The sequence below is a fragment of the Streptomyces sp. SirexAA-E genome (assembly GCF_000177195.2).
Classification (GTDB): Bacteria; Actinomycetota; Actinomycetes; order Streptomycetales; family Streptomycetaceae; genus Streptomyces; species Streptomyces flavovirens.
This window is the reverse complement of the sequence record NC_015953.1, coordinates 4,910,109-4,966,527: the sequence shown is the minus strand read 5'-3', so window position 1 is coordinate 4,966,527 and position 56,419 is coordinate 4,910,109. Positions and strand designations below refer to the sequence as shown.

The following is a 56,419-nucleotide window of genomic DNA, read 5'->3' as shown; positions in this document are numbered from 1 at the left end:
CAGGTCCGTACGGGCCCGGCTGCGCGCGGTCTTCGAGGCGGCCGACAGCGGCGCCGAGACACTCGCCGTGGACCTGCTGAACTCCCTGCTGCTGGAATTCCCGGTGAGCCCGCAGATCTCCGGCCACGACACCCGTGACGCGGACGGCAAGCCGGACTGGCACATGCACCTGGCCGACCACCCGTCGAACGCCACGGCCGGTTTCGCCGCCATCGCGGCGATGGGCCTGGCCTTCCACCTCACCTCGTACGGTGTGGACCGGCTTGGGCTGTGCGAGGCGGCCCCCTGCCGCAACGCCTACCTCGACACCTCCACCAACCGCTCGCGGCGCTACTGCTCGGACCGCTGTGCGACCCGCGCCAACGTGGCGGCCTACCGGGCCCGCAAGCGCCTGGAGACGGAGCGGTCAGCGGAGACGGGACGCACCGCGGACACAGCCCAGCCGAGCACTCCGGCCAGCGAGCGCTGATCGTTCTTCAGCGGCCGGTAGCGGGCGCGCACCCGGGCCAGCACCAGTTCCTCGGGCACGGCGCCGTAGTCCGTGCTGTCCCCGCCCGCGTAGGCGTTGTCGCCCAGCACCCACCACCCGTTGCCGCGCCGCTCGGCCGCCCGCTTCACCACCAGCAGGTCCTGCTGGAACGGGTGGCGCAGAATCACCACGTCGCCGGGGCGCACCCGCGCCCCGTACTGCACGAGCAGCCAGTCCCCGTGGTAGAAGGTGGGCACCATCGAGGGCCCCGTCACCTCCACCACCTGGAACGGTCTGCGCACCGCCCGTCCGCCTCCGGGCTCCTGCGTCAGCTCCGGCATCCGTGGCACCTCCCGGTCCGTCCTCCAGTACACCGCCGTGCGTACCGTTTCGTACATCCGGCCACTGGTCTCATCCTCACCCTGGACTTTTGGCCTAAGCCCACGGGGGCAGGCGCAAAAAAGACTCCCCCACGGAGTAATGTCCCACCTGAGAAGACGATCACGAGGAAGGACAGCTCCATGCTTTCCCGCCTGTTTGCCCCCAAGGTGAAGGTCAGCGCGCACTGCGACCTGCCCTGCGGCGTGTACGACCCGGCCCAGGCCCGCATCGAGGCCGAGTCCGTCAAGGCCGTCCAGGAGAAGTACCAGGCCAACGACGACGCGGACTACCGCACGCGCGCCATCCTGATCAAGGAGCAGCGCGCCGAGCTCGCGAAGCACCACGTCTCGGTGCTCTGGAGCGACTACTTCAAGCCCCCGCACTTCGAGAAGTACCCGGAGCTGCACCAGCTGGTCAACGACACCCTGAAGGCGCTCTCCGCGGCCAAGGGCTCGAACGACCCGGCCACGGGCCAGAAGGCCCTGGACCTGATCGCCCAGATCGACAAGATCTTCTGGGAGACCAAGAAGGCCTGACCGGCCTCCTGTCCGGCCGAGGCCGGACCGCCGGTCCACCGCGGGGAAGGGCCCGGACGCCTGAGGCGTCCGGGCCCTTCCCTGTGCGCCGCTCGCCCTACGCCCGGCTCACCCGTCGGCCGAGGGGCCGTCCCCTCCCGCGGGGTCCTGCCAGCGCCGGACCTCCACGACGGCGTCCACCGGGACCGGGCCGTAGATGTGCGGGAACTCCTCGCCGCCGGGGTCCATCGCCTCGAACCGCACGGGTGCGGACAGCCGGTCCGCGTCGATGACCAGCACCACCAGGCCCTGGGCGCCGGGACCGTACAGCGCCCGTGCCACGCCGGGGAGCTGGTGGGGCAGTGAGCAGTGGACGAATCCCTCTTCCCGGAGGGTGCGGCCCCGGGTGGACATCTCGTAGGCCCCGGCCGCGCGGGCGGCCTCCCAGAGGGGCGCTTCCGTCAGGTGCAGCAACTCGTGCGTCATCCGGCCACGTTACGGCGCCCCCTCACCGGCGAGAAGCCTCGCCTCCGTCCTCGCGTCGAGGCCGACCCCGGGGCGGTCGGGCCGCTGCGGTGCAGTGCCGCCCCGTGCGCACAGCCAGGACCAGGTGTCGGCGACGGTCTCGCCGACGGGCCGGCAGCGCAGGCCGGCCGCGTACGCCTTGGTGACGTCGGCCTGGTGGACGGCGTCGTACAGCTCACCGGCGGGCAGCCATACGGGCAGGTCGGTCCACGGTTCCACCCCGGCGGCGAGCAGCACCTCGGGATCGGTCCAGCGCAGTTCGGCGCCGGAGCCGGTCACCCGGACACAGGCGTCCAGCAGCTCGCCCATGGTGGCGTGCCCCGGCCCGCCGACCACGTCGTACGCGCCGCCGAGGCCTCGCGCCGCCGCGTCCAGCATCCAGCTCGCCAGGTCCCGTGCGTCGACGTACCGGATGCCGGCCCCGGGCGGTCCCGGTGCGATCACCGGGCCGCCACGGGCCGTCCGCCCCAGCCACCACGGCAGCCGGCCGACGTTCTCCCCGGGGCCGAGGATCAGACCGGCACGGACCAGCAGGGCCCGGTCGCCGAACGCGTCGACCGCGGCGAGCTCACCGCCCCGCTTGGCCAGGGCGTAGGAGACGTCCCCGCCCGCGTCGGGGGACGCGCCCTCCACCGGCGGGGCGTCCTCCGCCCGTCCGGGCGGGCTCGGCGAGGCGTACACCGAGCGGCTGGAGACGTACGCGAAGTGCCCGGCCCGGCCCGACAGCAGCCGGGTCGCGTCCCGCACCGCCCGAGGGGCGCCGCTCCAGGTGTCGACCACCAGGTCCCACGTACCGCTCTCCAGGGCGGTGAGCCCCGCCGGGCCCCGCGTACGGTCGCCGGTCAGCGCCCGTACGCCGGGGGGCGGGGCGTGGTGGCCGCGGTGGAATACGGTGACCTGCCAACCGCGTGCGAGCGCCGTCTCGGTGGCGGCGCGGCCGACGAACTCCGTGCCGCCCAGCATCAGGATCCTCATGGCACGGTCCTGCCCGCGGTCCTCCGTACGGGAAACGGCGCCCTGCTGTCGGCAGAACGGGGAACCCCGGCCGTCAGTCCACGGCGACCAGCGGACTGCGGTGGCGCAGCAGCCACTGGTGGTACGCGGCGGCGCGTCGCGCCGCCTCGCGGTAGGCCGCCTCCAGCTCCGCGTACACCGTGTCCGTGTCGGTCCCCGGGCGTGAGACCAGCAGCAGCCGTACCGCCAGCGGGTCGCCGCGCAGCGGGCGGATCGCCATGTCCTCGCGCGGCCCCGAGGTGGGCTGGCAGGGGGCGACCGCCTCGCCGAGGACGACGAGGGACGCCGCCGTGAGGTAGTCGCCGTGCAGCACGGGCGGGTCCAGACCCGCCGCGCCCAGTACCCGGCGCACCCCGTCCCACTCGCCGTCGACCGAGGGATCGACCATCCAGCGGTCGCCCGCCAGGTCGTCCAGGTCCACGACCGGGCGGGCCGCCGCCGGGTGATCGCGCGACAGGGAGATGAACTGCGGTTCCCGCTCCAGGAGTACGCGCTGCCCCAGGCCCTCCGGGACGGTCAGCGGGAAACCCTCCACCTCGTGCACGAACGCGACGTCGAGCCGGCCCGCCGCCACCGCGCGCAGCAGCTCCCGGGCCGAGACGTCGACCCGGAGCGAGATGTCGGTACCGGGCAGCCGTATCCGCAGCCGGCGCAGCCAGCCGCCGATGACCCGGCTCGCGGTGGACCCGATGCGCAGCCGGGGGCCGCCCTCGCGGGCCGCCTCGGCCTCGGCGAGTGCGGCGTCGACCAGGGCCGCCATGCCGTCGACCAGTGGGCGGGCCCGGCTCAGGACGGAGCGGCCGAGCAGGGTCGGCCGGCAGCCGGTGCGCTCGCGGCTGAAGAGGGACGCGCCCAGGGACTTCTCGATCCGCTGGAGCTGGGTAGTCAGCGCGGGCTGGCTGACGCCCAGCCGCCGTGCCGCCTGGTGCAGGCTGCCCGTGTCGGCGATGGCGCAGAGCGCCCTGAGGTGTCTCACCTCGAACTCCATGGCGATGAGCGTATGACCGTGCACACGGGAAGCACCAGGGGATCCAATGCCGCTAAACAGGCCGATTCAGGGGCTGTTGGGGCGATGTCCATGTGCGGGTGCTGTGTCGTTCCTGTGCCGGTGATAGGGCGGCGCTATCGCCGGTTGACATCATCCGCGACCGCCCCGGGCGGCCCGACACTCTCTCCGTACCCCCCACCCGTTCCCCGTCCTCGGACGGGGTTCATCGGACAGGTAGGAGAACCCCCCCATGAGACACCCCAGGACCGTCCTCATGTCGGCCGTCGCCGGTCTCGGCCTCGCCGTGGCGCTCGGCGCCTCCCCCGCGGCCGCCACCGCCCCGGCCCACTCCGCGCCCTCCACCTCCACCACGAACGGCTACGCTGCGTACGCCGGTTCGAGCGAGAACGCCGCCGCGAACCAGGCGTTCTTCGAGGCCGTCATGAAGTCGGTCGCCGAGAAGCGCGCCGCCGTGCCCGGCGCCCAGGCGGTCACCGTGGTCTACAGCGCCGCCCAGGCGCCCAGCTTCCGCAGCCAGATAGCGAGCAGCGCGTCCATCTGGAACAGCTCGGTCGGCAACGTGAAGCTCCAGGAGGGCTCGAACGCGGACTTCGTCTACTACGAGGGCAACGACGCGCGCGGTTCCTACGCCAGCACCGACGGGCACGGCCGGGGGTACGTCTTCCTCGACTACGCCCAGAACCAGCAGTACGACTCGACCCGGGTCACCACGCACGAGACCGGGCACGTGCTCGGCCTGCCGGACCACTACAGCGGGCCGTGCAGCGAGCTGATGTCGGGCGGTGGCCCCGGCCCCTCCTGCACCAACGCCTACCCGGACGCCACCGAGCGCTCCCGGGTGAACTCCCTCTGGCAGAACGGCATCGCGGCCGCCCTGGCACGCGCCGGCTCCTGATCCCGCTCATGGCGCGGGGGCCGCTCCGGGAGGGGCGGCCCCCGCGGCACGGGGTGCGGGGTTCAGGCGTTCAGCTCCGCGCGGACCAGATCCAGCAGATCACCCTCCGCCAGTCCCAGCTCCCGGGCCTCCGCCACCACGGCGCGCACCCCCTCCAGCAGCCGGGCGCGGTGCGGGGAGGCGCCGGCGGTGACCACCGCGCCCCGGCCCCGGCGCAGCTCGATCAGGCCTTCCTCGCGCAGCCGCTGATAGCCGCGCAGGGCGGTGTGGACGTTGACGCCCAGGGAGTCGGCGAGCGCGCGCGCCGCCGGAAGCCGCTCACCCGGAGCCACCGATCCGTCCGAGACGGCACGGCGGACGCATGCGGCGATCTGGTCGCCCAGCGGCACCGAGGAGGAGGGGTCGACCCGGAACAGCACCGTCAGCTCCTCCCTCGCCGACGGTCGACCAGGGTGTTGAGCAAGGCGGCCCCGGTCGCCGAGTCGTCGACCGTCACGGCGAAGTCGCGCCCGTTCTCCAGCCGGGCCACGATCGCCTCCCCGGACCGAGTGATCACGCCCGAGCGGGTCGCGCGGACGCGGTAGCCCCACCCGCCGTACTCCGCCACGGCCTTGACGTTCCGGCTCGTGGCGGTGTCGATGCGCTCCAGCGGTACGTGGACGCGCGGCCAGGGCAGGAGTCCGGAGACGATGAGACCGCGGCGGTCCACGGTGACGTTCGGCCGGCTGTAGGGCAGGAGGACCAGGCCGATGACCATCAGGGGCAGGCCGGTGACCGGCCGCAGGGCGAACGTCAGGACGACACCGGCGAGCACCATCGCCAGAGCGGTCCCCGGCAGCCACCAGGACGCCATGCTCCGCACCCAGCCGGCGACCTCTCCGTCGGCCAGTGGGATGCGGGCACCCTCCCGGGCGGCAGCGGCCTCCGGGTCGTCCGGCAGGGCCGGCAGCAGCCTCGCGAGGAAGTAGCCGAGGGCTGCCGCGACGGCGGCCGAACCGAAGGCGCCCACGAGGTGCCACATCGTGAACGTCGCCCCCGGCGCACCGTCGGCCGTGTCCACGTTGGCGAACAGCGTGACCGTCGTCAGGTAGCCGAAGAACGCGGCGGTCGCGTACCCGGCCGCGGTGAACCCGTCGTACGCGCGGCCGTGGAACCGGCCCCTGACGGCCATGTAGGTCCAGCAGGCGCCGAGCAGCGCCGGAACCAGGGCGGTGAGGACGAGGAACGTCGTGCGGCCCGTGTACCCGTTGGCCTCACCGGTGGCCGAGAAGTGCGTGGCCAACCGGCCGGGCAGCCGGTCCGAGAGCGTGCCGGCGAGGACGAGGGCGAGGATCAGGACGACAAGGAACGGCAGGGCGACGAGGACCGCGCGCCCGAGCTTCTTAGGGTTCATGAGCACCTCCGTTGTTCGCATGTTAGTAGAACAATGCAAACATGACAACGCCCTGTGGCCCTCCGGACACGGCACCGCCCCGTACCGGCGGTCCGGTACGGGGCGGTGGCTTCGGGGTCGGGTGCCGTCAGGCGTGTTCGAGCGGGTGAACGCCCAGCCGGCCGGCACCGGCTCCCTCCGTCGGTCCCGGGGCGCCCGTACGCCGTTCGGCCGGGGCCCCGGTGACGAGGCCCGGCTCGAACGGCCGCGGTTCGAACTCCCGGCAGCTCCATATCTCCTGGACCAGTCCGGTCCGCCGGTCCCACAGCCCGGCGACGGCGGACCCCTCCGTCACGTCCCGGTAGGCGTCCTTCGCGTCGCGGAAGCAGCCGAGTCCCCCGGAGATGCCCCGGCCGGACGCGGGGAGGTAGCCGGAGAGGGCGCAGGCGGTGCATATCTGCAGTTGTATGTCCGGGGGGAGGACGGCCCGGATCGTGGCCAGCGCCGCAGCGAAGTCGTTCTCCGCCCGGTGGGACTCGTACACCGCTCCGTCCAGGTGGAGCGCGAGGTACAGATCCGGATCGGCACGGCGCAGGGACAGCAGGCAGCTGAGCGTGGCCTGACGGACCGTTCCTGCCGCGAGGACCGGGAGGGGCAGGTCCCACTCCAGCACACAGTCGCCGAGCACCCCGTCGGCCAGGTCGAACGCACCGGCCTCCGGCACCACCCCGGCCGCCGGGAGGAGGGCGTCGAAGCTCTCCCCCTCGAAGTCCGTCCCCCGGACCCGGACGCGGAGTCGCCGCCCGTCCGTGGTGAGAATGAAGGCCTCGGAACCACGGCGGTCCCGGTACCAGCCTGCCCACGACTCATCTGTCATGGGCAGGGACTGTAGCCCCCGTCCCCTCCCCCGCTCCGGCCACCTCCCCCTTCCACCGCCCGGCCTGCGGGTCCTACCTCCCGGCCTGCGGTTCGCGCCACATGGGCCACATCGACGGACCGTCGGGAAGCTCCACCGTCCGTCCCGTGAAGGTGAATCCGAGCCTCTCGTAGAGGCCGCGGCTCCGCTCGCTGCTCGCCTCCAGATAGGCCGGCACGCCCTCACGGTCGCACTGCTCCAGGGCGCCGCCGATGAGCGCCTCCCCGATCCCCTCCCCCTGGTGCTCCGGGCGGACGCCGACCATCAGCAGGTAGGCGTGGGCCCGGTCGTGCGGGTGGACGGCGCCGGTGAGCCGGCCCACCAGCTCGGCCCGCTCGTTGTCCGGGTCCGCCGTCCGCCGCATGAGCGCCGGGGTGTCGTCCTCGGCCTCGGGAGCCCCGGCGGGCACCGAGACCCAGAGGGCCACGGCCGTACCGTCCTCCAGCAGGTCGACACGCCCCTCGGACAGCGCGACGTCGGCGAAGACGCCGAGGAACTTCCCGTGCACCGCCCGCCGGTGCTCCTCGTCGGGGAAGACCCAGCCGCTCACCGGATCGTGGTGGAACGCCGCCTCCATGATCTCCACGACCTGATCCCTGTCCCGCCCGTCCGCCTGCCGCACGCGTACGCCCATGACCGGCCCCGTCCCTTCCGTCCCGCCGTGATGATCTCAACCGACCGAAGGGATCCTAGAGTTGACCGCACCGGCCGGTCACCAGCGGCCCGCTCAGTGCGTCCTGCGGGTCACGAACTCCGCCAGTGCCAGCAGATCCTGCGCGGCCGCCGGATCAGGCACCGCGCGGGAGAGGTGGTGCACGGCGCGCGCCATCCGGTCCGCCGCACAGGCCTGGGCCCAGTCGCGGCCGCCGGCCCGGTCGACCGCTGCCGCCGCCCCGGACACCTCGGCGGGGGTGTTCATGGCCCCGCGGTAGAGCACGGCGAGCTCGTCGGCGGCGGGCGTGCCCGAGGTGAGGGCGGCCACCACCGGGAGGGACTTCTTGTGGGCGGCGAGATCAGCGCCGACCGGTTTGCCCGTGCGGGCGGTGTCGCCCCAGATGCCGATCAGGTCGTCGATGAGCTGGAAGGCGAGGCCCGCCTCCCTGCCGAAGCCGTCCATGGCCTCGACGGCCGGCTCGTCCGCCCCCGCGTAGAGCGCTCCGAGGGCGCAGGCGCAGCCGAGCAGGGCGCCCGTCTTGGCCGTCGCCATCGTGAGGCACTCGTCGAGGGTGACGTCGAGGGGTTCGCGCTCCTCCAGCGCGCAGTCGGCCTGCTGTCCGGCACACAGTTCGATGACGCAGGCGGAGAGCCGCGCCGAGGCACGGGCGGACCCGGGGTGCGGGTCCTCGGCCAGCAGCCGCTGGGCGAGCGCGAGCACGGCGTCACCGGTGACGACCGCGTCCGGGACGCCGAACACCGCCCATGCCGTGGGACGGTGCCGCCGGGTCGCGTCCTCGTCGATGACGTCGTCGTGGAGCAGGGTGAAGTTGTGGACCAGCTCCACGGCGACGGCGGCCCGCAGGGCCGACTCCGGATCGCCGCCCAGCGCGCGGGCGGCGGCCAGCACGAGCGCGGGCCTGATGGCCTTGCCCGCCTGCCCGGATGCGGGTGTCCCGTCGGCGTTCTGCCAACCGAAGTGGTACCGGGCGACCCGCCGTATCGCCCCGGGCAGCGTGTCCACCGCCGCCCTGAGGTGCGGGTCCACGAGGCCGCGGGTGCGCTCCAGGAGTACTGCGGCCTCCTGTCCCTCCGTCGCGGCGTCCGTACTCGTCATGGTCACGGTCACTCCTTCCGGGCGCCTCGAAGGCACCCTGGTCGCGGCGTGCGCGTACGGGCCCGGGCGGGTGCGCCGCCCGGGCTCCGCGGCCCGGGCGGCTGCCGTCCGCCCGGGCGCGTACGTCACCGCCAGCGGCTCACCTCGACGTTCTCCAGGACACCGAGGGCGTCCGGCACGAGGATCGCGGCGGAGTAGTAGGCCGTCACCAGGTAGGAGATGATCGCCTGCTCGTCGATGCCCATGAAGCGGACGGACAGGCTCGGTTCGATCTCGTCCGGGATGCCGCTCTGCTGGAGTCCGATGACTCCTTGCTCCTGCTCGCCGGTCCTCATGCAGATGATCGACGTCGTCCGGGCGTCCGTGACCGGGATCTTGTTGGACGGGAAGATCGGGACCCCGCGCCACGCGGGCACGTGGTGTCCGCCGACCTCCACGCTCTCCGGCACCAGCCCGCGCTTGTTGCACTCGCGGCCGAAGGCGGCGATGGCCCGAGGGTGGGCCAGGAACAGCTTGGAACCGCGCCGGCGCGACAGGAGTTCGTCCATGTCGTCGGGGCTGGGCACCCCGTCGTGGGGCTGGATCCGCTGCCCGTAGTCGCAGTTGTTGAGCAGCCCGAACTCCCGGTTGTTGATGAGCTCGTGCTCCTGGCGCTCGCGCAGCGCCTCGACCGTGAGCCGCAGCTGCTGCTCGGTCTGGTTCATCGGCTGGTTGTAGAGGTCCGCCACCCTGCTGTGGACCTTCAGCACCGTCTGCGCGACGCTGAGCTCGTACTCCCGGGGCGCCGCCTCGTAGTCGACGAAGGTGTGCGGGACGACGCTCTCCCCCACATGTCCGGCCGAGAGGTCGATCTCCGCCTCGCCGTAGTGGTTGGTGCGCTGGTGCGGAATGGCCAGCAGACCGGCGAGATGGTCACGGAGCGAGTCGGCGCGGGCCGCCAGGTTCAGTACGTCGGCACGGCTGAGCGTCAGAAGGGTGCACGCCGTGACGGCACGTGCCGTGTACGACCAGGTGGCGTCGCCGTCCACCAGCGTGTGGTCGCCGAAGTAGGCGCCGTCGGCGAGGACTCCGAGCACCGTCTCGTCGCCGTACAGCCCGGAACCGATCTTCTCCACCTTGCCGTGGGCCAGCAGGTAGACGCGGTCCGCCGCCTCCCCCGACATCGTGAGCAGCTCACCCGGCGCCACTTCACGCTGTTCGCACCTGCGGGCCAGCTCGGCCAGGACCTCCTCGTCCCCGAAGTTCCGCAGCGCCGGCAGCTCGCCGAGCTCGGCGGGGATGACCGCGACCTGGTCACCGGTCTGCACGAAGGTCACCCGGCCGTCGCCGACCGAGTAGCTCAGCCTCCGGTTCACCCGGTAGGTGCCGCCCTGCACCTGCACCCACGGCAGCATCCGCAGCAGCCACCGCGAGGTGATCTCCTGCATCTGCGGGGCGGACTTGGTCGTCGTCGCGAGGTTCCGCGCGGCCGCCGTGCCGAGACTCTGCTGCGGCGGCTGCGTGTCGCGAACCTCTTCACCAACGGACATCCGACATCCTCTCGATCATGGGCTGAACTGCGTGAAGAAGCCTTTCAGCTGGGGAACACGGCGCGCTATTACACAAAAGAGTGTGATTATTCGGCCTTCAGTCGGGGCACATCGGCGCGCCCGGCCGTGCGTGCCGCGCGGCGACGAGCCGCCGGACGAGGGAGTGTCCCCGTCCCGCCCTCCACCTGTCCGGATCGGCTCGCACAGGGCTTCGCACAGAGCCCGGACCGGTGGTCCGGAGGACCGCGTTCCGGTACAAGCGCAGTACGGACACCCTCCCCGCGAACCGAAGGAGCCGGCCATGTCCTCACCGATGTCCGCGAACAAATTCCTCAAGGCCCTCGAGGACGAGGGCCTGACCGTCGTCCAGGTGGGCGACTGGCGCACCCACAACCGCAACGACAAAGGTTCCTGGGGGCCGGTGCACGGGGTGATGCTCCATCACACCGCCACGGAGGGCTCCGCCCGGACCGTCGACGTGTGCCGCGAGGGGCGCACCGGCCTGCCCGGCCCGCTCTGCCACGGCGTGATCACCAAGGACGGCCGGGTCCACCTGGTCGGCTACGGCCGCGTCAACCACGCCGGTCTCGGCGACGACGACGTCCTGCGCGCCGTCGTCGCCGAGAAGCGGCTCCCCGACGTCGACGATTCGGGCGCCGACGGCAACCGGCACTTCTACGGTTTCGAGTGCGAGAACCTCGGCGACGGAAAGGACCCGTGGCCCGCCGCCCAGCTTGAGGCCGTCGGGAAGGCCGCGGCCGCGCTCTGCCGCTTCCACCGCTGGGGCGCCTCCTCGGTGATCGGGCACCTGGAGTGGCAGCCCGGAAAGGTCGACCCGCGCGGCTTCTCGATGAACGGGATGCGCGCCCGTGTCCGGGAACACCTCAAGTAGCTGCCGGGCACGGGCGCGGAAGACAATGCCCGGATGCACGACGAAGCGCTCGACCTCTCCCGGCTGCGGCCCGCCCTGCCCTCACCCCTGGAGCCGGTCGAGGACGAGCGCTTCACCCGCCACTCGGTGACGCTGCTGCTCAAGCGCGACGACCTGATCCATCCGGACCTGCCGGGCAACAAGTGGCGCAAACTGGGTCCCAATCTGCGGGCCGCCGCCGGCCGCACCGTCCTGACCTTCGGCGGTGCCTACTCCAACCATCTGCGCGCCACCGCCGCGGCCGGGCGGCTGCTGGGCTTCCCCACGGTCGGCGTCGTCCGCGGCGACGAACTGGCCCACCGCCCCCTGAACCCCTCGCTCGCCCGGTGCGCGGCCGACGGCATGCGACTGCACTTCGTGGACCGCTCCACCTACCGCGCGAAGACCTCTCCCGAGGTCCTGGACGGCCTGCTGAGCCTCTTCGGGGAGTGCGTCGTCGTCCCGGAGGGCGGCAGCAACGCGCTCGCCGTACGGGGCTGCACAGAGCTCGGCCGCGAACTGCGCGGACCCGCCGGTACCGTCGCGGTGGCCTGCGGCACCGGCGGCACCCTCGCCGGGCTGGCCGCCGGGCTCGGCCCGGAGCAGCACGCCCTGGGCATACCCGTGCTGCGCGGCGGCTTCCTGGGGGAGACGGTGCGCGCGCTGCAGGAGGAGGCGTTCGGCGGCCCGGCGGGGCGGTGGTCCCTGGACGAGCGCTTCCACTTCGGCGGCTACGCCCGTACGACCGCCGGGCTGCACGCCTTCGCCGACGACTTCGAGGACCGGCACGGCCTGCCCGTCGAACGCCTCTACGTCGCGAAACTGCTGTACGCCCTGACCGTGCTGGCGGGCGAGGGCGCGTTCGCCCCGGGCTCCACGGTGACCGCCGTCGTCACCGGGCGCCCCGACGCCCCTCAGGGGCCTCAGGTCGAGCCGTCGGGCTCCCGGTAGGCCGCGGCCTCCTCCAGGTCGAGCCGGCGCAGCAGCACCCGGAGCATCTCGTCGTCGATCCGGCGTTCGTCCCGGAGCCGCACGAAGACCTCCCGCTCGGCGTCGATCGTCTCCCTGGCCAGCCGCCGGTAGGTGTCGTCCGCCGACTCCCCGGTGACCGGGTCGGCGGCGCCGAGCCGCTCCCAGACGGAGTTGCGGCGCCGCTCCAGCACATGGCGCAGCCGGTCGGAGAGCGGTCCGGGCAGGGAGTTGTGCGGATCGGAGAGCAGCTCGTCCAGGCGGGCCTCGGCGGCCGTGGACGCCTCGCTCTGCGCCTGCGCCTCCGCCAGCGTCTCGGCGCGCGCGTCCCGCCCCGGCAGCTTCAGCACCCGCACCAGGAGGGGCAGGGTGAGTCCCTGGACGGCCAGCGTCCCGATGACCGTCGTGAAGGTCAGGAAGAGCAGGAGGTTGCGGTCCGGGAAGTGCTCCCCGTCGTGCGTGACCAGCGGGACGGAGGCGGCCACGGCGAGCGAGACGACCCCGCGCATCCCGGCCCAGGCGACGATCAGCGGCGAGGTCCAGGGCATCGCGGGTTCGCGCTCCCTGATGCGGCGGGAGAGCCACAGCGGCAGGTACATCGCCGGGTACACCCAGACGAAGCGCACCAGCACCACCGCGACGAAGACGGCCAGCGCGTACCGGACGGCGTCGGTCAGGCCGTACGTACCCAGCCCCCTGACCACGGACTGCAGCTGGAGGCCGATCAGCGCGAAGACCGCCGACTCCAGGACGAAGGCGACCATCTTCCAGACCGCCGCCTCCTGGAGCCGTGTCGCGAAGTCCACCTGCCAGGACCGGTGCCCCAGGTACAGCGCGACGACGACCACCGCCAGCACCCCGGAGGCGTGCACCCGCTCCGCCGCCGCGTACGCCACGAAGGGGATCAGCAGCGAGAGGGTGTTCTGGAGCAGCGCCTCGCCGAGGTGGGTGCGCAGCCAGTGCAGCGGGACCATCAGCACCAGGCCGACCCCGACGCCGCCGACCGCGGCCAGCAGGAACTCGACGATCCCGGCACCCCAGCTCATGCCCTCGCCGACGGCCGCGGCGAGGGCGACCTTGAAGGCGGTGATCGCGGTGGCGTCGTTCACCAGGGACTCGCCCTGGAGGATCGTGGTGACCCGGGCGGGCAGCCCGACCCGCCGGGCGATCGCCGCGGCGGTGACGGCGTCCGGCGGGGCGATCACCGCGCCGAGCACCAGCGCGGCGGTGAGCGGCAGGTCCGGCACGATCCAGTAGGCCAGGGCGCCCACGGCGAAGGTCGCGAAGAGCACGTACCCGACGGAGAGCAGCGCGACCGGCCGCACGTTGGCCCGCAGGTCGAGGTACGAGCTGTCGACGGCGGCGGTGTACAGCAGGGGCGGCAACAGCAGCGGCAGCACGATGTGCGCGTCCAGGGTGAAGTGCGGCACCCCGGGGAGGTAGGACACCAGCAGGCCCACGGCCACCAGCAGCAGTGGTGCGGGCACCGGGGTCCGCCGCGCGGCACCCGCGACCGCCGCGCTGGCCGCGACGAGTGCCACCAGGGGCAGCGCGTCCATCTCACCGTCCTCGCATCCGACGTAACGTGGCCATCATGAGTGAGTGCCGCCACGTATCCGAACTGCCGCGCCCCGAGCCCTCCCCGCTCAGCGACACGTGCCGGGAGTGCCTGGAGGCGGGGACCCATCCGGTCCAGCTGCGGCTCTGCCTGGTCTGCGGGCATGTGGGCTGCTGCGATTCCTCGCCGCTGAAGCACGCCACGAAGCACTTCCGGGCCACCGGGCACCCGGTGATGCGCAGCTTCGAAGAAGGCGAGAACTGGCGCTGGTGCTTCGAGGACGGTTCGATCGTGTGACGCCTGGGTACGTCAAACCGGCGCCGGTTCTTCGCAATTGACCGCCGCAGACCCCTAGCAACTGTGCGTACGCGTATGCTTACCATGAGTGACGGTCAGGGACGGGGTCGCGGCGACACGGCATCATGGACCGCGACAACGCCGCCGGACCACACACCGGCGGCGGACCGGATGGCCCCGGGCACGCGTCCCGGAGCCTCGAACGAGTTTGTGCCACCTTGGAGGTGAGGGTGTCCCAGATCGCAGGCGAGCCCGGGAATCAGGACTTCGTAGAGGTCCGGCTGCCCGCTGCGGGTGCCTACCTGTCGGTGCTGCGTACGGCCACGGCCGGTCTCGCAGCGCGCTTGGACTTCACCCTCGACGAGATCGAGGATCTTCGCATCGCGGTCGACGAGGCCTGCGCGATCCTGCTCCAGCAGGCCGTGCCGGGCTCGGTCCTCAGCTGCGTCTTCCGTCTCATCGACGACTCCCTCGAGGTGACCGTCTCGGCACCCACGACGGACGGACGCGCCCCCGAGCGCGACACCTTCGCCTGGACGGTGCTCTCCGCGCTCGCGGGCAAGGTCGACTCCACGGTGGCCGACGACCGCACGGTGAGCATCAGCCTCTACAAACAGCGCGGCGCGGGACCCGGGCCGGCGTGAGCAACGGGAACGGGGACGGGCCTGTGCGTGACGAGACGATCCGGTCCGAGGTGGTGCGCCCAGCCGCCGTCCCGGAGCAACAGGCCCGGCCGCATCCGGTGGACGGCGCGGACGCGGCCGGCGGCGTGGACGGGGCGCGGGGCCGTACGGTCGCGGTGGAGCAGTCGCAGGCGGAGCGGGCGGGCCAGATGAGCGAGCACGGGCACCACGATCCACACGACCGCAGCGGGGCACGGGCACTCTTCGTGGAGCTGCGCGAGCTGCCCGACGGTTCGGCCGAGAAGGCGGAGCTGCGCAACCGGCTGGTGCGGATGCACCTGCCGCTCGTGGAGCACCTGGCCCGCCGCTTCCGCAACCGGGGCGAGCCGCTGGACGACCTCACCCAGGTCGCCACGATCGGGCTCATCAAGTCGGTGGACCGGTTCGACCCGGACCGAGGCGTCGAGTTCTCGACGTACGCCACCCCCACGGTCGTCGGCGAGATCAAGCGCCACTTCCGCGACAAGGGCTGGGCGGTGCGGGTGCCCCGCCGCCTCCAGGAGCTGCGGCTGTCGCTGACCACGGCCACCGCGGAGCTCTCCCAGCAGTACGGCCGGTCGCCGACCGTGCACGAGCTGGCGGAGCGCCTGGGCATCTCCGAGGAGGAGGTGCTGGAGGGGCTGGAATCGGCCAATGCCTACAGCACGCTCTCCCTGGACGTCCCGGACACGGACGACGAGTCGCCCGCGGTCGCGGACACCCTGGGCTCCGAGGACGAGGCGCTGGAGGGCGTCGAGTACCGGGAGTCGCTCAAGCCGCTGCTGGAGGGGCTCCCGCCCCGGGAGAAGCGCATCCTGCTGCTGCGGTTCTTCGGCAACATGACCCAGTCGCAGATCGCCCAGGAGGTCGGTATCTCCCAGATGCACGTCTCCCGGCTGCTGGCCCGCACCCTCGCCCAGCTCCGCGAACGGCTGCTCGTCGAGGAGTAGGAGGCCGCGGCGGGGGTCGTCGCCTCAGGCGTCGGGGGTCGCTCGCGGCCCCCGGATGCCAAGCGCCCGAGTGGTCGCCGGATCGACCAGCAGCACCAGCCCCGTCACGGCGACCACGGCGAGCACGATCCCGGCGGGGATCAGCGCACCCTGCGACCGCAGCAGCGTCCAGGCCACCGGCAGAGCCATGAGCTGGGTGATGAGTGCGGGGCCGCGGCTCCAGCTGCGCCGCAGCAGCAGCCCCCGGGCGGCGAACAGCGGGATGAGGCCGAGGGCCACCAGCGTCAGCCCGCCCATCTCCGCCTGCTGAGGGCTGTCGGGCCGCCCCAGCAGGCCCATGACCAGCATGTAGACCCCGCCGAGGGCGAGCGCGGCGCCTTCGAGGGCGTTCAGAGCGGCCACGAGGGTGATCCGGCCCGGCTTCTCCTCGCCGGCCGAGGGCGACGGAGAGGGCGCGTTCGCTTCAGTACTCACGTCCTTCAGGTTGGCATCTCCGCCCCCCGGAAGCGAAGCCGGGTCCGCGGCCGACGCGCCGGACGGACCCTGTCACGCAGGGTGACGGGCCGTGGACCGGGAGATCCGGCGCTTCTGGGCGGTACCGCACGGTAGGTAGGCTGACCGCATGCGCGCACTCCTCGTGGTCAACCCAGCCGCCACCACCACCAGCGCGCGGACCCGTGACGTGCTCATCCACGCCCTGGCGAGCGAGATGAAGCTGGAGGCCGTGACCACGGAGTACCGCGGGCACGCCCGGGACCTGGGACGCCGGGCCGCGGACTCCGACGACATCGACATCGTGGTCGCCCTGGGCGGCGACGGCACGGTGAACGAGGTGGTCAACGGCCTTCTCCACAAGGGGCCCGACCTGGAGAACCTGCCGAGCCTCGCCGTTGTCCCCGGCGGCTCCACCAACGTCTTCGCGCGCGCCCTGGGCATCCCGAACGACGCCGTGGAAGCGACCGGCGCCATCCTGGACGCCCTCGCGGACCGCAGCGAGCGCACGGTGGGCCTCGGCCTGGCGGCCGGCACCCCGGGCTCCCCGGACGAGGCCGTACCCGAACGCTGGTTCACCTTCTGCGCGGGCCTCGGATTCGACGCCGGGGTCATCGGCCGCGTCGAACAGAAGCGCGAGCGCGGCAAGCGTTCGACCCACGCGCTGTACGTCCGCCAGGTCCTGCGCCAGTTCCTCGAGGAACCGCACCGCCGCGACGGCCTGATCACCCTGGACGCCCCCGGCCAGGACCCGGTGACGGACCTCGCGCTGTCCATCATCTGCAACACCGCCCCCTGGACCTACCTGGGGAATCGTCCGATGTACGCGGCCCCCAGAGCCTCCTTCGACACCGGGCTGGACATCCTGGGACTGCGCCGCCTGTCCACCGCCGCGGTGACCCGGTACGCCACCCAGCTGCTGACTTCCAGCCCCGAGAAGGGCCCGCACGGCAAGCACGCGGTCTCCCTGCACGACCTCACCGACTTCACCTTGCATTCGAAGGCTCCACTGCCCTTCCAGATGGACGGCGACCACCTGGGACTGCGTACGAGCGTGACGTTCACAGGCGTACGCCGTGCACTGCGTGTGATTGTGTGAGTGGAAGGGCCCAAAGTCCTTTAACTCGAACGTTTGGACTGGGCCCCACCCCTTAGAAGTGCGGCTGTGACCTAGTCGACACCGAGGAATCAAAAAAAACTTTCCAGAAGGGGTTGTATCCGCCGCCGAGGTTTGCGAATCTCTACATGGCGATCGGGACAGCCCGCAACACCGGCATCCCTGAGAGCCAGAACCCCTCCTCACCACAACAGGACCACAACCAGTTCATCTGGGCGTCGGACCTTCGTCTGCGGGGGGATTCGTGAAAGCGTTCACATTCACAAGCACCAGCATGTAATACCAAGGAGAGGTAGCAGCCATGGACTGGCGTCACAACGCCGTTTGTCGTGAGGAAGACCCCGAGCTGTTCTTCCCCATCGGCAACACCGGTCCTGCGCTGCTGCAGATCGAGGAAGCCAAGGCCGTCTGCCGTCGCTGCCCCGTCATGGAGCAGTGCCTGCAGTGGGCGCTCGAGTCCGGCCAGGACTCCGGCGTCTGGGGTGGCCTCAGCGAGGACGAGCGCCGCGCAATGAAGCGCCGCGCCGCTCGCAACCGGGCGCGTAACGCCAGCGCCTGACCGACGCCCCCGCACAGAGCCCCAGCCAGGCGGCGCGTACAGAGCGTACGCACGGCCCCGCCTTCGAGTCGCAGCGCGCAGTACCCCCGAAGCGCATCGCACCGTGAGCACCACGCAGTGGGCCCGGACCGTCACCACGGTCCGGGCCCACTGTCGTGCGGCCGTGGCCGCACGGCCGCGTCACTTGTCGTTGCTGACCGGGACGTCGAGGACGACCTGGGTGCCGCGTCCGGGGGCGGGGACCATTCCGAAGCTGCCGCCCAACTCGCCTTCGACCAGGGTCCGCACGATCTGGAGCCCCAGGTTGCCGGCGCGCTGCGGGTCGAAGCCCTCGGGCAGCCCCCGCCCGTCGTCCGTCACGGTGATCAGCAGCCGGCCCTCGGCCGGTGTGCCGCCGCGCACGGCGGACACCTCCACCGTGCCGCGCTCGGCCATCGCGAAGGCGTGCTCCAGGGCGTTCTGCAGCACCTCGGTGAGCACCATCGACAGGGGCGTGGCCACCTCCGCGTCCAGGATCCCGAAACGGCCCGTCCGCCGGCAGGTGACCTTCCCCGGCGAGATCTCGGCCACCATCGCGATGACGCGGTCGGCGATCTCGTCGAACTCGACCCGCTCGTCCAGATTCTGGGACAGCGTCTCATGGACGATGGCGATCGAACCGACGCGCCGTACCGCCTCGTTGAGAGCCTCGCGGCCCTGCGGGGAATCCATCCGGCGCGCCTGGAGGCGCAACAGGGCGGCCACCGTCTGGAGGTTGTTCTTGACCCGGTGGTGGATCTCCCGGATGGTCGCGTCCTTGGTGATCAACTCCCGCTCACGTCGCCGCAGTTCGGTGACGTCGCGCAGCAGCACCAGTGAACCGATGCGCACGCCCTTGGGTTTGAGCGGGATCGCCCTGAGCTGGATCACCCCGCCGGCGCCCTCGACCTCGAACTCCCGTGGCGCGTACCCGCTCGCCACCTTGACCAGGGCCTCGTCCACCGGACCGCGGGACGGGGCCAGTTCCGCCGTGGTGGCGCCGAGGTGATGCCCTACCAGGTCGGAGGCGAGCCCGAGCCGGTGGTAGGCGGAGAGCCCGTTGGGGCTGGCGTACTGCACGACACCGTCCGCGTCGAGCCTGATCAGCCCGTCGCCGACGCGCGGAGAGGCGTCCATGTCGACCTGCTGACCGGGGAAGGGGAAGGACCCGGCCGCGATCATCTGGGCCAGGTCGGACGCGGACTGGAGATAGGTGAGCTCCAGCCGGGACGGCGTGCGCACGGTCAGCAGGTTGGTGTTGCGGGCGATGACGCCGAGGACCCGGCCCTCACGGCGTACGGGGATCGACTCGACCCGCACCGGCACCTCCTCGCGCCACTCCGGGTCGCCCTCGCGCACGATCCTGCCCTCGTCGAGGGCCGCGTCCAGCAGCGGGCGGCGTCCGCGCGGCACCAGGTGGCCGACCATGTCGTCCTGGTAGGAGGTGGGCCCGGTGTTGGGGCGCATCTGCGCCACGGACACATAGCGGGTGCCGTCACGGGTGGGCACCCACAGCACGAGGTCGGCGAAGGACAGGTCGGAGAGCAGCTGCCACTCCGAGACCAGCAGGTGCAGCCACTCGAGGTCGGTGTCGCTCAGGGCGGTGTGCTGGCGGACGAGGTCGTTCATGGAGGGCACAGGGGCGAGCGTACCCGTGGAAACCCAGAGGTTCCGAACCGTTCGCCCCGCGTATACGTGACACTGGGGGAAGGGGCGGACACCCCGCTCGGAATGTCCGCTCCGACGGATGGACAGGGCCTATTGGTCTAGTCCACAATGCCGGTGTACGGCATCACGTACACGACAGACCTCCGCTCTCCCCGCACAGGAGGGCGGACCGAGGTGTCCGGCGCTCTCTGCCCTGACCGCGCCGGTCGCCTCCAGTGGCCGGAGGCACCGCACACCGCCGGCCAGGCAGCTCCGGGCTGCGGTGCCCGGACGGGCTGAGGGTCCCGTCCCGGCGCCGCGGCCCGCGGGTGTTCCCGGGCCCGCCGCCTCCACCCCGCCCCGCCCCGTCGCACGCCCCCCGGCACCGCGCCCGCGCCCCGCACCGCCCGTCGGCGACACAGGCACGTTCCCCGCCACCGGTCCGCCCCCCCGACGCCCCGGTTCTGCTAGATTGGGCGTATAATTGGTCTATACCACATGACGCCACTCATCAGATCGGCAGGCACAGCGTGGAAGTTGTCATCGTCCCGGACGCCACGGCAGGCGGGGAACTCGTCGCGGAGGCCATCGCGTCCCTGCTGAGCCGCAAGCCCGACGCCCTGCTCGGCGTTGCCACCGGCTCTACCCCGCTGCCCATCTACCGGGCGCTGGCGGCGAAGGTCCGCTCCGGTGCCGTGGACGCCTCCCGGGCCCGCATCTGCCAGCTCGACGAGTACGTCGGGCTGCCCGCGGGCCACCCCGAGTCCTACCGCTCGGTCGTGCTGCGCGAGGTCGTCGAGCCGCTCGGGCTGTCCGAGGCCTCCTTCATGGGCCCCGACGGCTCCGCCGAGGACGTCCAGGCCGCGTGCCAGGCGTACGACAAGGCGCTCGCGGACGCGGGGGGCGTCGATCTCCAGCTGCTCGGCATCGGCACCGACGGGCACATCGGCTTCAACGAACCGTGCTCCTCGCTCGCCTCCCGCACCCGGATCAAGACGCTCACCGAGCAGACCCGCATCGACAACGCGCGCTTCTTCGACGACGACATCCAGCAGGTGCCGCACCACGTCATCACCCAGGGCATCGGCACCATCCTGGACGCGCGCCACCCGATCCTGCTGGCCACCGGCGAGGGCAAGGCCGACGCGGTCGCCCAGACGGTGGAGGGGCCGGTCGCCTCGATCGTGCCCGCCTCCGCCCTGCAGCTCCACCCGCACGCCACCGTGGTGGTGGACGAGGCGGCGGCGTCCAAGCTGAAGCTCGCGGACTACTTCCGCGCCACGTACGCCGCCAAGCCGCAGTGGCAGGGCCTGTAGACCGCCCACCGCACCCGTACGAAGGAGGGCCGGGCACCCCGTGGGGTGCCCGGCCCTCCCGCGTGCGGAGCTACGCCGTGCGTGCCCCGGTGATCGCCTCCGCGGCCGCGGCCCCGCAGACCCGGGCGGCGCCGTAGGTGGCGATGTGCAGGGCTCCACGGGCCGGCGCCTCGGGCAGTCCCATCTCGACCACGACGGTGTCGGGGCGGGCCGCCAGCAGGCCGTCCAGCGCCTCGCCCATCCACGGGTGCCGGTGTTCGTCACGGACGACCGCGACGACGCGCCGCTCCCCCGCCGCCCGCAGCACCGCCTCCACCTCGGCACCGCCGTACGTCCCGGTCGCGGTGCCGGGCAGCAGCCGTTCCAGCTCGGCGGCGACGCCCCACGGGGTCTCGGCGCCGACCGCGATGTTCGCGACCGGGGTGAACGCGGCGACGTACACCGGCTCGGTCTGCGGCGCGGCGGTGCCGGTCGACCGCAGGGCTCGGCGGGCCGCGGCGAGGCCGATGTCCGAGCTGACTCCGGTGCCGGGCGCGGTCCCCTCCTGCACTGCCGCGCCCGGCTCCGAACCAGCCCCCCTGGCCCGCTGCGTCCAGGACGCGAGGGCCCGTACCCGGGCGGCGGCGTCGGCCAGCCGCTCCTCGGGAAGGTCACCGCTCCGCACCGCCGCGACGAGCGCGTCGCGCAGCAGCAGCACGGTGTCCTCGTCCGCGAGTCCGCCGCCCACGCAGATGGCGTCGGCACCCGCGGCGATGGCGAGGACGGAGCCGCGCTCGATGCCGTACGTGCCGGCGATGGCGTCCATCTCCATGCCGTCGGTGACGATGAGCCCCTCGTACCCCAGCTCCTGACGCAGCAGGCCGGTGAGGATCTGCGGGCTGAGCGTCGCGGGCCGGGCGGCGTCGAGCGCGGGAAGCAGGATATGCGCGCTCATCACCGATTTGGAACCCGCCGCGATCGCCGCCCGGAAGGGCACCAGCTCACGGGCGTGCAGGGTCTCCAGGTCCACCTCGATGCTCGGGAGCGCGAGGTGCGAGTCGACCGCGGTGTCGCCGTGGCCGGGGAAGTGCTTGGTGCAGGCGGCGACGCCGGAGGCCTGCAGCCCCTGGACGTACGCGGCCGTGTGGCGGGCGACGAGGTCCGGGTCGGCGCCGAAGGACCGTACGCCGATGACCGGGTTGCCCGGGTTGGAGTTGACGTCGGCGGACGGCGCCCAGTTGAGGTTCACCCCGCACTCGGCCAGCCGGCGGCCGAGCTCCTGGGCAACGGCCCGGGTCAGCTCGACGTCGTCGACGGATCCGAGGGCCAGGTTGCCGGGGAAGGACGAGCCGTCCCGGACCTCCAGGCGGGTGACGTCCCCGCCCTCCTCGTCGATCGCGACGAGCACGTCGTCGCGCTCGGCCCGCAGCCGGGCGGTGAGCGCGGCGAGCTGTTCGGGCGAGTGGATGTTGCGGCCGAACAGCCCGACGGAGGCCAGGCCTTCGCCGACCCTGCGCAGCAGCCAGTCCGGTGCGGTGGTCCCGGTGAATCCGGGCTGGAGCACGGCGAGCGCGTCGCGCGTGACGGTGTCCGTGGTGGATACGAGGGTGGTCATGGAAGCCGCACTATCCCTTCACGGCGCCGGAGGTGAGACCCGTTGCCATCTTCCCCTGGATGATCATGAAGAAGATGACGACCGGGATGGAGATGAGTGTGGAGGCCGCCATCAGGGCGCCGTAGTCCGTACCGCGTTCGGTCGTGAAGGTCATCAGCCAGACGTTGAGCGTGTACTTGGAGTTGTCGTTGATCAGGATGTAGGCGAACAGGTACTCGTTCCACGCGTTGACGAGGGCGAAGATCGAGGCCGCGGCCAGGCCGGGGGCGAGCAGCGGGAAGATGACGCGGCGGAAGGCCCCCATGCGGGTGCAGCCGTCCACCATCGCCGACTCCTCCAGCTCCACGGGGATGTTGATGACGAACCCGCGGATCATGATGGTGGCGAAGGGCAGCGTCGAGACGAGGTAGACGACGATGAGTCCCCAGTACTCGTCGATGCCGCCCAGCGCGTTGAGCTGGAGGTAGATGGGGATCAGCATCGCGGTCGGCGGCAGCATCTGGACCAGGATCATGATCATCATCAGTGCCTTCCGCCCGAAGAAGCGGAAGCGCCCGATGGCCAGGGCGGCGAGGGTCGCGATGATCATGCCGCCGACGACGGCGGTGACCGAGACGATGAGGCTCGACTGGATCGCGGTGGCGAAGTTGTCCTGCTTCACGGCGCGCGCGAAGTTGTCGAACGTGAGCGAGGAGGGCCACAGCGTCTGGTCGTAGGACCGGATCTCGTGGTTCGGCCGCAGCGAGCTGACGATCAGCCAGTAGACCGGGAACGCCATGAAGGCGGCCGTGATCAGCGCCAGGATGTTGTAGCCGAGGCGGCTCTTCTTGCGGTCGGGCCGCAGGACCTGGGCCGGGGCCTTCGTGGGTACGGAGGTGCTCATTCGACCTCTCCCGTCTTGATCAGCTGGCGCAGGTAGTACACGGCGACCCCGGACAGCATCAGGACGGTGATCAGCGCGATGGCGCTGCCCTGGCTGAAGGAGGTGGACTCGAACGCCTTGGAGAAGGAGTAGAGGCCGAGGGTCTCGTACTCGGGCTCGGGCTTGTTGCCGCGCAGCAGCCAGATCTGGCCGAAGACGTTGAAGTCCCAGATGACCGAGAGGGTGGCGACCATCGTGAAGACGGGCTTGATGACCGGCCAGGTGACGAAGCGGTAGACACCGAACGCGGAGGCGCCGTCGAGCGCGGCCGCCTCTTCCAGCTCCTTGGGGACCTGGGTGAGGGCCGCGTACAGCGTGATCACGACGAACGGGACGGCACCCCAGACGACCAGGAGCGTGATGATGCCGAAGCCCTGCCAGGGGTTGAGGAACCAGTTGTGGCCGAGCCACCCGTCCTCGTTGCCGGTGATGTCGGCGAGCAGGGTGTTGATCAGGCCGTAGTCGGAGTCGGAGAGCCAGCGGAAGACCGAGGCGGCGACCATGAGGGGCATCGACCAGGCGGCGATCAGCGCCACCGTGAGGGTGAGTCGCACCCAGGTGGAGAGCCGCAGCATCATCAGGGCGATCAGCAGACCGATGCCCATCGTGAGCACGACGCAGATCGTCATGAAGACGACGGTCCGGCCCACGACCGACCAGAACTCCGGGTCGCCGAGGATGTTGGTGAACTGCTCGAAACCGACCCACGGGGTCTCGCCGTTGCCCCAGAGAGCCGCCCGCCCCAGGTCCTGGAAGGACATGATCACGGTCTTGATCAGCGGGTAGACGTAGACAGCGGCGATCGCCAGGATCGCCGGCAGGATCAGGAAGTAGGGGAGGAGCTCCCCCTTCCTGCGCTTCCTCTTCTGCCCACGGACCCCGTTGCCGTCGCTCTTGAGGGGCTGCACACCCCCCGTGGTCTCGGGGTCCCGTGGTACGGGAACCGGTGGCCCGGCGGCCTTGGTATCGGCAGCAGTCACGTGACTGACCTTCCATCGGGATCCCGGGAGTCGTCCCTCCGGAATCACGGCGTTCTCTATCTAAGAAAGAGGGCGGGGGCCCGGTGTCCGCCGGGCCCCCGCCTGGAGAGCCGAAGGCTCGTACCCGCTACTTGTTGATGAGCTCGTCGACCTTGGCGTCGGCCTTCTTGGTGGCGTCGGCCACCGAGGTGCCCTTGAGGATCTCCAGGAGCATGTTCTCCAGGACCTCCTCCTTCTCGATGGAGGTCCAGCCCGGCGCGATCGGCGTGAACCAGGCGTCGGGGACCGCGTTGGCGACGGCGGCGGTCTCCGGCTTCGACTTCAGCGGCTCGAGCTGCTTCTCGTTGTTCGGCAGGATGTTCTTGGAGGCGAGGACCTCCTGCGACTTCTCACTGGTGAACATCGAGATCCACTCCTCGCCCAGGTCGGTGACCTTGGACTTCGCGGTCACCGCGAGGTCCGAACCACCGATGAAGGACGGGAGGGCCTTGCCGTTCGGTCCGGGCATGCCGGCCGTGCCGATCTTGCCCTCGAGCTTCGGGTTGCCGTTGTTGGCACCGTCGACGACGGAGCCGGCCTCCCAGCCGTTGCCGTAGATCAGGGCCGCCTTCTCGTTGGCCATGACGTTGGCGTGGTCCTGCTCGTCCTTGGTCTGGTCGGCCTTGTTGTACTTCTTGACCAGGTTGACGAAGTGCTCGATGCCCTTCTGGGACTCGGGCGAGGAGAGGTTGCCCTTCCACTCCTTGGAGCCCTCGTCGTACTCGGCGATCGAGCCGCCGTAACCCGCGACGTAGGACATGGCGGCGTACCAGTAACGGCCCGGGAGGTAGAGGGACGAGAAGCGCTTGTCCTTCTTGGTGTACTCGGCGGAGACCTTGTCGAGAGCCGTGAGCAGCTCGTCCTCGGTCTGCGGCAGGGCGTCGCTGCCGGTGCCGGCCTTGAACATGTCCTTGTTGTAGACCGCGACGCGGGCGCCCGCGTAGTACGGCACGCAGAACTGCTTGCCCTCGAAGGTGCAGGTGTCCTTCAGGCCCTTGATCCAGGTGCCCGAGTTGTCGTACTTCTCGGGGTCGATCTCGGCCAGGGCGCCGTTGAGGATGTACTGCATCGTCTCGGTGTTGCCGAGCTCGACGACGTCCGGGAACTTGTCGCCACCGAGGGAGGTGTCGAGCTTCTTGGCCTTGTCCGCCCACTGCTGGTACTGGACGTTGACCTTGACCTTGGGGTACTTCTTGTTGAACTGCGCGTTGACGTCCTTGACCAGCTCCGGCCACGTGCTCTGCGCGTCGACCATCAGCCAGACCGTCAGGTTCTCGCTACGGTCCTTCGGGTCCTTCGAGGCGTTGTCGTCCCCGTCCCCACCACACGCCGCGACGGACATCAACATGCCGGCGACGCCGATCGCCGCAATGAGCTTGCGCTTCATGCCACACCCTCCTCAGGGATACCAGCAACCCCCCGCCCACCGCGAAGACGTACGCCTGGTACTGCCTGTGGGGCTGGGACCTGGTCTTTAATGGTTTAGACCAGTACCCGGAGCTTGGCCTAGACCTTTAGGGGTGTCAAGGGTGTATAAGAAGTGCACTCGCGTCCGTTATAGGACCGACATCTAAGGGAGGGCGACGACCCGTGACCGGACCGTGCCACCATGTGAGCCGCGACAGACGGAGGAGCCGGTGACGGCAGCAACGCAGCAGTCGGAGAGGCGGACCATGGGTGCCGACGGGGGCAGTGCCACGAGTGAGACCGGCGCCGGTACGCGCACCGCGCGCGTACCGAAGTACTACCGGCTCAAGCGGCATCTCCTCGACATGACCGACACCATGCCGCCCGGAACCCCGGTGCCCCCGGAACGGACCCTGGCCGCCGAGTTCGACACCTCGCGCACCACCGTCCGCCAGGCCCTCCAGGAGCTCGTCGTCGAGGGCCGGCTGGAACGCATCCAGGGCAAAGGTACCTTCGTCGCCAAGCCGAAGGTCTCCCAGGCACTCCAGCTCACCTCCTACACCGAGGACATGCGCGCCCAGGGACTGGAGCCCACGTCCCAACTCCTGGACATCGGCTACGTCACGGCGGACGACCGGCTCGCCGGACTCCTGGACATCGCGGCGGGCGGACGGGTGCTGCGCATCGAGCGGCTGCGGCTGGCCAGCGGCGAGCCCATGGCGATCGAGACCACCCACCTCTCGGCCAAGCGCTTCCCGGCACTGCGCCGTTCGCTCGTGAAGTACACCTCGCTCTACACCGCGCTGTCCGAGGTGTACGACGTCCGGCTGGCCGAGGCCGAGGAGACCATCGAGACGTCGCTGGCCACACCGCGCGAGGCGGGCCTGCTCGGTACGGACGTCGGCCTGCCGATGCTGATGCTGTCCCGGCACTCGGTCGACGGGCAGGGCGAGCCGGTGGAGTGGGTGCGCTCGGTCTACCGCGGCGACCGCTACAAGTTCGTGGCCCGCCTGAAGCGGCCCACCGAGTAGAGACCGGACGGCACCCCCCTGCCCCCGGGCCGACGCGGCCCGGGGGCAGAGTTCTGCGCGCGTGTGACCCCTCAGTCCTGCCTCCCCGGTCAAACCGACTCGCCCGCAAGGAAGTTGAGCGCCCCAGGGACGGTGTACACCCCTCGTCCGGCCGGCACGACGGCCACCGCGTCAATGTGGCCCACGCCACATCATCCGTCCGGGTCGATCCCCGCCCCGGTGTGAACCGCGCCGCTCCCGCGTCCGTGGGTTCCACCGACACCTCACCGGCGCCGACGGGGCGAAGGCGGGCGTGGGAACGCGGGGGCGGACCGTTGCACGACCGCAATGCGGACAGGGGGTGACGGTGGCCGGAACACTCCCCTAGATTTCCTGCGCATTACAACAGGTGATCAGCGAGGGGATGGAGTCGCCGCATGCCGGAAGACATCGATGGGAAACGACCAACAGTGACACCCGCCAGGGTGGTCATCGCGCTCTGCCTGATCGCGCCGTTCGTGGCCATGCTCTGGGTGGGCTCCTACGCGAAGGTCGACCCGACCTTCATCGGCATCCCCTTCTTCTACTGGTACCAGATGCTCTGGGTGCTCATCTCGACCGCCCTCACCATGATCGCCTACAAGCTGTGGCAGCGTGACCAGCGCGCCCGCAAGGGGGGTGCGTCGGCATGAAGGACGGCGTGAACGGCGTCGCACTCGCCGTCTTCATCTTCTTCTTCGTGGCCGTCACGGTCATGGGCTTCCTGGCCGCGCGCTGGCGCAGGGCCGAGAACGAGGCGACCCTCGACGAATGGGGCCTGGGCGGCCGCTCGTTCGGCACGTGGGTCACCTGGTTCCTGCTGGGCGGCGACCTCTACACGGCGTACACCTTCGTGGCGGTCCCCGCCGCCATCTACGCCGCGGGCGCCTCCGGCTTCTTCGCGGTGCCCTACACGATCCTCGTCTATCCGCTCATCTTCACCTTCCTGCCGCGGCTCTGGTCCGTCTCGCACAAGCACGGATACGTCACCACCTCGGACTTCGTCCGCGGCCGTTTCGGCTCCAAGGGGCTCTCGCTGGCGGTCGCCCTGACCGGCATCCTCGCGACGATGCCGTACATCGCGCTCCAACTGGTCGGCATCCAGGCCGTCCTGGACGTCATGGGCGTCGGCGGCGGCGAGAACACGCACTGGTTCGTCAAGGACCTGCCGCTGCTGATCGCCTTCGCCGTCCTCGCGGCCTACACCTACTCCTCCGGGCTGCGCGCCCCGGCGCTCATCGCGTTCGTCAAGGACGGTCTGATCTACCTGGTCATCGCGGTGGCCATCATCTACATCCCGATCAAGCTCGGCGGCTTCGACGACATCTTCGCCAAGGCGAGCGAGGCGTTCGCGCAGAAGAACGAGGCGGCCGGCAAACCGGTGGCCGGACTCGCGCCCGGCGCCGCCGGCCAGTGGGGCTACGCCACGCTGGCGCTCGGCTCGGCGCTGGCGCTCTTCATGTACCCGCACTCGATCACGGCCACGCTCTCCAGCCGCAGCCGCGAGGTGATCCGCCGCAACACCACGATCCTGCCGCTGTACTCGCTGATGCTGGGTCTGCTGGCCCTGCTCGGCTTCATGGCGATCGCCGCCGGCATCAAGGTGGACAACGGCCAGCTCGCCATCCCGCAGCTGTTCGAGAACATGTTCCCGGACTGGTTCGCCGGTGTGGCCTTCGCCGCGATCGGCATCGGGGCCCTGGTGCCCGCCGCGATCATGTCGATCGCCGCTGCGAACCTCTTCACCCGCAACATCTACAAGGACTTCCTCAAGCCGGACGCGACCCCTGAGCAGGAGACGAAGGTCTCCAAGCTGGTGTCGCTGCTGGTCAAGGTCGGCGCCCTCGCCTTCGTCCTCACGATGGACAAGACGGTCGCGATCAACTTCCAGCTGCTCGGCGGGATCTGGATCCTCCAGACGATGCCGGCCCTGGTGGGCGGCCTGTTCACCCGGTGGTTCCACCGCTGGGCCCTGATCGCGGGCTGGGCGGTCGGCATGGTGTACGGCACGGTGGCGGCGTACGGCGTGGCCAGCCCGACCCAGAAGCACTTCGGGGGGTCCTCGACGGAGATCCCCGGTATCGGCGAGATCGGCTACATCGGCCTCACCGCGTTCGTCCTGAACGTGCTCGTGGTCGTCGTGCTGACGTTCGTCCTGAACGCGCTGAAGGCCCCGGACGGCATCGACGAGACGTCGCCGTCCGACTACACGGCCGACGCGGGCGACCCGGGCGTCGAGGTGGAGCTCCCGCCGGCCACGGTGGGCGCCCCCGGCGGCGGCCACTGACCCACACCCTGGGTGCCGCCGGGCCAAACCGGGCTCCGGCGGCACCCTGACCGGGCCTCAGCCGCTCGTCTGCCGCGCGGCGCCAAGTCCCCCGAAATTCCCGCGCATCCCGCCACGGCCTCCGGCACACTGCCCGCCATGGACGTGACGATCGGGCCGGTACGCCCCCACCAGCACTCCGCCCTGGGCGACCTGACGGCCCAGGCCTACCTCGACGACGGGCTGCTCGACTTCGGCGCCGAGGACCCGTATCTGGAGCAACTGCGCGCCGTCGCCCGCAGAGCCGCCGAGGCCGACGTCCTCGTCGCGACCGACACCGACGGCCGGCTCCTGGGCGGCGTCACGTACGTCACCGCGGGCACCCCCTGGGCCGACATCGCCCGCGAGGGCGAGGCCGAGATGCGGATGCTCGCCGTCGCCGGCGAGGCCCGCGGCCGCGGGGTGGGCGAGTCACTGATCCGGGCCTGCGTCGACCGGGCCCGCGCGACGGACGGCCTCACAGGGCTCGTCCTGTCCACGCAGACGACCATGCACGCCGCCCACCGCATCTACCGCCGGCTGGGCTTCCACAGGACCCCGGAGCGGGACTGGACGCCCGTTCCGGCCGTTCCGCTGCTCACCTTCCGACTGGACCTCTGACCTGGCATCCACCGCGTACGACACAACATGTGGGGGCCGCCGCATCGGACGGCCCCCACATGTATGCTCGTGCTCGCTGTCGCCGCAGGGGAATCCGGTGCGAATCCGGAACTGTCCCGCAACGGTGTGATCGGTGCACATCTGTGCTACCCGCAAGTCCGATGACCTGCCGACAGTGCGTCCGGATCGACCGACCCGGACGCCAGACGTCCGGGCCTCGCGGATAGGCCGGTGGACGCCGTACGCGGTGCTGCCCCGCCCAGGGCTGTCGTCGTCCGGCTCCCCTTCCTGCCGCCGGCCCCAGCCGAGCGAGGGAAAGCCCAGTGACCATCGCGCCCGCCGATCCGGTCTCAGCCACCGAATCCGCTGTGTCCGCCACGTCCGGGGAAGCCACGAACGACGGACCCGGGACCGCCCTGCTGCGGACCCTGACCGACCTCACCGTCGATCTGCCCGACACCGACCCCGGGCGGGTCGCCGCCGCCGCGTTGCGCGGGCGCAACGCCCGCTCCGACGAGGCCGAGCTCCGCTCGCTGGCCACCGAGGCCGCCGCGGGCCTGATCTCCGAGGACCCCGCCTACTCCCGGCTCGCGGCCAGGCTGCTGACCCTCACGATCGCCGACGAGGCCGCCGGCCAGGGCGCGACGTCCTTCTCCGCCTCGGTGGCCGTGGGACACCGCGAGGGCCTGATCGCCGACCGCACCGCCGCCTTCGTCGAGCAGCACGCACAAGTCCTCGACGCGCTCGTCGAGCGGACGCTGGCCGACGGCGCGGACGACCGCTTCGGCTACTTCGGCCTCCGCACGCTGCACAGCCGCTACCTGCTGCGCCACCCGCACACCCGCCAGGTCATCGAGACCCCGCAGCACTTCATGCTGCGCGTCGCGGCCGGTCTCGCCGAGGACGAGTCGGTGCGGGCGCGTGACGAGGTCGCCGCGCTGTACGGGCTGATGAGCCGGCTGGACTACCTGCCCTCCTCCCCCACGCTCTTCAACTCCGGCACCCGGCACCCGCAGATGTCCTCCTGCTACCTGCTGGACTCGCCGAAGGACGAACTGGACTCGATCTACGACCGCTACCACCAGGTGGCGCGGCTCTCCAAGCACGCGGGCGGCATCGGTCTGTCGTACTCCCGCATCCGAGCCCGGGGTTCGCTGATCCGGGGCACCAACGGGCACTCCAACGGCATCGTGCCGTTCCTGAAGACGCTGGACGCCTCGGTCGCCGCGGTGAACCAGGGCGGCCGCCGCAAGGGCGCCGCCGCGGTCTACCTGGAGACCTGGCACGCGGACATCGAGGAGTTCCTGGAGCTCCGCGACAACACGGGCGAGGACCAGCGGCGTACGCACAACCTCAACCTGGCGCACTGGATCCCGGACGAGTTCATGCGCCGGGTCGACGCGGACACCGAGTGGTCGCTGTTCTCCCCCGCCGATGTGCCCGAGCTGACCGACCTGTGGGGCGACGCCTTCGACGCGGCCTACCGGGCGGCCGAGGCCAGGGGGCTGGCCCGCAAGACGATGCCGGCCCGCGAACTGTACGGCCGGATGATGCGCACCCTCGCCCAGACCGGCCAGGGCTGGATGACCTTCAAGGACGCCTCCAACCGGACCGCGAACCAGACCGCCGAGCCGGGCAGGGTCGTGCACTCCTCGAACCTCTGCACCGAGATCCTGGAGGTCACGGACGACGGCGAGACGGCGGTCTGCAACCTGGGCTCGGTCAACCTCGGCGCGTTCGTCTCCGGCGGATCGATCGACTGGGAGCGGCTGGACGCCACCGTGCGTACGGCGGTGACCTTCCTCGACCGCGTGGTGGACATCAACTTCTACCCCACGGAGCAGGCCGGCACGTCCAACGCCCGCTGGCGTCCGGTGGGTCTGGGCGCGATGGGGCTCCAGGACGTCTTCTTCCAGCTGCGGCTGCCGTTCGACTCCCCCGAGGCGCGCGCGCTGTCCACCCGGATCTCCGAGCGGATCATGCTCGCCGCCTACGAGGCGTCCTGCGACCTCGCCGAGAGGTCCGGTCCCCTCCCCGCCTGGTCCGAGACCCGCGCCGCCCGCGGTGTGCTGCACCCGGACCACTACGCCACCGAGCTGAACTGGCCGGAGCGCTGGGACGCCCTGCGGGCCCGCATCGCGAAGACCGGCATGCGCAACTCGCTGCTGCTGGCCATCGCCCCGACCGCCACCATCGCCTCGATCGCCGGCGTCTACGAGTGCATCGAGCCGCAGGTCTCCAACCTCTTCAAGCGCGAGACCCTCAGCGGCGAGTTCCTCCAGGTCAACGGCTACCTCGTCGAGGAGCTGAAGAAGCTCGGCGTCTGGGACGCCCGGACCCGCGAGGCACTGCGCGAGGCCAGCGGCTCCGTGCAGGGCTTCGGCTGGATCCCCGAGGACGTGCGCGCCCTGTACCGCACGGCGTGGGAGATCCCGCAGCGCGGCCTGATCGACATGGCGGCGGCCCGTACGCCGTTCCTCGACCAGAGCCAGTCGCTGAACCTGTTCCTGGAGACGCCGACGATCGGCAAGCTCTCCTCGATGTACGCGTACGCCTGGAAGCAGGGGCTGAAGACGACGTACTACCTGCGTTCGCGCCCGGCCACCCGGATCGCCCGCGCGGCCTCCGGCCGTACCGCGTCCGCCGCCCTTCCCGCCCAGCAGGCGCAGGCTCCCGACGCGGACGCCATCGCCTGCTCCCTCGAAAACCCCGAGTCCTGCGAGGCCTGCCAGTAATGAGCTCCACCGAGAAGACCCGGAAGAACCTGCTCGACCCGGGCTTCGAACTGACCCTGCGCCCCATGCGCTACCCGGACTTCTACGAGCGCTACCGGGACGCGATCAAGAACACCTGGACGGTGGAGGAGGTCGACCTCCACTCCGACGTCGCCGACCTCGCCAAGCTCTCGCCCGGCGAGCAGCACATGATCGGCCGGCTCGTCGCGTTCTTCGCGACGGGTGACTCGATCGTCTCCAACAACCTCGTGCTGACGCTCTACAAGCACATCAACTCCCCGGAGGCGCGGCTGTACCTGTCGCGTCAGCTGTTCGAGGAGGCCGTGCACGTCCAGTTCTACCTGACCCTGCTCGACACTTATCTGCCCGACCCGGAGGACCGCGCGGCGGCCTTCGACGCGGTCGAGGAGATCCCGTCGATCCGCGAGAAGGCGCAGTTCTGCTTCAAGTGGATGGACTCGGTCGAGGAGATCGACCGGCTGGAGACCCAGGCCGACCGGCGCCGCTTCCTGCTGAACCTGATCTGCTTCGCGGCGTGCATCGAGGGGCTGTTCTTCTACGGCGCCTTCGCCTACGTCTACTGGTTCCGCTCGCGCGGCCTGCTGCACGGTCTCGCCACGGGCACCAACTGGGTGTTCCGGGACGAGACGATGCACATGAACTTCGCGTTCGAGGTGGTCGACACCGTCCGCAAGGAGGAGCCCGAGCTCTTCGACGACGCCCTCCAGCAGCAGGTCACCGACATGCTGCGGGAGGCCGTCGAGGCGGAGCTGCAGTTCGGCCGTGACCTGTGCGGTGAGGGCCTGCCGGGGATGAACACCGAGTCGATGCGCCAGTACCTGGAGTGCGTCGCCGACCAGCGGCTCACCCGGCTCGGCTTCCCGGCGCTCTACGGCTCCGAGAACCCGTTCTCGTTCATGGAGTTGCAGGGCGTCCAGGAGCTGACGAACTTCTTCGAGCGCCGGCCGTCGGCGTACCAGGTGGCGGTGGAGGGTTCGGTCGGCTTCGACGACGACTTCTGAGCCGCTCAGGTCCGCGCCCAGGACCCGGCGTACGGACGCCGCGTGGCCGTGACCGGCCGCGCGGCGTCCGCCGTTCCCGGCGGCCCCGCGTGCCCCCGTTCCGCCTCCCGCAGCCGGCGGTCGATCCGGCGCTCGCGTGCGGCCCCGACGAGCGCGGGCAGCAGGACCAGGGTGAAAAGTACGGCTATGGACAGGTAGCTCAGGAATGTGTTCATGGCTCTACTGTCGCGGCCCGGGACGGATTCGGGCAGTGGCAGGACTGTCATGCAGCATCGAATTACTGCCACACTGCGGTCATGCTGAAAAACGTGGCCGTCCTGCTGCTCGACGAAGTCCACCCCTTCGAACTCGGCGTGCTGTGCGAGGTGTTCGGACTCGACCGGTCCGAAGAGGGGCTCCCGGTGCACGACTTCGCGGTGGTCTCCGCAGAGGGACCGGAGCTACGGACGCACGCCGGTTTCACCATCACCACCCCCCACGGCCCCGAGCGCCTGGAGGAGGCCGACCTCATCGCCGTACCGGCGGGGAGCCACTTCGCGGACCGGGACTACCCGGAAGAGGTGCTGGAGCCGCTGCGCCGGGCGGTGGCACGCGGCGCGCGGGTGATGAGCGTCTGCTCCGGGGCGTACATACTCGGCGCGGCCGGGCTGCTCGACGGCCGTCGCTGCACCACCCACTGGCGGCACGCGGACGGTCTGGCCCGCCGCTTCCCCGAGGCGGTGGTGCAGCCGGACGTGCTCTACGTGGACGAGGGCCCGGTCATCACCTCGGCGGGCACGGCGGCGGGGATCGACGCCGCCCTGCACCTGGTGCGCCAGGCGTACGGCCCCGCGGTCGCCAACGCCATCGCCCGGCGGATGGTGGTGCCCCCGCACCGGGACGGCGGCCAGGCGCAGTACATCGCGCGCCCGCTGCCCCGCGACCGGTGCGACACGGTCAACGGGACCCTCGCCTGGATGGAGCGCCACCTCGACCAGGAGATGACCGTCGAGCAGCTGGCCGGGCAGGCGCACATGTCGCCCCGGACCTTCGCCCGCCGGTTCCAGCAGGAGACGGGCACCACCCCTTACCGCTGGCTGCTGCGGCAGCGCGTGCTGCTCGCCCAGCACCTGCTGGAGACGTCGGACGAGACCATGGACACGATCGCCGGGCAGACCGGTTTCGGCACCGCGGCGGCGCTGCGCCACCAGTTCGTCCGGTCGCTCGGCACCACCCCGAACCGCTACCGCCAGACCTTCCGCGGCCCGGCGGCGGTTCCCGACGTGGCCTGAGCCGGCCGGTGAGCCCCCTCCGCGTCCGGGACGGGGCTCACGGACCGGTCTCTCAGACGCCGCAGCCGGAGGCGGACCAGAAGTGGCTCGGCCCCTGGTTCACGTGGATGTGGTCGCTGTGGCCGGGGTATCCCGGGCCGAGGATGCCGTTGAAGCCGTGGTTGCGGGCCTGCTTGGCGATGGTGCACAGGGAGTGCGGCCCGGCGCCGAGGTCGACGGCGTCGCCGTACAGATGGCGGCTGTTGGCCGCCCCGCCCACCGACGCGTTGCAGGGCGTCGACCGGAAGCCGCTGGTGACACGGATCGGCTGGTCACCGAGCGCGTGCCGTAGCGCCTCCAGCTTCCACATCGAGCTCAGCGCGTTGGCCTTGGCCGTCCCGGCGGCGACCGCACCGCCCGCCCAGGTGCTGTTGCACTTGTTGAGCTCCGGGTACGTGAAGTGGATCGGGGTGCAGTCGTCGTCCTGGAGCGCGTAGAGCTTGGCCTGCGTGGCCGGGCCGGCGACGCCGTCGGCGGCGAGACCGTAGGCGGCCTGGAAGCGCTTCACGGCGGCCGTGGTGGCCGGGCCGTACGAACCGTCGACGGCCAGCACCGAGTTGTACCCCGGGTAGCCGGCGACCCGGATCTGGAGCTGGGTGACGTCGTTCCCGGTGGCGCCGGACGAGAGCGTGCGGGTCCACGTGTAGCAGCCGTCGGCCTGGGCGGTCGTGGCGGTCACCAGTGCGCCGCCGACAGCGAAAGCCATGACCATGACAAGACCGAGCAAGGCGTGTGCGGTACGTCTGAGCATGGGGTCTCCCTACCACGGTGAGGTGTGGGGGACGAGCCTGTCGGACGGGGTCTACCCGCGTCAACCACGCGTCGGGGAACAGCGGTCGCCCTCTGCGGGAGACCCACGGGCGACGGGGCCCGCACCGGGAACCGGCGGGGCCCCGTACGGGCGCGTGAGCGGGGACCGCCCTCAGTCGTTGGCGACCACCGGGTAGCGCGGCGTGCCCTCCTCCATCTGCTTCAGCGCGTCCTTGCGGTCGCGCTTGGAGAGCCGGTCGATGTACAGGTAGCCGTACAGGTGGTCGGTCTCGTGCTGGAGGCAGCGTGCGAAGTACCCGGTGCCGCGCACCCGCACGTCGTTGCCCTCGGCGTCCTGGCCGCGCACCACCGCGTAGTCGGGCCGGGCCAGCTCCGCGTAAGCGGTCGGGACGGAGAGGCAGCCCTCGTTGGAGGCGTCGAGGTTGCGTCGCTCGGGGGCCAGCTCCTCCAGCACCGGGTTGCAGACCGCGCCGACGTGCCGCACCCCGTCGTCGTCCAGGCAGTCGTAGACGAAGACCTTCAGGTCCACGCCGATCTGGTTGGCGGCCAGGCCCACGCCCTCGGCCGTGCGCTGGCTGGCGAACATGTCGTCGATCAGCCGGCCCAGCTCGTCGTCGAACTCGGTGACGGTCCTGCACTCCTTGTGCAGGACCGGGTTGCCCACCACCGTGATCGGGCGGGAGGTGCCGCGCTCGCGGTGTGCCGTCTCACGCGCCTCGCAGTCCTCGGTGTCCACGAGGAAACCCTCGTCGTCCACGCCGACCTGCTCGTCCGTCTCCTGCTGCGACATGTCCGCCGTACGCCTTCCTGCGAATACCCGTGGGAAACGCACCGGAATCGGTGCCCGTACAGCCTACGGGCACCGCTCAGCAGACTTCTTCCAGATCCCGCCACTCACGGCTGTCCGGGCTGTCGGCGACCCAGCCGTCCAGCAGCCCGCGCACCAGAGCGGCCGGGGCCGCTATGCCGCATTCACGCTCCGGGACCCACAGCTCACCGGCGGTGCGGTGCCCCAGCGGCCCGGGGTGGCCCGGCTCGCTGTGGTCGTGCGGGTCGAGGTGCTCGCCGTCGCCCTCGTCGCTCTCCATCCGGCTCTCCGAACAGGCCCGGCACAGCAGCCGCACCGAGGACGACCAGTCCTCGGCGGCGAAGCCGGCGTCGGAGGCGAGCTGCTCCAGCGCGTCGCGGTCGGACTCGGTGGCCGCCTCCAGCAGCACCACCCAGGTCGGCACCGGAGAGGGCGCCCACAGCTCGATCTCGTCGAAGACCGGGTAGGACGGACCGGCCGCCGTGATCCGCTCGCCGTTGGGGACCCCGTCGTGCAGGACGACCTCGCCCCAGCGCCGCCCCGAGGACGGCAGCGGAATCGACAGCACCTCCATACGGGCCGGGTCCAGCCTGCGGCCCCAGACCACCTCGGCCTCACCCTCGGGCGAGAGGCGCACGGCGGCGCTGCCCAGCTCCATACCGGTCGGCTCGCTGGTGGACGCGGCGTCGTGCTGGCCGCTGCCCGGCACCTTGAGGCCGTACGCCTGCCAGGCCCGGCGGGCCAGCGGCCAGTCCTGGAGGGCGGTGGCCGCGATCCCGACGTTCCACCAGTCCGGGGCCCCCGACTCGCGGTCGAGCAGGGCGACGGCGCGCAGCCCCGCGGCCCTCGCCTGCTCCCAGTCGTGCCGGAACTTGTGCAGCAGCGCCAGATTGAACCAGGACTCCGAGAGCCAGGGTTCCAGATCCGCCGCACGCGTCAGCAGCGCGCCCGCGTCCTCGTACCGGCCGTCGCCGATCAGCGTGAACGCGCGGTCCGTGGCCTGCCGCCAAGAGGCGGACGGCCGATGCCGTACCTTCCCGAAGATCCTCACGATTCCCGCCTGTCCCGACTGGACACCCTCGTACTCTCGCTCTCTTCGCATCCAACCATGCCCGGCCGGACGCCCGCTCATTACCCGTGGGTTACCCGCTGGGGACCGGGGTCAGACCGCCTCGCGCCAGGACTCTCGCCAGCGCTTCGACCACCTGCGGCTGGTAGTCGCGTCCGGTGCCGAGCCTGAGCTGCTCCAGCGCCCCGAGGGCTCCGCTGACACCTTCCCCGCACAGGTCGTCGTACGCGTTGACGGTACGGATGATCCGGGCGGCGGTGGGCTGGTCCCGGTACGGATCGGCCTGCTGTTCGACCACCACCGCCACCTCGGTCTCCCCACCGGTCTGACGGACCACGGCGCCGCCGAGCAGGGCGATCCTGCGCTGCTCGGCCGGCGGCAGCGTGACCGTCGCACCGCCCGGCACGGCGTCCACCAGCGAGAGCTGGCCGATGTCGTGCATGAGCGCCGCGTACTCCAGGACGGTCAGCTCGGGGCCGGACAGGCCCAGCTCCCGGCCGACCGCGTCGGAGAGCCCGGCCACCCTGCGGGCGTGCCCGTGCCGGGTGTACCCGGCGATCTCCGTGGCCCTGGCCAGCGACGCGATGGTCTGCCGGTAGGTCGTGCGGACGGCGGCGTACCGGCGGAAGGAGATCTGCGTCAGCAGCAGCGGTACGCACAGGACCGGCAGCGCCCACAGCCCCGCGACGGCGACCCCGAGGGCCATGACGGCACCGGTCGCGCAGACCGCGGACCCGATGCCGCTGAGGGCCCGGATCTCGTCGCGCAGCAGCGGCCCGAAGGGACGCGGTGCCCGGGCCGTCAGGGCCGCGAGCACCGCGTCGCACAGGGCGGTGAGGACCAGCAGGACGAGCAGGAAGACGGCGAAGTGCGGACCCTCGCCGAACCAGCGCACCGCCAGGCCCGAGTTCCAGAGCGGCTGGAAGCAGACGGCGGCGAAGCCCACGGCCAGGATCCGGCGGGCCACCCGGTCCGGCCCCGGTCCGCTGCCGCGCGCCGTGTGCGGCACGGCGGCGAGCAGCTGCGCCGCCACCACGACGGTGATCACCTGGAGGACGCCGTGCGTGGTGGGCTCCCCCCGGCTGCTCCCGAGCAGGGCGTAGGCGAGCGCACCGGCCGCTCCCAGGGGCGCGGGCTCACGCTCCCCGGGCAGGGCGCCCCAGCGGGCCAGCTCCCCGACGGTGATCAGGGCCCCGAAGGCGAGGGCGTGCCCGGGCTCGACGACGCCGTGCCAGAACGTGTGGCCGAGGGCGGCGGCCGCCAGCGCCAGCGCGGCCGCCCGGACGACGAGGGCCGCCGGGGGCGGACCGAGGCGGTGCACGGGCGTCACCGCGGACGCCCCGGGCGGTCGGCCGGTCCTGGAGCGGGCTCCCGGGGCGGGGCGAGCCGCTGCCGGGGCGGCCGGGACGCCTCCTCGTCGGAGGTCACCGCCGTGGCCGCGGCGGACCAGCCGTGCCGGTCCAGGGCCCGCGCCAGCGCCCGTACCATCCGGGGATCGAACTGGCTCCCGGCGCAGCGTTCGAGCTCCTCGACGGCGGCGGGGACCGGCCTGCCGGGCCGGTAGGAACGGGTGGAGGTCATCGCGTCGAAGGCGTCCGCCACGGCGACGACCCGGGCGAACTCGGGGATGGCCGCCCCGCTCAGGCCGTAGGGGTAACCGCTGCCGTCGAGCCGTTCGTGGTGGTGCAGGATCGCGGCGCGCGCCTCGTCCAGGAAGCCGATGCCCCGGACGATCTCGTGGCCGTACTCCGGGTGCAGCTCGATGATCCGGCGTTCCTCCGGGGTCAGGGGCCCGTCCTTGCGCAGCACCCGGGTGGGCACGCCGAGCTTGCCGACGTCGTGCAGGATGCCGGCGAACCGGAGCGCCTCCAAACGCCGCTCGGCCATGCCGAGTTCACGGGCGATCAGCTCGGAGGCGCGGCCCACCCGCTCGCTGTGCCCCCGGGTGTAGCCGTCCTTGATGTCGACGGCCTGGACGAGAGCCCTGATCGTGGCGCGGTGAGCGGCGTGCTGGCGGTGGTACTGGGCGAACACCCAGCAGGAGATGTACATCGGCAGCAGCACGACCAGCGCCGAGACCGGCCCGTACGGGCTGCGCCACAGCACCGCCATCATCAGTCCGGCGAGGGCGTGCACCAGGTGGGGCCCCACGGACGCGTGCAGCCCCCGCCACGCGTGCCGGAGCGGGACCCGCTCGGCGGTGGCCAGGATCCCGCCGTCCAGCGCGGCCAGGACGGTGCTGAAGACGAGCGCGGCGGCGCAGGCGGGCGGCAGGGCGTGCGGCAGCCCGGGCGCCGCTCCCCCTCCCCCGAGACTGCCCGGCCCGCCGAGGAACGCGTACGCCCACGAGGCGGCCCCCACGGTGAGCGCGAGCTGCGCCGCCCGCCAGATACGGCGGGCGGCGAAGGGGGGCTGCTCGACCCGGCCGGCCAGCGACCCGGGTATGGAGACCAGGACGGCGGCGGCGGGCGGCAGCAGGAAGGCGGCCGCGAGCAGCAGGGGGAAGAAGGACCCGGCCCCGACCGGCAGGGAACCACCGAGGGCGGGATGACGGGCGGGGAGCTCGCAGACCAGGCAGAGCGCGGCGAGGAGGGCGAGCGTGCCCCAGGGCGTGCCCGCCCCGGGGGTGAGTGCGGGAAGGGCGCAGAACGCGGCGTAGACGGACACGCCCAGGATGTAGAGGCGCGCCGCCCCCGGTGTGCTCCGCACCCGCACCGATCGCCCCCAGCCTGGTCAATGAAGGCGCCAGGCTAGCGAGTTGGGGGATGCCGAGGGCCTCAACGGACCGGATTAGCACCTTCGGGTGACATGGCGGGTTCCGTACCCGGGCTGTCGGCCGGCCGCCCCGGGGGAACCGCGCCACCCGGGGGCGTGTCATTCGGCGGTGGCGGCCGGCCTTTCGGCACCGCTCACGGCCACGTCCTGTTCGGGGACGGTCTCGCCCGCGCGGATCAGCTCGATCCGGCCCATCACCTTGGAGCGCAGGTCGGTCGGGACGTCGTCCTGGCCGCAGCAGCGCTTCACGAGCTTCTTGACCGCCTGCTCCAGCCCGTACTTCTCCAGGCACGGGGAGCATTCCTCGAAATGCACCTCGAACTTGGTGCAGTCGCCCTCGGGCATCTCATGGTCGAGAAACTCGTAGAGATGGTCGAGGACCTCTGAGCAATCCGTCTCGTGCGGCTCTCCGCAGCTCATGAGGCCGAGCCTTTCCTGTCGTCCGACTCACCGGCACCGGCCGGGACGAGTCCGCGCTCGCGCGCGTAGTCCTCCAGCATGCCGCGCAGCTGGCGGCGCCCCCGGTGCAGCCGGGACATCACCGTACCGATGGGTGTCCCCATGATGTCCGCGATCTCCTTGTAGGCAAAGCCCTCGACATCGGCGAGATAGACGGCGATGCGGAACTCTTCGGGGATCGCCTGCAGGGCGGACTTCACATCGGAGTCGGGCAGGTGGTCGAGTGCCTGGGACTCCGCCGAGCGCAGCCCGGTCGACATGTGCGACTCGGCGCGCGCCAGCTGCCAGTCCTCGATCTCCTCGGCGGCGCTCCGCTGCGGCTCGCGCTGCTTCTTGCGGTACGAGTTGATGAAGGTGTTGGTGAGGATGCGGTACATCCACGCCTTGAGGTTCGTGCCCTCACGGAACTGGTGGAAGGAGCCGTACGCCTTGGCATACGTCTCCTGGACCAGGTCCTCGGCGTCGGCGGGGTTGCGCGTCATGCGCAGCGCCGCCGAGTACATCTGGTCGAGATACCCGAGGGCGTCCCGCTCGAAGCGCGCGTTGCGCTCGGCGGTCGTCTCCTTCGCGCGGCCGTCGTCGGTCCCTGTGTCGGTCCCAGTGACCGGACCCACCTCCTCCAACGAAGTGGCGGAGCCGAAACCGGACCCGCTCGCATCGGAGAATAGTCGACCTTGCTTCCGCGCGGGCTGTCGATCAGCTCCGGCCGCGGTGCCCTGGGACGTGGTCCTCGCCGCGTGCAGCACCGTCCACTCCAGGTCAGCGGTGCTCGAACGGCGCGGGCAGATGGTCGAACCCATGCGACGGACTCCCTCTTCCACGTACGACTTGTTGTACCGACACCACGCACAACAGCCGCCCCGCACGCCGCATTCCCGGGCCCCCGACGGCCCGGGACACGGGTGAACCACGCCACTACGGCAGCCCGTCCAGCCAGTCGGCGACCGCACCGGTCAGGACGTCCAACGCCTGATCCTGGGTCAGCGGTGCCTTCTTCGGTACGGCGAATCCGTGGTCCCCGTGGGGCACCTCGACGAGCCGGTGCTCCCCCGGGGGGAACTCGGCGGGCCGTCCGAAGGGGTCGCGGCCGCCCTGGACGACGAGGGTGGGCACCCGGGTGCCGAGCAGTTCGTCGGCCCGGGACCTCTCCGGACGGCCCGGCGGGTGCAGCGGGAAGCTCAGCGCGAGCACCGCGTGGGCGCCGAGCCCGGCCGCCGTACGGCAGGCCACCCGGGCCCCCGCGCTGCGTCCGCCGGCCACGACCGGCAGGCCCGGGGCCCTCAGCGCGGGCCACAGCCCCTGCCAGCCGGTGTCCAGCGTCCGGGGCGCGGGAGCCACCTTCTTCCCCGCCACCCGCCAGGGCTGCTCCACCAGGGCGACGCTCACGCCACGCGCGGGGAGCACGGCGGCCAGCGCCTGGAGGTCCCGGGCCTCGATGCCGCCGCCCGCACCGTGGCCGACGGCGAGCACCAGCCGGGCGCTCCGCGCGGGCAGCCAGGTGATCCTGGCCACTCCGGCGCCGGTGTCGACGGATTCGGTACCGCTTCCGGTCTCTGTAGGGCTCACGGAGCCATCCTGCCCGGTCAGAACAGCGTGCTGAGCTCAGGCGCGGCCAGCTCGTCCATGAGTTCCGGGCCGTTGTTGCGGACGTTGCTGACGGCGGTGCCGACGGGGTAGGCCCGCATCAGGCCGCCGGGCGGCGGCTCCAGCAGTGCCCGGAGCTCCTCCACGTCGGTGTGCGAGGGATCCAGCCAGTCGTCCCAGCGGTCCGGGGGGAGCATCAGTGGCATCCGGGGGTGGATGTCGGCGAGCGCGGCCGGTCCTTCGGCGGGCGCCACCGCGAGCGGGGAGGTCTCCGCCTCGGTGGTGATCACCGAGCAGGTCGCCCACCAGGCCCGCGGGTGGTCCTCGGGGAGGGAGGGGTCGCGCCAGAACTCGTAGAGCCCGGCCATGGCGAAGACGGAACCGTCCGCGGGGGTCACGAAGTACGGCTGCTTGCGGGGCCGCTTCCTCTTCCCCTTCTCCTCCAGCTGCCGCTCGTCGGCGCCGGTCATCCACTCGTAGTAGCCGTCGGCGGGCAGGAGGCACCGCCTCGACACGAAGGGACGGCGGAACGAGGGCTTCTCGTGGACGGTCTCCGCCCGGGCGTTGATCATGCGGGCGGCGCCCTCCGGCGACTTCGACCACGACGGGACCAGTCCCCATTTCAGGGCGCGCAGCTGGCGAACCGGACGCCGGTCCTCGGCGTCTTTCAGTGGACGCTCGAGTACCGCGTAGACCTCCTTGGTGGGGGCCACGTTCCAGTCGGGCTCCAAGGCCTCCGTCGGCTCCCACTTCTCGACCCCGAAGAGTCCGGTCAGGTCCTCTGGCCGCCGACCGGCCGCATACCGTCCGCACATATGAAGAACCCCTTTGACCTGCGCAAATACCTGTTCAGTCAGCACCAAGTCAGCACAGTGCTGGCCAGCGTCACATTCATCACCTTGACCGCCCGGCCAGTGGCGTCCAGCGTAAGGTGCCCGTACGTGTCCGCCGTCCCCTTGATGCTCCTGTGCCCCGGCCACCGGGACACGTCTAAGAGTGGCAGACCGCTATCGAGCGCGGTCGAGGCGAACCAAGTCGCAGGCAGTGACGTGACCAGTCGTAACCCAGGGTCTTCATGACCTTACGGAACACGGACGAGTAGTCCGAGGTGGTGACCAGGGTTCCGGTGATCGTCTAACTAACGGAACATCCCGTGGGACTTCACACCGTCAAGCGGGAAGGGTGGGCGGTCCGAGACCGCCGTAGGCGGGTTGGTGCGGCTCGGCACCCTTCGGGTGGGTGACCTTCTTCCCACGTAGGCCAGCCCTCGCTCCCGGAGTGGGCTCGCATTCGTGCCGAGGGTGCCCGGTCCTGCCGTGCGGTGCTGTCTTGCCTGTTCAGCGCCGCACGGCAGGACGGACGGTCCGGCTCGGGATGCCCTGTGCCGGACCGTCCGCTCACGCATCGCTTACGCAGGTGAGCCGTTCGACAGTGGAACTGGCGCGTCGTGGCACGCATGACGAACTACGGACTCATTCACCGACCCGTCATACAAGGCCGTGATCATTAGCCCGTCCGTTCGCGGTAAGCACCCCGCGCCCAGGTAGTGAACCCATCCGCGTCCACTGACGGAATCCAGAACTGCGGCCCGTGCACTTTTACGCGCAGCCACGCGGCCCACCACGCAGGATTGATTGGCCACAGAGAACGCGTGCGGGAAAGGGCAAGAGAGCGCCAGGCCCGTTCCTGCTCATCCACGGTCCCAATGGTCTCCACTGGCGCAGGACCGAGAATTGGGACCACGTCTCTGCTGGTGGCTGGCCTGCCTCGATGCACCAGGTAAACGAACTCAGACCCTTGCCGAGCCGCCAGCGGTGAGGGGCGTGCATTGGTGCGCGCACCGTTGCAGCAAAGACGCACACCGATCGAATCCAGACTCTTGCGGACTTCCTGTAGGGCGACGAACAGATCAGCGCCCTCTGCGGCGTAGCGCTGCCCTCGGGTATTCGATACCTCGATTCTCCAAGGTGCCGTTTCGGAACACCGAGCGATCCATGACTCTTCAACGTCGTCCCGCAACCGCGCTCGAACACAGACTCTGATCATCGCGGCACGTATCCCGGGTTCTCGACTACCTGCTTCGTGGGCATCCCCCAGGACCATCTCACGGCACGGACGATGCGGGAAGGGTCTATACCATCCGGGAACACGATCTCCTTCTCGGCCCTGAACACGTAACCCATGCCCATGGCTTTGTTCATGTTGATCCCTGTTCCGGGTGAGGCGATTTCATACACCCAGGTACTGCCTTTCGCGCTCTGCGGGAACATGGCGGCCAAGCTGGGGCGAACACTTGTCCCCACCCACGCGGACGGTGTGTTGTAGAGCCCATACTGATGCAGATCGAGGTTGCCGTCTGAGGCTTTGACCTGGAATCCCGTGCTGAAGACCACCGAAGGGTCCCTCGCATCGCCACGATAGACAGTCTTGGGCGTCACGATGGACTTCAAGGGAGCGCCGATGCCCGGGAACGGGTTCGTGGACGGCCTTTCGCCAAGGGCAGCGGCTCTACCGCCAACTCCTTCTGCCGCACTCCCCTCGGGTCCGAGCAGTGACAGGCCGGCGATGCCCACGCCGTTGAGTCCCCAAAGTGCCCCTTCACCGTAAGCGCCCGCACTGATGCAGTCGGCGGACTTGCGGAAGGAGTTGACGCCGGTGAATTCGTCGACGCAGCCGGTCCAGCCCCAGCGTCCGTTCGTCTCCGCGTATGCAGCGCCGCTCTTGCAGGCGTCGACAATGGAGTTACCGAAGGCCTCGATGGACGGTGCGAGCGGGATGGCGTCGGTGCCGGGAATTTTTGTGGTCCAGCAGCTTTTGCTGCCGCTGTTCGGTATCCACCAGCATTGACCGGACGGGTCGGCGAGGTAGGTGGGTGCGTTGTTGGCGTAGTTGTAGGCGGATTGGTAGGGCGTGGTGGGGTCTGGGGTGAGGGGGTCGCGGCTGGTGAAGCGGCCGGTGTCGGGGTCGTAGTTGCGGGCTCGGAGGTCGATGCTGGTGGCGACGGCGTCGTAGTCGTTCTGGATGGTCTGGTCGGTGTAGGCGCCGGTGAAGCCGAAGTTGCTGGCCGGGGTGTCTTCTGCGCCGCCGTTGAGGTTCTTGGAGTTCTCGCCGAAGTCGCCGAAGGCGTGGTGGGAGGTGTCTGCGCCGCTTGCACTGGTGAGGTCGGTGATCGACCCTATGAGGTCGTGGTGGTAGTAGAAGGTGCCGGCGGCCTGCCTGGTTGAGGCGACTTGGCCGAGTTCGTTGTAGGTGAAGTCGGAGCTGCCGACCATCGCCAACTGGGGAAGACCGTTGTTGATGTCCCAGGTGTAGGCGGTGGTGAGAGTGCCCTTGGACTTTGAGGTCAGGTTGCCGTCGGCGTCGTAGGTGTAGCTGGTGGCGCCCTTGGACTTCAGGTGGTTGGTGGCGTCGTAGGCGAGGGTGTCGATGCCGTCGGTGGTCTGGTTCCCGTCGGCGTCGTAGGTGTAGCCGGTGGTGGCGGTGCCGTTGGTCCTCTGGAGGAGCTCGTCGGCTTCGTTGTACTTGTAGGTGGTCGTGCTGTCTGGGCTGGTCTGGGTCAGCCGGTTGCCGACTTGGTCGTAGGTGTAGCTGGTGGTTGGGGCGTCGGATGGGCAGCTGGTGGTCTGGGTGGCGGAGGCGCAGTCGCTCAGCAGCCGGCCGGAGGCGTCGTAGGTGTAGTGGGCGGATTTGGTGGTTGCGGTGCCTGCGTAGTTCTCCGCTGCGTCGACGCGCACGGGGCGGCCGTTGCCGTCCAGGACATTGTGGCGGGAGGAGAGGGTTTTGGTTGCGTTCTTGCTGACGATGTCGGTGAGACGGAAGGCGCGGTCGTAGCTGCGGGTCTCGGTGTAGCCGTTGGGGTAGGTGATGGCCAGCGGCAGGTGCGCCGAGGTGTGCGTGATGGTGGTCTTCGCCCCGTTGGTGGTGGCGGAGTCCTGATCGCCGTCGGCGGTGTAGGTGTAGGCCGTCAGCTGACCGTCCGGATAGGTGCGCTCTGTCAGCTGGCCCGCGTCGTCGTACTTGTAGGCGAAAGCCTTCCCGGTCGGCATGGCGATGCCGGTGAGCCGGTCGTCCTTGTCGTACGTGAAGGTGCGGGTGCCGCTCGCATCGACGATCTGGCGGGTGTTGCCGGCCGTGTCGTAGGCCGTGGACGTGGCGTGGGTGCCGTCGCTGTACTTGGTCGCGGTGGGCCGGCCGAGTGCGTCGAAGGTGACGGTGGTGACGATGCCGCGGGCGTCGGTGGTGGTGTCGTTGTTGCCGTCAGGGTCGTAGTGGTAGGCGACAGAGTGCTTGAGCGGGTCGGTGACCGAGGTGAGACGGTTCAGTGAGTCATAGCCGTAGGTGGTGACGTGCTGGTTGGCGTCGGTCCGGGTTTGGACGTTGCCGACGGTGTCGTAGGAGTAAGTGGTGGTGCCGTCGTCGGGGGCGGTGACCGTCTTGATCCGGCTCAGGTCGTCATAGGCGTACGCGGTCCGGTGCTTGGTCGCGTCCTGTCCTGCCGTGACCTGGTTCAGGCTGTTGTACTCGGTGGACTGCTGGTTGCCGTACGGGTCTGTGATGCTGGTCTGATTGCCGGCCGCGTCGTACCCGTAAGCGGTGGTGTAGTCGGCTGCGGTGGCGCCTGTGGCGTTGCCGCGCGGGTCGACCTGTGACGCCTGGCGTCCGTCGGCGTCATAGCTCCATGTCCACTTGCGGCCGACGGGGGTCAGCTCGGAGGTGGTGTTGCCGTCCGCGTCGTAGCCGTACGCGGTGACCTTGCCCAGCGGGTTGGTCCGGGTGAGGACATGTCCGGCGTCGTCGTACGTGTACTTGGTGGTCTTGCCCAGCGCGTCCGTGGTGGATGAGACGTTGCCGACCTTGTCGTAACCGGTCTTGGTGACGTGGAGGAGGGGATCGGTCACCGATGTCGCGCGGTTGAGCGCGTCGTACATGGTCGTGGTCTTCGCGCCGGCCGGATCCACCATCTGGGTCTGATTGCCGTTGGCGTCGTATCCGTAGGTGGTCGTGTAGGCGCTCGCGTCCGCACCCGCGACGTTGCCCCGTGGAGTCGTCGACGAGCTGAGACGGTTGGCCTTGTCGTAGGTGTAGGAGGTCGTGTGACCGAGGGCGTTGGTCTCGGACAGCAGGTTGCCCACGTTGTCGTGCTTGCGGACCGTGGTTCTGCCTGCGGGAGCAGTGGTCTTGGTGAGGCGGCCGGCGTCGTCGTACTCGTACGACGTGGTCCGGCCTGCCGGGTCTTCCACGGAGCTGAGCAGACCCGTGTCGTCGTAGTGGTACGAGGTGGAGTGACCGAGTGGATCGGTCGACTTTTCCAGCAGTCCTCGTGCGTCGTATTTATAGCGTGTGGTGTAGTCCGCGGCATCGGTGCCGTCGGTGTTGCCTCGCGGATCGGTCTGCGCCGTGACTCGGCCTGCCGAGTCGTACTCGAAGGTGGTCTTGTAGCCCAGCGGAGTGGTGACGGAGGTGCGGTTGCCGGCCGAGTCGTAACCGAAGGTGGTGGTCTTTCCGCGTGCCGAGGTGATGCTCTTGAGCGCACCCAGCGAGTTGTACTCGTAGCGGATCTGGCCGCCTCGTTGGTTGGTGGACGAGGTCAGCTGCTGCACGGAGTTGTACTCGTACGTCGTCTTGTCGCCTCGACCGTCGGTATAGGTGAGGGCGTTGCCCGCCGTGTTGTAGGTCCAGCTCTCCGAGTAACCGAGAGAGGTCGGCGGGGTGTACGACAGGACGTGCCCGGCGCTGTCGTAGGCCAGGTCGGTCGAATTGCCGCGGGCGTCAGTGATCTCTACCTGGCGCAGGTGGCGGTCGTAGGTGTACGCGGTCTCATGGCCGTAGGGGTCGATGCTCCGCAGGAGAACGTTGCCGGAGTACACGTCAGTCCAGACGCCACCGTTCGCGTCCGTGGTGTCTGTCTCACGGGAGCCCGTCACACCTCCCCACACGAACTTCGTTACCTTGCCCTCCTGATCCGTCTGCGATGTGACCCGTCCGCTGGAGTCATACACATTGGTCACATGGCCGCCGGCCGGATCAGTGACGGAGTTAAGACGGCTGCTCCCGTCGTACCCGTAGAAGGACTTCTTCTCCGCGCGATCAGTGACGGAGGCCAGCAGCCCACCGGTGTAGCCGTAGGTGACCGACGTCGAGTCAGGCAGCGTCACCTTGGTCAGCAACCCGTTGGCGTCGACGGAGAAGTCAGTGGTGCGGCCGCCGGCGTCGGTCACGGAGGCCAATTTGCCCGCGCTGTAGGACAGGGTGAGGCCGTGGCCGCTGAGGTCGAGGAGGGACGTCAACTGCCCGCTACTCGTGTAGGAGCGGTGGATCTGGTCAGGTGTGATGAGGGTGTAACCAGTACTGGTTTTGGCCAGCCGCGCTTTCGTTCCGGCGGGTGCCGTGTACGAACCGTTGCTTGCCTGCGCGAAGACGACTTTCGCGCCGTCGTCCGTCTGGTAGGTCACGCTGCTCGACGTGACCGTCAGTTTGGAATCGAAAGGGGTTGTCCACCCCTTGCCCAGGAGCCCGGTCGAGCTGGAGTCGGACCGGTAGTACCGGTCCAGGGACAGCGGTACTCCGGATCCGCCGAGCAGGGCGTCGTTGAAGCGTTCGGTGAAGATGCCGGTCGCCGTGTTGACGGGGTCGGCCCGGTGGGTCTGCGCGTAGCACGTACACGTACCGCTCTGCGCATTGGAGATGCCTGGGGTGTAGAACGCTTGGACAAGGCCGGACGTTGTGCCGTTGGCGCCGTATGTGCCGTCCGCCCCTTTCAGGAATATCCAGGCGTAGTACTTCTTGCCGTCCTTCAGATGGCCGCCCAGCTTGTTCGACGACCACCAGAAACACTGGTCGGCGGGGTAGGGGTTGTTGGCCCACCAGCCGTAACACCAGGCCCCGTTCTCCGTGAACTTGCCGGTGGGATCTCCGGTCGCCTTGTTTATCTCTTGGTCGAAGACTATGTTGCCGCCTTCGTCCACGACGTACATCCACAGACCGGAGTACGACGCCGCGGTGCCCGAACTGAACTGCAGCTGACCGCCGATTGACAGGTACTCCGGGTAAGCGCTGGCGTAGGCGGAAACCCATGCAGGGTCCGCGACTGCAGCCGCGGACCGCGGCGCGACCGTGCCGTCGGCTGCTCCGGCGGCGGGGCCAGAGTCAGCTCGCTCTCCGGGCCTCTCGCGCGGAGTCGTGTTTGACGGCTTCGCCTTGCGTGGCTGAACGTATCCGCGCATCGGCGATACGCGGTCACGCGATTCCCTCAGCTGCTTGTGACGCTGCTGAAGAGTCATGGCCCGCGGCGCTTTGAGTGGCTCGACCCTATTTGAGGCGACTTTCACTGCAGCGTCCTCAGCGGCCGGGCGGCTGGGCATGGCCCATGCCGTAGAAGGAAGCGCTATAGCCATGAGAAAAAGCGCCAGTGTTGCGATCAGCCATCTTCGTATTCGCGCGTACATGGTGCGCCTTCCGTGCGGGGAGAGTGAAGAAAAGTCGAAGGCGATCATGTGTGACTCGACGCCGCTCTAGGGGTGGGACGCCGCAGCGTGACCTAATATCGATGCGCGTTACATCGATATCGGCTGCTCAGTGCCGCTCCCCTGGCATCTGCCGATCAGATAATGGCTGAAGAGCGCGCAGTCGATCACCCATCACAGGCGAGTCTGCGGCGGGCGGCTTCGGCCTGTCCGGTCGATCTGGGAGCGATGGCTCGCCGGCCACCGTGAACACCTGGGCCGGCCTCGACACCCGCCGCCGCGGGGCCTGGCATGACCTTGTACGCGAGCGAGGCTGCCGACGATCCCACCGTGACTGGCCGGCCGGTCACGCCTACAAACTCGACGGCCGGTACGTCACCGACGAACAGACGGGGGCCCGGCTGCGAGAACTGGTCGCCCGCACGGGGTCGGCCCCGAACGTCTCGTCGCGCTGCTCGCCGGGCACGCGCAGACCGATGAGGCCGACGCCCTGGTCGGGTTGCCCGTCCCCCTGCCGGAGAGCACGGGCCCTGCTGGCACGATGCCCTCTGCTCCAGCACACCTGCGCGCCCGGCGTCCGCCCTACGCCCCTAGCCTCAATGCCGTTAACTTAGGGCGCTTTTGCCCGCTTCACGCGTTTGGGTTTGGTGGCTTGGGTGATGGTGATGGCCGGGACGCGTGGCCAATCGGTAACGCGGTGGGCGGCGCGTTTGAGCGGCCAGCTGGCGACTTTGCGTTTGATGACGCGGGGGTTGGCCCGGCGGCGTCGTGGTGGCAGGAGGCGTTCGAGGAGTTCAGCGTGGGTGGCTTTGACCGCGCGGGTGAGTCTGCCGGGGGGAAAACGCCGCCTGGTCGGTGACCTGGCGGCGCACGACGCGCAGTGAGCGGATGAAGGAGATCCGGTCGGGATCGTGGCCGGCTTGCCGTGCGGCCTGGTGCATGAGGTTTCGGATGGCGTGGTGGACGAGCAGGAAGCCGTTATGTTCCTGCTCGGCCCCATCGTCGGATGAGTGCTGGATTGTTTCCGATAGTGGCTGCGATCGAGTGAAGATGATGTAAGCAGCCACATCCGGGCCACGGAGGCCCACCGCGGTTGGCGCGGCCTCGCACTCATGAAACAGCACCAACCCTCCCGACACCGGCCGCGCGTTACGGTGGTGCGTCTGCGATGGCGCTCCGCTACGCACAGACGCAGTGGTCGACCGCCAGGGCAACGGCACGCCGAACTGGGAATGTGCAAGGAGATCAGCACCATCCCAGCACGGGACGGGTTCCCTGGGGTGATCACAGGTGTCCACAGGTCAGCACCCAGTCAGCACGGGTAAAGCAAGAGCCCCGGATCGCTCCGGGGCTGCAACGCTGTGACCTGCATGTTTGCCGTCAGGAACGATCCCTGTTACGTCGGCGTCACAGATACCGTCCGCACATAAGTGCCAGACTGCCACGATCCGCGCGTCGAGCGGATGCCGTTGCCTCACGTACCTCAAGGAGCCGCCCGCATCATGGACAGCACCGAACTGGGCGATCTGTGGGATCGCGTCTTCGGCACCCAGCCCGCGCCCGAGCAGTGGCTGGTGGTCGTGACGGCCATCGCCGCGCTCGTCGCCGTCGTACCGAACCTGATATGGCGGCTCTCGCGCAACGCGATCACCATCGCGCACGAGGGCGGTCACGGGCTGATCGCCCTCGTGACCGGGCGGCAGCTCTCCGGGATCCGGCTGCACTCCGACACCAGCGGGCTGACGGTCAGCCGCGGCAGGCCGACCGGCATCGGCATGATCCTCACCGCGGCGGCGGGCTACACGGCTCCCCCGCTGCTCGGCCTCGGCGGCGCCTGGCTGCTGGCCGACGGCCGGATCACGCTGCTCCTGTGGCTGGCCACCGCGCTGCTCGCGGTGATGCTGGTGATGATCCGCAACCTGTACGGTGCCCTGACGGTCATCCTCACGGGTACGACCTTCCTGCTGGTGTCCTGGCTCACCTCGCCCGACGTCCAGTCGGCGTTCGCCTACACCGTGGTCTGGTTCCTGCTGCTGGGCGGGGTGCGCCCTGCCTTCGAGCTCCAGTCCAAGCGGCGCCACGGCGGTGCGCCGGACTCCGACGCCGACCAGCTCTCCCGGCTGACGCACGCCCCGGCCGCGATGTGGCTGTTCCTCTTCCACGCGGTGTCCCTCTGCTCGCTGATCGGCGGAGGACGCTGGCTGCTCGGGCTGTGAGGGGATACGGCCCGTACCACCCTTGCGTTACGACCAGATTTCTCCCCATTTGTTGAGGCTCTGGGTTTGCGGTGAGCCACTAAAGTGAGGGGCATGACCGAGAGTTCCGTGCACCCCGCCCTCTGGCCCGCCCCCTACGCGACCGGGGCCGTCGACGCCACCGTCACCGTGCCCGGATCGAAGTCCGTCACCAACCGCGCCCTGGTCCTCGCCGCGCTGTCCTCCGAGCCGGGCTGGCTGCGCCGCCCGCTGCGCTCCCGGGACACCCTGCTGATGGCCCAGGCCCTGCGCACGATGGGCGTGGGCATCGAGGAGGGTGTGGGCCCGGACGGTTCGGGCGAGGCCTGGCGGGTCATCCCGGCCGGCCTGCACGGCCCGGCCACCGTCGACGTCGGCAACGCGGGCACCGTCATGCGCTTCCTGCCGCCGGTGGCCTGCCTCGCGGACGGCCCGGTCCACTTCGACGGCGACCCCCGCTCCTACGAGCGCCCGCTGCACGGGGTGATCGACGCCCTGCGGGCGCTGGGCGCCCGGATCGACGACGACGGCCGCGGCGCGCTGCCCCTGACCGTGCACGGCGCGGGCGCGCTGGACGGCGGCACGGTGGCGATCGACGCCTCCTCGTCCTCCCAGTTCGTCTCCGCCCTGCTCCTCTCCGGCCCCCGCTTCAACCAGGGGGTGGAGGTACGCCACACCGGCTCGACCCTGCCGTCCATGCCGCACATCCGGATGACCGTCGACATGCTGCGCGCCGTCGGTGCCCGGGTCGACGAGCCGGAGACGGGCGGCGAGCGAAACGTCTGGCGGGTCTCGCCCTCGGCCCTGCTCGGCCGCGACCTGACCGTGGAGCCCGACCTCTCCAACGCGCAGCCGTTCCTGGCCGCCGCGCTGGTCACGGGCGGCCGGGTCACGGTCCCCGACTGGCCGACGCGGACCACGCAGCCGGGTGACGCGCTGCGCGAGATCTTCACCGCGATGGGCGGCAGCTGCGAGCTGACCGAACACGGTCTCACCTTCACGGGCTCGGGCCGCATCCACGGCATCGACGTCGACCTGAGCGAGGTCGGCGAGCTGACCCCGGGCATCGCGGCGCTGGCCGCCCTCGCCGACTCCCCGTCCACCCTGAGCGGCGTCGCCCATCTGCGGCTGCACGAGACGGACCGGCTGGCCGCACTCACCGAGGAGATCAACGGCCTGGGCGGTGACGTCAAGGAGACGGACGACGGCCTGATGATCAGGCCCCGCCCGCTTCAGGGCGGTGTCTTCCGGACGTACGACGACCACCGGATGGCGACGGCGGCCGCGATCATCGGCCTGGCCGTGCCGGGGGTCGAGGTGGAGAACGTGGGCACGACCGCGAAGACCCTTCCGGACTTCCCTGACCTGTGGACCGGGATGCTCGACTCCGACGCGGACACGGTCGGGGTGTCACCCGGCGCGCTCGGGACGCCCACGAAGAGGCCCGGGGCCTGAGCCGGTGCGCCGCTACGGGAAGAACCCCGACGAGGACGACATCCGCGTCCGTCCCAACCCCAAGGGCAACCGGCCCCGCACCCACACCCGCCCCAAGCACGAGGACGCCCAGGAGGGCATGGTCCTCACGGTCGACCGGGGGCGGCTCACCTGCCTCGTCGACGGCCGCACCGTGATGGCGATGAAGGCCCGCGAGCTGGGACGCAAGGCCGCGGTGGTGGGCGACCAGGTCTCCCTGGTCGGCGATCTCTCCGGCGACAAGGACACCCTGGCCCGCATCGTGCGCATCGGCCGGCGCACCTCGGTGCTGCGCCGCACGGCGGACGACGACGACCCCTACGAGCGGGTGGTGGTCGCCAACGCCGACCAGCTGGCCATCGTCACCGCGCTCGCCGACCCGGAACCGCGCCCCCGCATGATCGACCGCTGCCTGGTCGCGGCGTACGACGGCGGGCTCTCCCCGCTCCTGGTGCTGACCAAGTCCGATCTGGCCTCCCCGGACGAACTCCTGGAGGCGTACACGCCGCTGGGCGTCCCCTATGTCGTCACCAGCCGCGAGGAGCTGGAGAACGGTGACGCGGCCGAAGGGGTGCGCGCTCTGCTGGACGGCAAGGTGACCGCCTTCGTCGGACACTCCGGGGTGGGCAAGACGACCCTGGTCAACGCCCTGGTGGCCAAGGACAGACGGCGCACGACCGGCGTGGTCAACGCCGTCACGGGGCGGGGCCGGCACACCACCACCTCCGCGCTCGCGCTGCCGCTGGGGGACGACCGCGGCTGGGTGGTCGACACCCCCGGGGTGCGGTCGTTCGGGCTGCACCACGTCGACCCCTCCCGGGTCATCAACGCCTTTCCCGACCTTCAGCCGGGCGCGGAGAACTGCCCGCGGGGCTGCACCCACGACAGCCGCGAGACGGAGTGCGCCCTGGACGCCTGGGTGGCCGAGGGACACGCCGACCCCGCCCGCCTCGACTCGCTGCGCCGTCTGCTGGCGACCCGGGAGCGCCGCGAGGGCGACTGACGGCCTGCGGCGGTGAGGACCGACTCGGGCACGTCCACGGGTTACCGGGGCCGGTCAGGGCATAATCGCCAAGCGAGACGAAGGTCACCTACGTGGGAGGCACCTGACGATGGCGTGGTTGCTGGTCGTGGTCGCCGGACTGCTGGAGACCGGTTTCGCCGTGTGCCTGAAGTTGTCGCACGGATTCACCCGCCTCTGGCCGACGATCGCGTTCTGCGCGTTCGCCCTGGGCAGCTTCGGGCTCTTGACGATGTCGCTGAAGAAGCTCGACGTCGGGCCCGCGTACGCGGTGTGGACCGGCATCGGGGCGGCCGGTACGGCGATCTACGGCATGGTCTTCCTCGACGACGTGGTCTCCACGCTCAAGCTGGTGTCGATCTCGCTGGTGATCGTCGGTGTGATCGGGCTCCAGCTGTCCGGTTCCTCGCACTGATGGTTGCCGCGGAGCGGCCCGCCGCCCCTACACCCCTCGACCTTCTGTGCGACCGGAGCGCTCAGCACGCCGGATGCCGTGCCAGCGCCTCCCGGACCAGCCGTACGGCGTCGGAGCCGACCGGGGAGGCAGCGGCGACCGGGGGCGCCACCGCGTAAAACCCGTGAGCAACGCCTTGACCAGCGCGTTCCCGCGCGCCGCCCGGACCGTCCAGAGGGCGAGCTCCACCGGCCCCTGCCCGGTGGCCGCATGCGTGCCGAGCGCCTCGTCGGTCCCGGCCAGGTAGTCGTCGGCGGCCCGTCCGATCAGCGCGCGGCCCAGACCGTCCTTGCCCCCGAACTCGTTGTGGAGGGTCTGCCGGGAGACGCCCGCCGCGGCCGCGACCTCCCGCATCCGCACCTCGCCCCACGGCCGTGCGGCGAGCGCCGAGACGGCGGTGTCCAGCAGGACTTCTCGGGCTGTGGGCATGGCCGCCTCCCGTGCCGGGGCCCGGCGCCTCAGAGTTGACGCGCCGTCGGACGCTGTCAAGGGCGCGTGCCCCCACCGCCCGGGCCTGTGTAGCCCGGACGGGTGCCGGTGGATACTGTGACGGCATGCCCGATTACCACGATGACCTGCGCCTGGCCCACGTGCTGGCGGACGCCGCCGACGCGGCGACTACGGACCGGTTCAAGGCCCTGGATCTCAAGGTCGAGACCAAGCCGGACATGACGCCCGTGAGCGAGGCGGACAAACACGCCGAGGAGCTCATCCGCGGGCACCTCCACCGGGCCAGGCCGCGCGACGCGATCCTCGGCGAGGAGTTCGGCGTCGAGGGCACGGGACCCCGGCGCTGGGTCGTGGACCCGATCGACGGCACCAAGAACTACGTGCGGGGCGTGCCCGTCTGGGCGACGCTGATCTCGCTGATGGAAGCGGGCGAGGACGGCTTCCAGCCGGTGGTCGGCGTGGTCTCCGCCCCGGCGCTGAACCGCCGCTGGTGGGCGGCGAAGGGCGCGGGCGCCTTCTCCGGCCGCAGCCTCACCTCCGCGACCCGGCTGCGGGTGTCGAAGGTGGAGCGCATCGCGGACGCCTCGTTCGCGTACTCCTCACTGACCGGCTGGGAGGAGCAGGGCCGGCTCGACGGCATCCTGGACCTGACGCGGGCCTGCTGGCGCACCCGGGGGTACGGGGACTTCTGGCCGTACATGATGGTCGCCGAGGGCTCGGTCGACATCTGTGCCGAGCCCGAGCTCTCCCTGTGGGACATGGCGGCGAACGCGATCATCGTCCAGGAGGCGGGCGGCCGGTTCACCAGCCTCGACGACGTCCCGGGGCCGGGCGGCGGCAACGCGGCCGCCTCCAACGGGCTGCTCCACACCGAGCTGCTGGGGTACCTCAACCAGCGCTACTGAGCCCGCACGCCCCTTGGGCGGTCCGCACGCCCCCTTCGCGGTTCACGCGCCCCTTGTACCGGCCGCGCGACGGTGCGA

General features: G+C 70.6%; 52 protein-coding genes, 1 pseudogene and 1 riboswitch (1 of these 54 running past the window's edge). Of the genes and pseudogenes, 23 read left to right on the top strand and 30 right to left on the bottom strand.

The features are described 5' to 3' along the window. Nucleotides 1-469, top strand: the 3' portion of a protein-coding gene (locus SACTE_RS22325; RefSeq protein WP_014048282.1) for a CGNR zinc finger domain-containing protein. Its footprint begins 161 nt before the window's first position; the window shows 469 of its 630 coding nt (coding positions 162-630); its start codon lies beyond the left edge, outside the window; its stop codon occupies nt 467-469. Here SACTE_RS22325 and sodX read toward each other — a convergent pair. Beyond that, on the bottom strand, nt 373-810 hold the full coding sequence (sodX, locus tag SACTE_RS22320; protein WP_014048281.1) for a nickel-type superoxide dismutase maturation protease: 438 nt from the start codon (nt 808-810) through the stop codon (nt 373-375). The genes SACTE_RS22325 and sodX overlap by 97 nt on opposite strands. Nucleotides 811-990: 180 nt before the next feature. On the opposite strand from sodX, the gene sodN reads away from it, so the two are divergent. Further along, nucleotides 991-1,386 carry a superoxide dismutase, Ni gene (gene sodN, locus SACTE_RS22315; RefSeq protein ID WP_014048280.1) on the top strand — a complete coding sequence of 132 codons (396 nt, stop codon included), beginning with the start codon at nt 991-993 and terminating at the stop codon, nt 1,384-1,386. Between the two features lie 108 nt (nt 1,387-1,494). Here the strand turns inward: sodN and SACTE_RS22310 are convergent, their stop codons facing one another. The 3 genes from SACTE_RS22310 to SACTE_RS22300 all read right to left on the bottom strand — a co-directional run bounded on the left by SACTE_RS22310 (nt 1,495) and on the right by SACTE_RS22300 (nt 3,892). After that, nucleotides 1,495-1,851, bottom strand: a complete 357-nt coding sequence (locus SACTE_RS22310) for a DUF952 domain-containing protein (RefSeq protein ID WP_014048279.1) — start codon at nt 1,849-1,851, stop codon at nt 1,495-1,497. Between the two features lie 9 nt (nt 1,852-1,860). After that, entirely contained in the window at nt 1,861-2,865 is a 1,005-nt protein-coding gene (locus tag SACTE_RS22305; protein WP_014048278.1) for an NAD-dependent epimerase/dehydratase family protein, read from the bottom strand. Nucleotides 2,866-2,938: 73 nt separating this feature from the next. Continuing rightward, the gene (locus SACTE_RS22300) at nt 2,939-3,892 is read right to left on the bottom strand and encodes a LysR family transcriptional regulator (RefSeq protein ID WP_019992367.1); all 954 of its coding nucleotides are present in this window, start codon (nt 3,890-3,892) and stop codon (nt 2,939-2,941) included. A gap of 250 nt (nt 3,893-4,142) precedes the next feature. On the opposite strand from SACTE_RS22300, the gene snpA reads away from it, so the two are divergent. Further along, entirely contained in the window at nt 4,143-4,808 is a 666-nt protein-coding gene (gene snpA, locus SACTE_RS22295) for a snapalysin (RefSeq protein WP_014048276.1), read from the top strand. Nucleotides 4,809-4,870: 62 nt separating this feature from the next. Here the strand turns inward: snpA and SACTE_RS22290 are convergent, their stop codons facing one another. The 6 genes from SACTE_RS22290 to SACTE_RS22265 all read right to left on the bottom strand — a co-directional run bounded on the left by SACTE_RS22290 (nt 4,871) and on the right by SACTE_RS22265 (nt 10,396). Next, the gene (locus SACTE_RS22290) at nt 4,871-5,227 is read right to left on the bottom strand and encodes a GntR family transcriptional regulator (protein ID WP_014048275.1); all 357 of its coding nucleotides are present in this window, start codon (nt 5,225-5,227) and stop codon (nt 4,871-4,873) included. A gap of 2 nt (nt 5,228-5,229) precedes the next feature. Next, nucleotides 5,230-6,201, bottom strand: coding sequence for a DUF1648 domain-containing protein (locus SACTE_RS22285; protein ID WP_014048274.1), 972 nt, complete (start codon nt 6,199-6,201; stop codon nt 5,230-5,232). A 127-nt stretch (nt 6,202-6,328) separates the two neighbouring features. Further along, on the bottom strand, nt 6,329-7,057 hold the full coding sequence (locus tag SACTE_RS22280; RefSeq protein WP_014048273.1) for a DUF6304 family protein: 729 nt from the start codon (nt 7,055-7,057) through the stop codon (nt 6,329-6,331). A gap of 73 nt (nt 7,058-7,130) precedes the next feature. Then, on the bottom strand, nt 7,131-7,730 hold the full coding sequence (locus SACTE_RS22275; RefSeq protein ID WP_014048272.1) for a GNAT family N-acetyltransferase: 600 nt from the start codon (nt 7,728-7,730) through the stop codon (nt 7,131-7,133). Nucleotides 7,731-7,823: 93 nt separating this feature from the next. Beyond that, a complete protein-coding gene (locus SACTE_RS22270) occupies nt 7,824-8,867 on the bottom strand; it encodes a family 2 encapsulin nanocompartment cargo protein polyprenyl transferase (RefSeq protein WP_019992369.1) in 1,044 nt (347 codons plus the stop codon). A 125-nt stretch (nt 8,868-8,992) separates the two neighbouring features. Then, a complete protein-coding gene (locus tag SACTE_RS22265) occupies nt 8,993-10,396 on the bottom strand; it encodes a family 2B encapsulin nanocompartment shell protein (RefSeq protein ID WP_014048270.1) in 1,404 nt (467 codons plus the stop codon). Nucleotides 10,397-10,697: 301 nt separating this feature from the next. On the opposite strand from SACTE_RS22265, the gene SACTE_RS22260 reads away from it, so the two are divergent. Both SACTE_RS22260 and SACTE_RS22255 read left to right on the top strand, forming a co-directional pair. Further along, the gene (locus tag SACTE_RS22260; RefSeq protein ID WP_014048269.1) at nt 10,698-11,288 is read left to right on the top strand and encodes a peptidoglycan recognition family protein; all 591 of its coding nucleotides are present in this window, start codon (nt 10,698-10,700) and stop codon (nt 11,286-11,288) included. Between the two features lie 33 nt (nt 11,289-11,321). Continuing rightward, a complete protein-coding gene (locus SACTE_RS22255; RefSeq protein WP_014048268.1) occupies nt 11,322-12,257 on the top strand; it encodes a pyridoxal-phosphate dependent enzyme in 936 nt (311 codons plus the stop codon). On the opposite strand, the gene SACTE_RS22250 is transcribed toward SACTE_RS22255, so the two are convergent. After that, the gene (locus SACTE_RS22250; protein ID WP_014048267.1) at nt 12,230-13,834 is read right to left on the bottom strand and encodes a Na+/H+ antiporter; all 1,605 of its coding nucleotides are present in this window, start codon (nt 13,832-13,834) and stop codon (nt 12,230-12,232) included. The two genes, SACTE_RS22255 and SACTE_RS22250, sit on opposite strands and share 28 nt — an antisense overlap. 35 nt (nt 13,835-13,869) lie before the next feature. Here SACTE_RS22250 and SACTE_RS22245 point away from each other — a divergent pair, with 35 nt between their 5' ends. The 3 genes from SACTE_RS22245 (at nt 13,870) to SACTE_RS22235 (ending at nt 15,742) form a co-directional block, all read left to right on the top strand. Beyond that, nucleotides 13,870-14,130 (top strand): UBP-type zinc finger domain-containing protein, encoded by a 261-nt coding sequence (locus tag SACTE_RS22245; protein WP_014048266.1) that lies wholly within the window; start codon nt 13,870-13,872, stop codon nt 14,128-14,130. 230 nt (nt 14,131-14,360) lie between these two features. Next, nucleotides 14,361-14,774, top strand: coding sequence for an anti-sigma regulatory factor (locus SACTE_RS22240; RefSeq protein WP_014048265.1), 414 nt, complete (start codon nt 14,361-14,363; stop codon nt 14,772-14,774). A 23-nt stretch (nt 14,775-14,797) separates the two neighbouring features. Further along, complete coding sequence (locus tag SACTE_RS22235) at nt 14,798-15,742, top strand: RNA polymerase sigma factor SigF (protein WP_019992370.1); 945 nt, start codon at nt 14,798-14,800, stop codon at nt 15,740-15,742. Between the two features lie 24 nt (nt 15,743-15,766). Here the strand turns inward: SACTE_RS22235 and SACTE_RS22230 are convergent, their stop codons facing one another. Further along, nucleotides 15,767-16,216: a hypothetical protein gene (locus SACTE_RS22230; RefSeq protein ID WP_026358936.1), complete on the bottom strand. Its 450-nt coding sequence runs from the start codon at nt 16,214-16,216 to the stop codon at nt 15,767-15,769. Nucleotides 16,217-16,364: 148 nt separating this feature from the next. On the opposite strand from SACTE_RS22230, the gene SACTE_RS22225 reads away from it, so the two are divergent. Continuing rightward, complete coding sequence (locus SACTE_RS22225; protein ID WP_014048262.1) at nt 16,365-17,333, top strand: diacylglycerol kinase family protein; 969 nt, start codon at nt 16,365-16,367, stop codon at nt 17,331-17,333. A gap of 319 nt (nt 17,334-17,652) precedes the next feature. Next, nucleotides 17,653-17,910: a WhiB family transcriptional regulator gene (locus SACTE_RS22220; protein ID WP_003953983.1), complete on the top strand. Its 258-nt coding sequence runs from the start codon at nt 17,653-17,655 to the stop codon at nt 17,908-17,910. Nucleotides 17,911-18,090: 180 nt separating this feature from the next. Here the strand turns inward: SACTE_RS22220 and SACTE_RS22215 are convergent, their stop codons facing one another. Next, nucleotides 18,091-19,557, bottom strand: a complete 1,467-nt coding sequence (locus SACTE_RS22215) for a PAS domain-containing sensor histidine kinase (RefSeq protein ID WP_014048261.1) — start codon at nt 19,555-19,557, stop codon at nt 18,091-18,093. 548 nt (nt 19,558-20,105) lie between these two features. Here SACTE_RS22215 and nagB point away from each other — a divergent pair. Further along, a complete protein-coding gene (gene nagB, locus SACTE_RS22210) occupies nt 20,106-20,891 on the top strand; it encodes a glucosamine-6-phosphate deaminase (protein ID WP_014048260.1) in 786 nt (261 codons plus the stop codon). A gap of 70 nt (nt 20,892-20,961) precedes the next feature. Here the strand turns inward: nagB and SACTE_RS22205 are convergent, their stop codons facing one another. The 4 genes from SACTE_RS22205 to SACTE_RS22190 form a co-directional block, all read right to left on the bottom strand. After that, a complete protein-coding gene (locus tag SACTE_RS22205) occupies nt 20,962-22,485 on the bottom strand; it encodes a glycoside hydrolase family 3 protein (protein ID WP_014048259.1) in 1,524 nt (507 codons plus the stop codon). A 10-nt stretch (nt 22,486-22,495) separates the two neighbouring features. After that, complete coding sequence (locus SACTE_RS22200) at nt 22,496-23,368, bottom strand: carbohydrate ABC transporter permease (RefSeq protein WP_014048258.1); 873 nt, start codon at nt 23,366-23,368, stop codon at nt 22,496-22,498. Then, entirely contained in the window at nt 23,365-24,387 is a 1,023-nt protein-coding gene (locus SACTE_RS22195; RefSeq protein ID WP_026358937.1) for a sugar ABC transporter permease, read from the bottom strand. The genes SACTE_RS22200 and SACTE_RS22195 overlap by 4 nt, the downstream gene beginning before the upstream one ends. Nucleotides 24,388-24,514: 127 nt before the next feature. Continuing rightward, entirely contained in the window at nt 24,515-25,813 is a 1,299-nt protein-coding gene (locus tag SACTE_RS22190) for a sugar ABC transporter substrate-binding protein (RefSeq protein ID WP_014048256.1), read from the bottom strand. 286 nt (nt 25,814-26,099) lie between these two features. Between SACTE_RS22190 and SACTE_RS22185 the strand changes: the two genes are divergently transcribed. The 6 genes from SACTE_RS22185 (at nt 26,100) to SACTE_RS22160 (ending at nt 33,565) form a co-directional block, all read left to right on the top strand. Then, nucleotides 26,100-26,864, top strand: coding sequence for a GntR family transcriptional regulator (locus SACTE_RS22185; RefSeq protein WP_014048255.1), 765 nt, complete (start codon nt 26,100-26,102; stop codon nt 26,862-26,864). Between the two features lie 416 nt (nt 26,865-27,280). Continuing rightward, nucleotides 27,281-27,535 (top strand): DUF3311 domain-containing protein, encoded by a 255-nt coding sequence (locus tag SACTE_RS22180; RefSeq protein WP_014048254.1) that lies wholly within the window; start codon nt 27,281-27,283, stop codon nt 27,533-27,535. Continuing rightward, complete coding sequence (locus tag SACTE_RS22175) at nt 27,532-29,169, top strand: sodium:solute symporter family protein (protein WP_014048253.1); 1,638 nt, start codon at nt 27,532-27,534, stop codon at nt 29,167-29,169. The genes SACTE_RS22180 and SACTE_RS22175 overlap by 4 nt, the downstream gene beginning before the upstream one ends. A 138-nt stretch (nt 29,170-29,307) precedes the next feature. Continuing rightward, nucleotides 29,308-29,808, top strand: coding sequence for an N-acetyltransferase (locus SACTE_RS22170; RefSeq protein WP_014048252.1), 501 nt, complete (start codon nt 29,308-29,310; stop codon nt 29,806-29,808). Between the two features lie 46 nt (nt 29,809-29,854). After that, a riboswitch (cobalamin riboswitch) is annotated at nt 29,855-29,997 on the top strand. Between the two features lie 134 nt (nt 29,998-30,131). Next, the gene (locus SACTE_RS22165) at nt 30,132-32,543 is read left to right on the top strand and encodes a ribonucleoside-diphosphate reductase subunit alpha (RefSeq protein WP_014048251.1); all 2,412 of its coding nucleotides are present in this window, start codon (nt 30,132-30,134) and stop codon (nt 32,541-32,543) included. Beyond that, nucleotides 32,543-33,565 (top strand): ribonucleotide-diphosphate reductase subunit beta, encoded by a 1,023-nt coding sequence (locus SACTE_RS22160; RefSeq protein WP_014048250.1) that lies wholly within the window; start codon nt 32,543-32,545, stop codon nt 33,563-33,565. Before SACTE_RS22165 ends, SACTE_RS22160 begins: the two co-directional genes overlap by 1 nt. 5 nt (nt 33,566-33,570) lie before the next feature. Here SACTE_RS22160 and SACTE_RS22155 read toward each other — a convergent pair whose 3' ends face one another. After that, a complete protein-coding gene (locus tag SACTE_RS22155; protein ID WP_019992372.1) occupies nt 33,571-33,780 on the bottom strand; it encodes a hypothetical protein in 210 nt (69 codons plus the stop codon). A gap of 81 nt (nt 33,781-33,861) precedes the next feature. Between SACTE_RS22155 and SACTE_RS22150 the strand changes: the two genes are divergently transcribed. Next, nucleotides 33,862-34,836 carry a helix-turn-helix domain-containing protein gene (locus SACTE_RS22150; protein ID WP_014048248.1) on the top strand — a complete coding sequence of 325 codons (975 nt, stop codon included), beginning with the start codon at nt 33,862-33,864 and terminating at the stop codon, nt 34,834-34,836. Nucleotides 34,837-34,888: 52 nt separating this feature from the next. Here the strand turns inward: SACTE_RS22150 and SACTE_RS22145 are convergent, their stop codons facing one another. The 11 genes and pseudogenes from SACTE_RS22145 to SACTE_RS33410 form a co-directional block, all read right to left on the bottom strand. Further along, nucleotides 34,889-35,626: a D-Ala-D-Ala carboxypeptidase family metallohydrolase gene (locus SACTE_RS22145; RefSeq protein WP_014048247.1), complete on the bottom strand. Its 738-nt coding sequence runs from the start codon at nt 35,624-35,626 to the stop codon at nt 34,889-34,891. A 171-nt stretch (nt 35,627-35,797) separates the two neighbouring features. Next, nucleotides 35,798-36,436 (bottom strand): peptide deformylase, encoded by a 639-nt coding sequence (gene def / locus SACTE_RS22135; protein ID WP_014048246.1) that lies wholly within the window; start codon nt 36,434-36,436, stop codon nt 35,798-35,800. Nucleotides 36,437-36,512: 76 nt separating this feature from the next. Beyond that, nucleotides 36,513-37,505: a hypothetical protein gene (locus SACTE_RS22130; RefSeq protein ID WP_014048245.1), complete on the bottom strand. Its 993-nt coding sequence runs from the start codon at nt 37,503-37,505 to the stop codon at nt 36,513-36,515. Between the two features lie 91 nt (nt 37,506-37,596). Further along, nucleotides 37,597-38,853, bottom strand: a complete 1,257-nt coding sequence (locus SACTE_RS22125; protein ID WP_014048244.1) for a metal-dependent phosphohydrolase — start codon at nt 38,851-38,853, stop codon at nt 37,597-37,599. Beyond that, nucleotides 38,850-40,232 carry an HD-GYP domain-containing protein gene (locus SACTE_RS22120; RefSeq protein ID WP_026358939.1) on the bottom strand — a complete coding sequence of 461 codons (1,383 nt, stop codon included), beginning with the start codon at nt 40,230-40,232 and terminating at the stop codon, nt 38,850-38,852. The genes SACTE_RS22125 and SACTE_RS22120 overlap by 4 nt, the downstream gene beginning before the upstream one ends. 165 nt (nt 40,233-40,397) lie before the next feature. Then, nucleotides 40,398-40,718, bottom strand: coding sequence for a mycothiol system anti-sigma-R factor (gene rsrA, locus SACTE_RS22115; RefSeq protein WP_014048242.1), 321 nt, complete (start codon nt 40,716-40,718; stop codon nt 40,398-40,400). Then, nucleotides 40,715-41,371, bottom strand: coding sequence for a sigma-70 family RNA polymerase sigma factor (locus tag SACTE_RS22110; RefSeq protein WP_019992373.1), 657 nt, complete (start codon nt 41,369-41,371; stop codon nt 40,715-40,717). Before SACTE_RS22110 ends, rsrA begins: the two co-directional genes overlap by 4 nt. Before the next feature lie 301 nt (nt 41,372-41,672). Continuing rightward, the gene (locus SACTE_RS22105; RefSeq protein WP_014048240.1) at nt 41,673-42,323 is read right to left on the bottom strand and encodes an alpha/beta family hydrolase; all 651 of its coding nucleotides are present in this window, start codon (nt 42,321-42,323) and stop codon (nt 41,673-41,675) included. 17 nt (nt 42,324-42,340) lie between these two features. After that, nucleotides 42,341-43,156: an SOS response-associated peptidase gene (locus tag SACTE_RS22100; protein ID WP_014048239.1), complete on the bottom strand. Its 816-nt coding sequence runs from the start codon at nt 43,154-43,156 to the stop codon at nt 42,341-42,343. A gap of 1,227 nt (nt 43,157-44,383) precedes the next feature. Then, nucleotides 44,384-49,315: a DUF6531 domain-containing protein gene (locus SACTE_RS22095; RefSeq protein ID WP_019992375.1), complete on the bottom strand. Its 4,932-nt coding sequence runs from the start codon at nt 49,313-49,315 to the stop codon at nt 44,384-44,386. A gap of 1,283 nt (nt 49,316-50,598) precedes the next feature. Further along, nucleotides 50,599-50,775: pseudogene (locus SACTE_RS33410) on the bottom strand (IS4 family transposase); the annotation flags it as partial. 531 nt (nt 50,776-51,306) lie between these two features. On the opposite strand from SACTE_RS33410, the gene SACTE_RS22090 reads away from it, so the two are divergent. From SACTE_RS22090 to SACTE_RS22075, 4 genes are all read left to right on the top strand, one after another. Next, nucleotides 51,307-52,020 carry a M50 family metallopeptidase gene (locus SACTE_RS22090; RefSeq protein ID WP_014048237.1) on the top strand — a complete coding sequence of 238 codons (714 nt, stop codon included), beginning with the start codon at nt 51,307-51,309 and terminating at the stop codon, nt 52,018-52,020. 93 nt (nt 52,021-52,113) lie between these two features. Continuing rightward, nucleotides 52,114-53,493, top strand: a complete 1,380-nt coding sequence (gene aroA, locus SACTE_RS22085; RefSeq protein WP_014048236.1) for a 3-phosphoshikimate 1-carboxyvinyltransferase — start codon at nt 52,114-52,116, stop codon at nt 53,491-53,493. Between the two features lie 4 nt (nt 53,494-53,497). Then, nucleotides 53,498-54,514, top strand: a complete 1,017-nt coding sequence (rsgA, locus tag SACTE_RS22080; RefSeq protein ID WP_014048235.1) for a ribosome small subunit-dependent GTPase A — start codon at nt 53,498-53,500, stop codon at nt 54,512-54,514. A 109-nt stretch (nt 54,515-54,623) separates the two neighbouring features. Then, on the top strand, nt 54,624-54,947 hold the full coding sequence (locus SACTE_RS22075; protein ID WP_014048234.1) for a multidrug efflux SMR transporter: 324 nt from the start codon (nt 54,624-54,626) through the stop codon (nt 54,945-54,947). Between the two features lie 27 nt (nt 54,948-54,974). Here SACTE_RS22075 and SACTE_RS22070 read toward each other — a convergent pair whose 3' ends face one another. Then, nucleotides 54,975-55,415 carry a helix-turn-helix domain-containing protein gene (locus SACTE_RS22070; RefSeq protein ID WP_014048233.1) on the bottom strand — a complete coding sequence of 147 codons (441 nt, stop codon included), beginning with the start codon at nt 55,413-55,415 and terminating at the stop codon, nt 54,975-54,977. Nucleotides 55,416-55,540: 125 nt separating this feature from the next. On the opposite strand from SACTE_RS22070, the gene hisN reads away from it, so the two are divergent. Then, nucleotides 55,541-56,341 (top strand): histidinol-phosphatase, encoded by an 801-nt coding sequence (gene hisN / locus SACTE_RS22065; RefSeq protein ID WP_014048232.1) that lies wholly within the window; start codon nt 55,541-55,543, stop codon nt 56,339-56,341. The last annotated feature ends 78 nt before the right edge of the window (nt 56,342-56,419 follow it).

Bases quoted from the DNA above. Each gene is read 5' to 3' on its own strand.
- sodX (WP_014048281.1), bottom strand. From the start codon at position 810: ATGCCGGAGCTGACGCAGGAGCCCGGAGGCGGACGGGCGGTGCGCAGA.
- sodN (WP_014048280.1), top strand. From the start codon at position 991: ATGCTTTCCCGCCTGTTTGCCCCCAAGGTGAAGGTCAGCGCGCACTGC.
- SACTE_RS22310 (WP_014048279.1), bottom strand. From the start codon at position 1,851: ATGACGCACGAGTTGCTGCACCTGACGGAAGCGCCCCTCTGGGAGGCC.
- SACTE_RS22305 (WP_014048278.1), bottom strand. From the start codon at position 2,865: ATGAGGATCCTGATGCTGGGCGGCACGGAGTTCGTCGGCCGCGCCGCC.
- SACTE_RS22300 (WP_019992367.1), bottom strand. From the start codon at position 3,892: ATGGAGTTCGAGGTGAGACACCTCAGGGCGCTCTGCGCCATCGCCGAC.
- snpA (WP_014048276.1), top strand. From the start codon at position 4,143: ATGAGACACCCCAGGACCGTCCTCATGTCGGCCGTCGCCGGTCTCGGC.
- SACTE_RS22285 (WP_014048274.1), bottom strand. From the start codon at position 6,201: ATGAACCCTAAGAAGCTCGGGCGCGCGGTCCTCGTCGCCCTGCCGTTC.
- SACTE_RS22280 (WP_014048273.1), bottom strand. From the start codon at position 7,057: ATGACAGATGAGTCGTGGGCAGGCTGGTACCGGGACCGCCGTGGTTCC.
- SACTE_RS22275 (WP_014048272.1), bottom strand. From the start codon at position 7,730: ATGGGCGTACGCGTGCGGCAGGCGGACGGGCGGGACAGGGATCAGGTC.
- SACTE_RS22270 (WP_019992369.1), bottom strand. From the start codon at position 8,867: ATGACGAGTACGGACGCCGCGACGGAGGGACAGGAGGCCGCAGTACTC.
- SACTE_RS22265 (WP_014048270.1), bottom strand. From the start codon at position 10,396: ATGTCCGTTGGTGAAGAGGTTCGCGACACGCAGCCGCCGCAGCAGAGT.
- SACTE_RS22260 (WP_014048269.1), top strand. From the start codon at position 10,698: ATGTCCTCACCGATGTCCGCGAACAAATTCCTCAAGGCCCTCGAGGAC.
- SACTE_RS22255 (WP_014048268.1), top strand. From the start codon at position 11,322: ATGCACGACGAAGCGCTCGACCTCTCCCGGCTGCGGCCCGCCCTGCCC.
- SACTE_RS22250 (WP_014048267.1), bottom strand. From the start codon at position 13,834: ATGGACGCGCTGCCCCTGGTGGCACTCGTCGCGGCCAGCGCGGCGGTC.
- SACTE_RS22245 (WP_014048266.1), top strand. From the start codon at position 13,870: ATGAGTGAGTGCCGCCACGTATCCGAACTGCCGCGCCCCGAGCCCTCC.
- SACTE_RS22225 (WP_014048262.1), top strand. From the start codon at position 16,365: ATGCGCGCACTCCTCGTGGTCAACCCAGCCGCCACCACCACCAGCGCG.
- SACTE_RS22220 (WP_003953983.1), top strand. From the start codon at position 17,653: ATGGACTGGCGTCACAACGCCGTTTGTCGTGAGGAAGACCCCGAGCTG.
- SACTE_RS22215 (WP_014048261.1), bottom strand. From the start codon at position 19,557: ATGAACGACCTCGTCCGCCAGCACACCGCCCTGAGCGACACCGACCTC.
- SACTE_RS22205 (WP_014048259.1), bottom strand. From the start codon at position 22,485: ATGACCACCCTCGTATCCACCACGGACACCGTCACGCGCGACGCGCTC.
- SACTE_RS22200 (WP_014048258.1), bottom strand. From the start codon at position 23,368: ATGAGCACCTCCGTACCCACGAAGGCCCCGGCCCAGGTCCTGCGGCCC.
- SACTE_RS22190 (WP_014048256.1), bottom strand. From the start codon at position 25,813: ATGAAGCGCAAGCTCATTGCGGCGATCGGCGTCGCCGGCATGTTGATG.
- SACTE_RS22185 (WP_014048255.1), top strand. From the start codon at position 26,100: ATGGGTGCCGACGGGGGCAGTGCCACGAGTGAGACCGGCGCCGGTACG.
- SACTE_RS22180 (WP_014048254.1), top strand. From the start codon at position 27,281: ATGCCGGAAGACATCGATGGGAAACGACCAACAGTGACACCCGCCAGG.
- SACTE_RS22175 (WP_014048253.1), top strand. From the start codon at position 27,532: ATGAAGGACGGCGTGAACGGCGTCGCACTCGCCGTCTTCATCTTCTTC.
- SACTE_RS22170 (WP_014048252.1), top strand. From the start codon at position 29,308: ATGGACGTGACGATCGGGCCGGTACGCCCCCACCAGCACTCCGCCCTG.
- SACTE_RS22160 (WP_014048250.1), top strand. From the start codon at position 32,543: ATGAGCTCCACCGAGAAGACCCGGAAGAACCTGCTCGACCCGGGCTTC.
- SACTE_RS22155 (WP_019992372.1), bottom strand. From the start codon at position 33,780: ATGAACACATTCCTGAGCTACCTGTCCATAGCCGTACTTTTCACCCTG.
- SACTE_RS22150 (WP_014048248.1), top strand. From the start codon at position 33,862: ATGCTGAAAAACGTGGCCGTCCTGCTGCTCGACGAAGTCCACCCCTTC.
- SACTE_RS22145 (WP_014048247.1), bottom strand. From the start codon at position 35,626: ATGCTCAGACGTACCGCACACGCCTTGCTCGGTCTTGTCATGGTCATG.
- def (WP_014048246.1), bottom strand. From the start codon at position 36,436: ATGTCGCAGCAGGAGACGGACGAGCAGGTCGGCGTGGACGACGAGGGT.
- rsrA (WP_014048242.1), bottom strand. From the start codon at position 40,718: ATGAGCTGCGGAGAGCCGCACGAGACGGATTGCTCAGAGGTCCTCGAC.
- SACTE_RS22100 (WP_014048239.1), bottom strand. From the start codon at position 43,156: ATGTGCGGACGGTATGCGGCCGGTCGGCGGCCAGAGGACCTGACCGGA.
- SACTE_RS22095 (WP_019992375.1), bottom strand. From the start codon at position 49,315: ATGTACGTCGTGGACGAAGGCGGCAACATAGTCTTCGACCAAGAGATA.
- SACTE_RS22090 (WP_014048237.1), top strand. From the start codon at position 51,307: ATGGACAGCACCGAACTGGGCGATCTGTGGGATCGCGTCTTCGGCACC.
- aroA (WP_014048236.1), top strand. From the start codon at position 52,114: ATGACCGAGAGTTCCGTGCACCCCGCCCTCTGGCCCGCCCCCTACGCG.
- SACTE_RS22075 (WP_014048234.1), top strand. From the start codon at position 54,624: ATGGCGTGGTTGCTGGTCGTGGTCGCCGGACTGCTGGAGACCGGTTTC.
- SACTE_RS22070 (WP_014048233.1), bottom strand. From the start codon at position 55,415: ATGCCCACAGCCCGAGAAGTCCTGCTGGACACCGCCGTCTCGGCGCTC.
- hisN (WP_014048232.1), top strand. From the start codon at position 55,541: ATGCCCGATTACCACGATGACCTGCGCCTGGCCCACGTGCTGGCGGAC.